Below are 57,671 nucleotides of genomic sequence, written 5' to 3' on the forward strand. Positions count from 1 at the left end.
CAACGCCCTCCGCAACGCCGGGGCCGGTGACGGCCCCTCGGGCGTCATTCTTGGCGGCGGCGGAACGGCAGCCGCGGCAGTGGCAGCCCTGCAGGAGCTTGGCGCCGTGAAGGTGGACCTGTACGTGCGCAACACTGCCCGGGCCGAGGAAGCCAGGGCTGCGGCCAGCGGGCTCGGCATGGACATCACCGTCCATTCCCTCGACGGTGCCGTCGAAGCGATGGCCGGTGCCGGCGTCGTAATCTCCACACTGCCGCCGCGGGCGGCCGACGGGATGGCGGCGGAACTCGAAGCGCTGGGCCGGCGCACGGACGGCGTCCTGCTGGACGTCGCCTACGACCCCTGGCCCAGCCAAATCGCCGCGGCCTGGCACGCAGGAGGCGGAACAGTGGTCCCCGGCCTTGAAATGCTGCTCTACCAGGCGGTGGAGCAGGTCCGCCATTTCACCGGCCTCGCAGAGGCCGGAAGTGCCGAAGTCATAGATGTGATGTGCGACGCAGTCGGGGCACCCCGGCGGGTGTCCTGACCGCCAGACATGGCAGGATGGTTTTTATGTTGCGTTGGTTGACCGCCGGTGAATCCCATGGCCCGGCACTGGTCGGAATAATTGAAGGCGTCCCCGCAGGTGTTGAACTCACCAGCGGGCAGATCGCCGATGCCCTTGCCCGCCGGCGGCTCGGCTACGGCCGCGGGGCGCGGATGAAGTTTGAGCAGGACGTCGTAACCATCCTCGGCGGTGTCCGCCACGGCATCACCCAGGGCGGCCCCGTCGCCATCCAGGTGGGCAACACCGAATGGCCCAAGTGGGAACAGATCATGTCAGCCGATCCGGTGGACCCCGAGGAACTCGCAGGCCAGGCCCGGAACGCCCCGCTGACCCGGCCGCGCCCCGGACACGCCGACTTCACCGGCATGCAGAAGTACGGCTTCGACGAGGCCCGCCCCGTGCTTGAGCGCGCCAGCGCCCGCGAGACCGCCACGCGCGTTGCCATGGGCACGGTCGCCGCCCAGTTCCTGAAGCACCTGGGCATTGAGCTGGTCAGCCACACAGTCTCCATCGCCAGCGTCACCGTGCCGGAGGGCCGGCCGCTGCCGCTGCCGGACAACGTGATCGCGCTCGACGCCGATCCCCTGCGCTGCTTTGACCGCGAAACGTCCGACGCCATGGTTGCGGAGGTGGACGCCGCCCACAAGGAAGGCGAAACGCTCGGCGGCGTGGTGGAGGTGCTCGCCTACGGCCTGCCCCCGGGACTCGGCAGCTACGTCCACTGGGACCGCCGCCTTGATTCCCGCCTGGCCGCCGCCCTCATGGGCATCCAGGCCATCAAGGGCGTTGAGGTGGGCGACGGTTTCCTCACCGCCGCGCGCCGCGGGTCCGCCGCCCACGACGAAATCGTCAAGGACGCTGACGGCAGGATCATCCGCACCAGCAACCGCGCCGGCGGCATTGAAGGCGGCATGAGCATCGGCGACGTCCTGCGCGTCAGGGCTGCCATGAAGCCCATCGCCACCGTGCCGCGCGCCCTGAAGACCATCGACATCAGCACCGGCGAGGCGGCCAAGGCCCACCACCAGCGCTCGGACGTCTGTGCGGTTCCGGCCGCCGGCGTGGTGGCCGAGGCCATGGTCGCGCTGGTCCTGGCCGAGGCCGTGACCGAAAAGTTCGGCGGCGACTCCGTGGCCGAGACTGCCCGCAACATCAAGGGCTACCTCGAGAGCATTCCGGCGTCGCTGGATACGATCGGACTCTAGTGCCCCGGAGCAATACACCCTGCGCCGCAGGGGACCGGCCCATTGTGCTCATTGGGCCCATGGCGGTCGGCAAATCGGCGATCGGGCAGCAGCTGGCGCAACAGCTGGACGCCCCGTTCGTGGACACCGACGCGGTCATCGTGGAGGGCCACGGTTCCATCGCGGACATCTTTGCCAGCCGCGGCGAACGTGCCTTCCGGGAGATCGAAGCCCGGACGGTGGCCCGCATCATCGAGGCCGCGGCCGGCACCGCCACCGTGGTTTCCCTGGGCGGCGGGTCGGTCCTGGACTCCGGCACGCAGCAGCTGCTGGAGCGGTGCACGGTGGTCTACCTGGAGTGCGACGCCGATACCGTCGCCGCGCGCATCGCCAAGAATTCCGGCCGGCCGCTGCTGGCCGGTGACGGCATCCGGCGCTGGAAGGCGCTGTTCGCCACCCGGAAGCCGGTCTACGAACGCCTCGCGGACATCGTGCTGGACGTCCGGCAGGGAACCGTGCCGCAGTTGGGCCTGAAGCTGGAAGCGGCGCTGTGCGATTTCGCCGCCGGCAAACCGCACGAAACCACCACCCGCGAGATCAACAAAACCGCGACGACGGCAGCCAACGGAAGTGCTGCCGCGAAACAGGAAGTTGAAAAGTGACCGAATCAACTGTCATCAAGGTCACCGGCCAGTCGGCCGGGGACAACTACGACGTCGTAGTTGGCCGCGGCCTGCTCGGCACCCTGCCGGGACTGCTGGGGGAGCGCGTCCGCCGTGTCCTCGTCATCCACCCGCGGGCCCTCCGGCTCACCGGCGACACCGTCCGGGATGAACTGGCCGCTGCCGGCTTCACCGCCGTCACCGCTGAAATCCCCGACGCCGAGGAAGGCAAGCACATCCAGGTTGCCGCCTTCTGCTGGCAGGTGCTGGGCCAGAACGATTTCACCCGCTCCGATGCCGTGGTCTCCGTCGGCGGCGGCGCCGTCACCGACCTTGCCGGCTTCGTGGCCGCCACCTGGCTGCGCGGCGTCAAGGTCATCCACATGCCCACCAGCCTCCTCGGCATGGTCGACGCCGCCGTGGGCGGCAAGACCGGGATCAACACGGCCGAAGGCAAGAACCTGGTTGGGTCCTTCCATCCGCCCGCGGCTGTCCTCACGGACCTGGACACGCTCAAGACCCTGCCCCGCAACGAGATCATCTCCGGCATGGCCGAGGTCATTAAGTGCGGCTTCATTGCCGACCCCGCCATCCTGGACCTCGTGGAGAAGGATCCCGAGGCTGTGACGGATCCAGGCTCCGACGTCCTGCGCGAACTCATCGAACGCGCCATCGCCGTCAAAGCCCGCGTCGTCTCGGAGGACCTCAAGGAATCCGGACTCCGGGAAATCCTGAACTACGGCCACACCCTGGGCCACGCCATCGAACTCGTGGAACGCTACTCCTGGCGGCACGGCGCTGCCGTCTCGGTGGGCATGATGTTCGCGGCCGAGCTGTCCCGCAGCGTGGGCCGGCTCAGCGACGCCGACGCCGACCGGCACCGCAGCATCCTCGAATCCCTCGGGTTGCCCGTCACGTACCGGCGCGACCGCTGGCAGGGCCTTCTGGACGGCATGCGCCGCGACAAAAAGTCCCGCGGCGACCTGCTCCGCTTCGTGGTCCTGGACGGGATCGCCAAGCCGGGGATCCTGGACGTGCCCGATACCTCCCTGCTCTTCGCCGCCTACCAGGAGATTGCTTCCTGATGCGCGACGACCAGACCGGAACGATTGAATGGCCCGACGGCGGATTCCCCGGGATCCGGGTCAACCCCGAATCGCTGCTTCCTGAAATTATCAGCGAAGAGACGTGTGCCGCCGCGCTTGAGGCATCCACCGACCCCGCCGAGCAGGTGCTTGTGCTGCTCGTCGAGGGACGTGCCGCCGACGCCGCCGAAGTGCTGGCAGAGGCCCGCTACCGGGACCCCGAGTCGTTCCGGCTCCGGGCCTATGAAGCGGATGTCCTGCGCGTCTCCCACCGCTACGACCGCGCCGTCGAGCTCTTCCGGCAGCTCCTGACCGAGGCGCACGGCACGGCCAACGAAGCCCTCGCCCACCAGTACCTTGGCCGGGCGTACTTTGCCGCCGGAAACATCGGCGCCGCGGTGGAATCCTTTGCCAGGGCGCTCGATCTCCGGGTGGCGCAGTCCGCCGACGCTGCGCTTATCTACTCCTCAACGGTGGCGCTGCAGCGGGCACGGGACGTCTTCGAACTTGCTTCCTGACGGGTCTTCCGGCTGCGCCGGAGCGGTCCTCCGGCCGTACCGCCGGGGCGCCCGAAAAGCGTGCCGGCCTTTTCCGCTAGAATAGTTTCTGGATTTTTGATAAACACACGCTGGCGCGCCGTTCGGCATGCCTGCTTGGCATAAACCAGCTGGCAGCCAGAACCAGTCAGACACAACCAGAGGAAACCAGTGGCAACCACAAACGACATCAAGAACGGGACCGTCCTGAAGCTCGAGGGCCAGCTCTGGAACGTCATCGAGTTCCAGCACGTCAAGCCGGGCAAGGGCGGCGCCTTCGTGCGCACCAAGATGCGCAACGTCATGTCCGGAAAGGTAGTGGACAAGACCTTCAACGCAGGCCTCAAGATCGAGACCGCCACCGTGGACCGCCGCGACTACCAGTACCTGTACCAGGACGGCGCGGACTTCGTCTTCATGGACACCTCGGACTACGACCAGATCACCGTTTCCGGTGCCACCGTGGGCGACGCCACCAACTTCATGCTGGAAAACCAGATGGTCAACATCGCCATCCACGAAGGCACCCCGCTGTACATCGAGCTGCCGCCGAGCGTTGTCCTCGAAATCACCTACACCGAGCCGGGCCTGCAGGGCGACCGCTCCTCCGCCGGCACCAAGCCCGCCACCCTGGAGACGGGCTACGAGATCCAGGTGCCGCTGTTCGTTGAGAACAACACCAAGGTCAAGGTCGACACCCGCGACGGCAGCTACCTGGGCCGGGTCAACGACTAGTGAGCGCCCGCGGTAAAGCCCGCAACAGGGCTCTTGAGGTCCTCTTCGAAGCCGAGCAGCGCTCTGTCTCGGCTTTCGACGTGCTGCGTGCGCGCCGCGAGAGGACCGACCAGATCGTCAATCCGTACACCCTCGAGATCGTCGAAGGCGTGGTGTCGATGCAGGCCACCATCGACGAATTCCTGGAGACCTACTCACAGGGCTGGACCCTGGAGCGCATGCCGTCCGTGGACCGCATCATCCTGCGGATCGGCACCTGGGAGCTGCTCTACAACGACGACGTTCCCGACGGCGTCGCCGTCAGCGAAGCCGTCGCTTTGGCCAAGACGCTCTCCACCGACGAGTCGCCGTCGTTCATCAACGGCCTCCTGGGGCGCCTTCAGCAGCTGAAGCCTTCCCTGCTCGCCTGAGTTGAGCCGTACGCAGAAAGCCCCTGCCGGGTTACCCCGGCAGGGGCTTTCTGCGCAAACGGCCTCCAACCTACTGCTGAACGGCGGCCCGCAGCGCGGTCAGGTGGCGCAGCTGCTGCACCTCGTCCTGCTGGTGCAGCGGCACATCCCTGCCGCTGAGGATCCGCTGCCGGGTGAAGGCCAGGCGCGTCGCCGCCTTGACGAACTCCTTCATCTCGTGGCCCCGGTTGTACGCCCCCGCCCAGCGCACGGCCTGCCGGCGGCCTCCGGGGGTGGACAGCAGCTCCACCTCGGCGGGCGCGAACCACCCGGCTGCGGCGTACTCCTGGAGACGCTGCCGGGTGAGGCGCGTTTCCGCGACCCGCAGCACCACGATGCACACCACGGCGAGCAGGAAGATGGGAACTTGCACCAGCACGTACTGGGCCAGGAAGTCCTGTCCCATGCTGTTCCACCTGTTGTGCAGGACCATGGCCGGAACCAGGCCCACGAAGAACGCGAGCACCGAGACGCCCGAGTGCCAGCGCCGCGCCGCCAGGCCCATGACCAGGCCCGTGGTTCCGGTGAAGATGGCGTGCGCGAACGGCGACATCACCCCGCGCAGGAAGAAGATCTGCACAAGGTCGCTGCCGGGCGTGCCGGACTCGGCGATGGCCCGGCCGAAGTAGAGAATGTTCTCCGTGAACGCGAAGCCGCCGGCAATGGTGAAGGCAAACACCACGCCATCGACGGGGCCGTCAAAGTTGCGCCGGGCGAACAGGAGAAGCAGCAGCAGGCCCAGGGACTTCGCGAACTCCTCCACCACCGGTGCCTGCACGGTGGTCATGAAATCGCGGAAGGCCGCCTCATCAGTGGCCGGGGCCGCGAGGGCGAAGACCGGCTGGATGAGCAGCGTCACGGCAATGGATACGGCGGCGCCCCAGGTGAAGGCAAACAGCAGCAGGCGCTTCGGCTCGGGTTCCCACCGGTCAATGACGGCCACGGTGGACAGCACCGCCGCCAGCGGGATCAGTGAGGCAACAAACCCGATGACGAAACCGGTGACGCCGGTACTCGCCAGGAGGAACGGCACCACAAGGAACAGGCTGACGAACGCGAGTATCCCGCCGCCCACGACGAGGCCCAGGGTCCCTGCCCCCGGGCGGGCGGCCACGGTGGACGCTGCCTCCGGGATGACCTGGTGCACGGCGCCGCCGCTGTGCCCGGGCGCCGGCCGGTAGTTCTGCGGCTGGACGTGGCCCATCCAGCTGGGATTCGCTGGCTGGTCCGGGACCTGGCGCCCGGGACCGCCGGAGCGGTTCCAGGCTGAGCTGTTCCGGCCCGGGCCGGAGGACGGCTGCTGCGGGTTGATCGACATAGATACGAGCCTATGTGCCGCGGGGGAGGCAACAAAGCACAGGGCCTGGCGGCGCCGGGGGAGCGCAACAAACCGCTGGGCCCCATGGTGTGACGGACGACGCCTTCTGGCGGGGCCGGGGGCAGGCGGCCGTGTGGTAATTTTGGAAGGCAAATGTTCCTTTTTTAATTCCGTCCCGTGAGGCGGGGAAAGGGGAGACGAGCGATGACTCCTGTCACGCAGGCACCGGTTCCGGCCAGGGTTGTTCTCAACCAGGCGGACATTGACCGTGCCCTCACTCGTATCGCCCATGAAATCCTCGAGGCCAACAAGGGCTCCCAGGACCTGGTGCTGCTGGGCATTCCCCGCCGCGGCTACCCGCTTGCCGTCCGGCTCGCCCAAAAAATCGCCGCCGCCGATCCCGCCGTGGACGCCAGCGCCATCGTCGGCCAGCTGGACGTCACCATGTTCCGGGACGATCTCTCCTCCCAGCCCACCAGGCCACCGCACCACACGCAGCTGCCGCTGACGGGCATCGACAACAAGGTCGTTGTGCTGATCGACGACGTCCTCTACTCCGGCCGGACCATCCGCGCCGCCCTGGACGCGCTGGTGGACCTCGGCCGGCCGCGCATTGTCCGCCTGGCTGTCCTGATTGACCGTGGCCACCGCGAACTTCCCATCCGCGCCGACCACGTGGGCAAGAACCTTCCCACCTCCTCCGCCGAAAAGGTCCGGGTCCGGCTCGAGGAGACCGATGCCGTCGACGGCCAGGCAGTAAACGAAGTGGTAATCGAGGGCGGCGCATGAAGCACCTGCTCTCCACCGAAGACCTCAGCCTGGCCAACGCCGTCCGCATCCTCGACACCGCCGAAGAGATGTCGACCGTGGGGGAGCGCGAGGTTAAAAAGCTTCCCGCCCTGCGCGGTCGGACCGTGGTGAACCTCTTCTTCGAGGACTCCACCAGGACCCGCATTTCCTTCGAAGCCGCAGCCAAGCGGCTCTCGGCGGACGTCATCAACTTCGCCGCCAAGGGATCGTCGGTCTCCAAGGGCGAGTCCCTCAAGGACACCGCCCAGACGCTGTCCGCCATGGGGGCCGACGCCGTCGTCATCCGCCACTGGGCCTCCGGTGCCCCGCACCGGCTGGCGGCCACCGACTGGATCGACGCCGCCGTCATCAACGCCGGCGACGGCACCCACGAACACCCCACCCAGGCACTGCTGGACGCTTTCACCATGCGGCGGCACTGGACCAGGCTCTCCGGCCTGCCCTCCACGGGGGCGGACCTGCGCGGCATGCGCGTCGCCATCGCCGGCGATGTCCTGCACTCCCGCGTGGCGCGGTCCAACGTCTGGCTGCTGCGCACGCTCGGCGCCGATGTCACCCTGGTGGCGCCGCCCACACTGCTGCCCATCGGCGTCGAACAGTGGCCCTGCAGCATCAGCTACGACATGGACGAGACGCTGGAAAAGGGCGTCGACGCGGTCATGATGCTCCGCGTCCAGGGCGAGCGGATGAACGCCTCGTTCTTCCCGTCCACCCGGGAGTACTCCCGCCGTTGGGGCTTCGACGACAACAGGCTCCGCGCGCTGGACAGGCTGGGCCTGAAGGACACCATCATCATGCACCCCGGACCCATGAACCGGGGCCTGGAAATTTCCGCGGCCGCCGCCGATTCGCCCCGTTCCACCGTGCTCGCACAGGTCAAGAACGGCGTGTCGATCCGCATGGCCGCCCTGTACCTGCTGCTCTCCGGGGATACCCGTGAACCAGCCACCACCCTGAAGGAGAGCAACTGATGGCTGACGAAACCACTTACCTTATCCGGGGCGCCGCGATCGTTGGCGGCGACCGCGAGGACCTGCTCATCCGCGACGGCGTGATCACGGCCCGGGGCTCCGATCTGTCGACGACAGACGCAGCGGACGGCGCCACGGTGATCGACGCCGACGGCCTCGTCGCCCTGCCGGGCATGGTGGACGTCCACACCCACCTCCGTGAACCGGGCCGCGAAGACGCCGAAACTGTGGAAACCGGCACGCGCGCCGCAGCGCTCGGCGGCTTCACCGCCGTGCACGCCATGGCCAACAGCACCCCGGTGGCTGACACCGCCGGTGTGGTGGAACAGGTCTACAGCCTGGGCCGGTCCGCCGGCTGGGTGGACGTCCGCCCGGTGGGCGCCGTCACCGTGGGGCTGGCCGGCGAACAGCTTGCCGAGCTCGGCGCGATGGCCGATTCCCGCGCCCAGGTCCGCATGTTCTCCGACGACGGCATCTGCGTCCACGATCCGGTCCTGATGCGCCGCGCCCTCGAGTACGTCAAGGCGTTCGACGGCGTCGTGGCCCAGCACGCGCAGGAACCGCGCCTCACCGCCGGTGCCCAGATGAACGAAGGCGAAGTGTCCGCTGTCCTCGGCCTGACCGGCTGGCCGGCAGTGGCCGAGGAAAGCATCATCGCCCGCGACGTCCTGCTGGCCCAGCACGTGGGCTCCCGGCTCCACGTCTGCCACGTCTCCACCGCGGGGTCGGTGGAGATCATCCGCTGGGCCAAGGGCCGCGGCATCAACGTCACCGCCGAAGTGACGCCGCACCACCTGCTGCTCACCGATGACCTGGTCCGCAGCTACGACCCCGTCTACAAGGTCAACCCGCCGCTGCGCACCAACGACGACGTCCAGGCCCTGCGCGCCGCCCTCGCGGACGGCACCATCGACGTCGTCGGCACCGACCACGCCCCGCACCCGAGCGAGCACAAGGAATGCGAGTGGGCGCAGGCGGCCATGGGCATGACGGGGCTGGAAACCGCCCTGTCCGTGGTCCAGCACGCCATGATCGAGACCGGCCTCATGACCTGGGCCGACTTTGCCAGGGTCACCTCCACCGCACCGGCCGGCATCGGACGGCTTACGGACCAGGGCCGGCCGCTCGAAAAGGGTGAACCCGCCAACATCGTCCTCGTGGATCCGGCCGCGCGCTGGACCGTGGATCCCTCCGCGATGGCAACCATGGGACGCAACTCGCCGTTCCGCGGCATGGAACTCCCCGGCAAGGTGGTGGCCACGTTCTTCAGGGGCCACCCCACGGTCCTGGACGGCAAGCTCAACACGCCCTACCGCTACCCCACCGAAGCGCCGCTTGCCGGCGCCGCAGGTGCGAACTGATGGAAAAGGAACTCCTCGCCGGGCTGATCACGGCGGTGCTTGTCGCCGTCGCCCTTGGCCTGATGTGGCTGGGCTGGCGCAACCGGCTCCGGCGGCAAACCGGGATCGAGGCGCTGCCCGCGGTTCCTGCCGGGCTGGGCGAACCGCTGCTCTCGGCGGAGGGCCAGTATGTGGCTTCCACCACCGCGGGTGACTGGCTGGACAGGATCGCCGTGCACGGACTCGGCATCCGCACCAACGCGCAGCTTTCCATCCATCCGGAGGGCGTGCTTCTGGACCGCTCCGGCGCCGGTCCGCTGTTCATCCCTGCGGCCACTTTGGCCGGCGTCCGGCAGGACAGCGGCATGGCCGGTAAATTCGTGGAAAAGGACGGGCTGCTGATCGTCAGCTGGATGCTCGGAACCCACGCCCTGGACACCGGCTTCCGCACCCGCCGCGCCGCGGACAAGCCGGCCATCCTTCAACAACTTCAGGAAATGATCTCCCCAGGCCCTCAGGCAGGTGCCCATAGTGGAAAGTAATAAAGTGACGGACAACAACACAACAAGCTCCGCCCCCGCCGTCCTGGTGCTCGAAGACGGCCGCATCTTCCGCGGCCGCAGCTACGGCGCGCAGGGCACCGCCCTGGGTGAAGCGGTCTTCGCCACCGGCATGACCGGGTACCAGGAGACCATTACGGACCCGTCCTACGCACGCCAGCTGGTGGTGCAGACGGCACCGCACATCGGCAACACCGGGGTGAACAGCGAGGACGCCGAATCCCGCCGCATCTGGGTGGCCGGCTACATCGTCCGTGACGCTGCCCGCCGTCCGTCCAACTGGCGCTCGGAGCGCAGCCTCGACTCCGAACTCGTCGAGCAGGGCATCGTCGGCATCCAGGGCGTGGACACCCGGGCCATCACCCGCCACCTGCGCGAGCACAAGACCATGCGCGCCGGCATCTTCTCGGGCGAGGCAGCCAAGGCCACCGACAAGGAACTCGTCGAGGCCGTGCTCGCCAGTGAGCCGATGGAGGGCGCCCGGCTTGCCGAGGAAGTCAGCATCGATGAAGCCTACGTAGTGGAGCCCAAGGACCACGGCTGGGACGGCGACGCGCGCTTGAGCATCGCGGCGATCGACCTCGGCATCAAGGCCATGACGCCGGTGCGCTTCGCCGAGCGCGGCGTCCGCGTGCACGTGCTGCCCGCCACGGCCACCATCGACGACGTCAAGGCCGTCAGCCCGGACGGCTTCTTCATGTCCAACGGCCCCGGAGACCCCGCCACCGCCGACAACCAGGTCAAGCTGCTCCGTACCGTCCTGGACGAGAAGCTCCCGTACTTCGGCATCTGCTTCGGCAACCAGATCCTGGGCCGCGCCCTCGGCTTCGGCACCTACAAGCTGCGCTACGGCCACCGTGGCATCAACCAGCCCGTCATGGACCGCCGCACGGGCAAGGTGGAGATCACCTCGCAGAACCACGGCTTCGCCGTCGACGCCCCGCTGGACGGCCCCACCAACGCGCCGGAAGAGCGCTACGGGCGGGTCGAGGTCAGCCACGTCAGTCTGAACGACGAGGTCGTGGAGGGCCTGGCCTGCCTGGACATCCCGGCCTTCTCTGTCCAGTACCACCCCGAAGCCGCTGCCGGCCCGCACGACGCCGCTTACCTCTTCGACCGTTTCATCGAGCTGATGGAAGACACTAAGTCAAACACCGACGGCCGCAGCGCCAACCTGTCCAAGGAACCCGTGGACGCCCAGCACCCCGCAGAGGCGCAGCAAAACGGTGCCCATCAAAACCAGGCCGCCGAGCCGAACACGACTGACAACAAGACTGAGGACAAGAAGTAATGCCCAAGAGAACTGACCTTAAGAGCGTCCTGGTCATCGGTTCCGGCCCGATCGTCATCGGCCAGGCCGCCGAATTCGACTACTCCGGCACGCAGGCCCTTCGCGTCCTCAAGGAGGAAGGCCTGCGCGTCATCCTCGTCAACTCCAACCCGGCCACCATCATGACCGACCCGGAGTTCGCCGACGCCACCTACATCGAGCCCATCACCCCCGAGGTGGTGGAGAAGATCATCGCCAAGGAGCGCCCGGACGCCGTGCTGCCCACTCTGGGCGGCCAGACGGCCCTGAACACCGCCATCGCGCTGGACAAGAACGGTGTGCTGGAGAAGTACAACGTGGAACTGATCGGCGCGAACATCGCCGCGATCGAGCTCGGCGAGGACCGCGAGAAGTTCAAGGGCGTCGTGGAGCGCTGCGGCGCCGAATCCGCCCGCAGCCACATCATCCACACCATGGACGAGGCCCTGAAGGCAGCCGTCGACCTCGGCTACCCCATGGTGGTCCGCCCCTCCTTCACCATGGGCGGCCTCGGTTCCGGCCTTGCCTACAACGAAGAGGACCTGCGCCGGATCGTCGGCCAGGGCCTGCAGTACAGCCCCACCAGCGAGGTGCTGCTCGAAGAGAGCATCCTGGGCTGGAAGGAATACGAGCTCGAGATGATGCGGGACAAGAACGACAACGTCGTTGTCGTCTGTTCCATCGAGAACTTCGATCCCGTGGGCGTGCACACCGGCGACTCCATCACCGTTGCCCCGGCGCTGACCCTCACCGACCGCGAATACCAGCGGCTGCGCGACATCTCCATCGCGGTCATCCGTGAAGTCGGCGTCGACACCGGCGGCTGCAACATCCAGTTCGCCATCGATCCCGCGACCGGCCGCGTCGTGGTCATCGAAATGAACCCGCGTGTGTCCCGCTCCTCGGCGCTGGCGTCCAAGGCCACGGGCTTCGCGATCGCCAAGATCGCCACCAAGCTCTCGCTCGGCTACACCCTGGACGAGATCCCGAACGACATCACGCAGAAGACCCCCGCCTCCTTCGAGCCCACGCTCGACTACGTGGTGGTCAAGGTTCCGCGGTTCGCGTTCGAGAAGTTCCCGGCCGCCGACCCCACCCTCACCACCACCATGAAGTCGGTGGGCGAAGCCATGGCCATGGGCCGCAACTTCACCGAAGCCCTCCAGAAGGCCCTGCGCTCCCTCGAACAGAAGGGCTCGCAGCTGGACTTCAGCTCGGTCCCCGAATGGGAAGTGCCGGAGCTCATCGAAAAGGCCAAGCGCCCGACGACGGAACGCCTGCACCAGGTGCAGCGCGCCCTGCTCGGCGGCGCCAGCGTGGAGGAACTCCACGAGGCCACGAAGATCGACCCCTGGTTCCTGGACCAGCTCCAGCTGCTCAACGAGATCTCCCACGAGATCCGCCGCTCCGGCGCCCTGACGGAGGACATGCTCCGCCGCGCCAAGCGCCACGGCTTCTCCGACGAGCAGATCGGCTCGCTGACCCACAACTCCGAGGCCGTGGTCCGCGGCGTCCGCCAGGCCCTGGGCATCCGCCCCGTCTACAAGACCGTGGACACCTGCGCCGCGGAGTTCGCCGCCTACACGCCGTACCACTACTCGGCCTACGACGAGGAGGACGAGGTTGCGCTGCACTCCAAGCCGTCCATCCTCATCCTCGGCTCCGGTCCCAACCGCATCGGCCAGGGCATCGAGTTCGACTACTCCTGCGTGCACGCCTCCATGGCCCTGCGCAAGGCCGGCTACGAGACGGTCATGGTCAACTGCAACCCGGAAACCGTCTCCACCGACTACGACATCTCCACCCGGCTGTACTTCGAGCCGCTGACCCTTGAGGACGTCCTCGAGGTCATCGCCGCCGAGGAACGCACCGGCGGCGTGATGGGCGTCTTCGTGCAGCTCGGCGGCCAGACCCCGCTGAAGCTGGCCCAGCAGCTGGCCGACGCCGGGGTGCCCATCCTGGGCACCTCACCCGAGGCGATCGACCTCGCCGAGCACCGCGGCGCCTTCGCCCGCGTGCTGGACGAGGCCGGCCTGGTGTCCCCGAAGAACGGCACCGCCGTTTCCTTCGAGGACGCCAAGACGATCGCCGACGAAATCGGCTACCCCGTCCTGGTCCGCCCGTCCTACGTCCTGGGCGGCCGCGGCATGGAAATCGTCTACGACGAGCCGAACCTGTCGCGCTACATCGCCAACGCCACCGAGATCACCGCCGAGCACCCGGTGCTGATCGACCGGTTCCTCGAGGACGCGGTGGAGATCGACGTCGACGCCCTCTTCGACGGCACCGACATGTACCTGGGCGGCATCATGGAGCACATCGAGGAGGCCGGCGTTCACTCCGGCGACTCCGCGTGCGTCCTGCCGCCCATCACCCTGGGCAACAACGTCCTGGAACGCGTCCGCACCGCCACCCGGGCCATCGCCGAGGGTGTGGGCGTCCGCGGCCTCATCAACATCCAGTTCGCGCTGGCCTCCGACGTCCTGTACGTCCTCGAAGCCAACCCGCGCGCCTCCCGGACCGTGCCGTTCGTCTCCAAGGCCACCGGCGTGCAGATGGCCAAGGCCGCCGCACTGATCGGCACCGGCGTGACCATCGGCCAGCTTCGCAGTGCCTACAAGATGCTGCCGGAAACCGGCGACGGCTCCACGCTGCCCCTGGACGCGCCCGTTTCCGTCAAGGAGGCGGTCCTGCCGTTCAGCCGCTTCCGCACCCCGGAAGGCAAGGTCGTGGACTCGCTGCTCGGACCGGAGATGCGCTCCACCGGCGAGGTCATGGGCATCGACAAGCACTTCGACACCGCCTTCGCCAAGAGCCAGGCGGCCGCCAATAACGCGCTGCCCACCGAAGGCAAGATCTTCGTCTCCGTGGCCAACCGGGACAAGCGCTCGGTGATCATGGGTGTCAAGCGCCTCTCCGACCTCGGCTTCGAGATCGTCTCCACCGGCGGCACGGCCGACGTCCTGCGCCGCAACGGCATCCAGGCCACCCCGGTGCGCAAGGTGGCCGAGGGCAGCAGCGCCGAGGGTGAAGGCACCATCGCCGACCTCGTGATTGCCGGCGAAATCGACATGGTGTTCAACACCCCGTCCGGCGGCGAGGCCCGCAGCGACGGGTACGAACTCCGTGCCGCCGCCACGTCCATCGGCATCCCCTGCATCACCACCGTGGCCGAGTTCAACGCCGCCGTCCAGGCCATCGAGGCACTGCGCACCTACGCCTGGTCCGTGACCAGCCTGCAGGAGCACGCCGCGGCGCTCGTCGCCTCGCAGGAGGCAGTGCTGCAGAAGGCAGCCGCGCAGAGCCCGGCAGCGCAGAATGCCTGAGTCGGGGAACACGTCCGCGGGCGAGAACATTGCCGCAGGCGCCGGCCGGGAGTCGTTCGGCTCCCGGCTGGGCCGGGCCATGGCGGACCGCGGTCCGCTGTGTGTCGGCATTGACCCGCACCCCGCCCTGCTCAAGAGCTGGGGACTGGACGACGACCCCGCCGGCCTCAGGCGCTTCTCGCTCACCGCCCTGGAGGCAGTGGCTTCGCTCGCTGCCGCGGTCAAGCCGCAGGTGGCGCTCTACGAACGCCACGGTTCGGCCGGCATGGCCGTGCTGGAAGAAGTTCTTGCCGTTGCACGGGACGAAGGGGTGCTGACCATCGCCGACGCCAAGCGCGGCGACATCGGGTCCACCATGGCCGCGTACGCCGACGCCTGGCTCCGTGACGGCTCTGCCCTCGCCGCGGATTCCGTGACCCTGAGCCCGTACCTGGGCTTCGAGTCCCTCCGGCCGGCCCTGGATCTGGCCGCCGAGCACGGCCGGGGCGTGTTCGTCCTGGCCCTGACCTCCAACCCTGAGGGCGCCTCTGTGCAGCACGTGGGCGGCAGCGATTCCGTGGCGCGCCGGATTGTTGAGGCCGCAGCCGCGGAGAACGAACGCTACTCCGGGCCCCTGGGCTCGGTGGGCCTTGTGGTGGGAGCCACCGTGGGCACGGCCCTGGCCGACCTGCAGCTGGATCTGGGCGCCGTCCGCGGCCCGATCCTCGCGCCGGGCCTGGGTGCCCAGGGAGCCACACCGGCTGACCTGCGGAGGACGTTCGGCGCCGCCTACCCCCAGGTCCTGGGAACCTCCAGCCGCGACATCCTCAAGGCCGGCCCCGGCGTCCCGGAGCTGACCGAGGCGGCGCAGCGCACCCTCGCCGGACTCCGCTCCGAATAGTCCATTGATTTCTCCGGCCGGCAGGGAGTAGGTTCAGGACAAATCCGTGGCTGCTCCAACGCCGCCGGCCGCGGATCCGTTGGCTGACCCCAGGGGAAATGACCGTGAGCTTGCGACCCTTGTCACCGCAGGAACGTTCCGACGCACTCAGGAAGGCCGCGGCGGCAAGGGCTGCCAGGGCCTCGGCCAAGGAACGGCTCAAATCCGGAGAACTGACCGTGGCCCAGATCCTGGACTCCGGCGGCACCGAGGAAGCCATAGCGCGCATGCGCGTTTCGGAACTGCTCGAGGCACTGCCGGGGATCGGGAAGGTCCGGGCCGCGGCCATCATGGACAGCCTCGGCATCGCCGCGTCCCGCAGGGTCCGTGGGCTGGGCATTCACCAGCGCCGGGCGCTGGTAGATTTTATGAACGAGAAATAGCTTTATCCGAACAGATTTATCTGCAGACCGCCCAAAGGAATACGTGAGCAACAAACCCGGACTGACAGTCCTCGCTGGTCCTACGGCTGTTGGCAAAGGCACCGTGTCCACCTATATCCGCGACAACTACCCCGAAGTCTGGCTGTCCGTTTCGGCCACCACCCGGGCCCCGCGGCCCGGTGAGATCGATGGCGTGCACTACTACTTCAAGTCCAAGGAAGAGTTCGAGTCCCTCGTGGCCGCCGGCGAATTCCTGGAGTGGGCCGTGGTGCACGGGCAGAACACGTACGGAACCCTGAAGAGCACCGTCAACCAGGCGATCGCCGAGGGCCGTTCCGTGCTGCTGGAGATCGACCTGCAGGGGGCACGCCAGGTGAAGCAGGCGGTTCCGGATGCCCAGTTCGTGTTCCTGGCACCGCCCAGCTGGGAAGAACTGGTCCGCCGGCTGGTGGGCCGCGGCACGGAATCCGCCGAGGAACAGCAGCGCCGGCTGGAAACCGGTAAAGTAGAGCTTGCTGCTGAACCGGAGTTCGACCACACCGTCATCAATGACGACGTCCGCCGGGCAGCGGACGAGCTTGTTTCACTCATGGGGCTGACCCCGCACCCGCGCCAGCCGCAGACGCCATCAGCCCGCTAGAAATTTGGAGAATTCGTGTCCACGAACCTTGAAGGCATCATCAACCCGCCGATCGACTCGCTGCTCGAGGCAGCCGATTCCAAGTACGGCCTGGTGATCTTCGGTGCCAAGCGTGCACGCCAGATCAACGCCTACTACGCACAGCTGCACGAGGGGCTCTTCGAGTACGTCGGCCCGCTGGTTGACACCAAGCTGAACGAGAAGTCGCTGTCCATCGCCCTGCGCGAGATCAACGAAGGCAAGCTGGTTTCCACGCCGATCGAAGCTGCAGAGTAACAACCGCAGAGTAAACAGACTGCCTGCTGACGGAGTTCACGTGCGCATAGTCCTCGGAGTCGGGGGAGGGATCGCCGCCTACAAGGTGGCATCGCTCCTCCGGCTTTTTACTGAAGCCGGCCATGACGTCACCGTCATTCCCACGGAAGCAGCCACCCGCTTTGTCGGCGTGGCCACCTGGGAGGCGCTGTCCGGTAACCCGGTGACCAACAGCGTGTTCGACGACGTTGACCAGGTGAAGCACGTCCGGCTCGGCCACGAGGCAGACCTGATCGTGGTGGCCCCCGCCACCGCCGATCTCCTGGCCCGTGCCGCCACCGGCCAGGCCAATGACCTGCTCACCAACACGCTTCTCATGGCGAGCGGCCCGGTGCTGTTCGCCCCGGCCATGCATACCGAGATGTGGCAGCATGCGGCCACCCAGGCCAACGTCGAAACTCTGCGCAGCCGGGGCGTGACGGTCCTGGAACCAGCCAGCGGACGGCTGACCGGCAGTGACTCCGGCCCCGGCCGGCTGCCCGAGCCCGAAGCCATCTTCGACGCCGCCATCGCCCTGATGCAGGACACAGGCGTTCCGGCGCATCTCCCGCTGGCCGGCCGCACCGTGACCATCAGCGCCGGCGGCACCCGGGAGCCCCTGGACCCCGTCCGGTTCCTGGGCAACCGTTCCTCCGGCAAACAGGGCGTGGCACTGGCCGCCGCCGCCCGCGACGCCGGAGCCGCCGTGCGGCTCGTGGCCGCCCACATGGAAGTGCCAGCCCCGGCGGGCGTCGAACTCATCGCCGTCGAAACGGCCCTGCAGCTCCGCGAAGTCATGCTGGCAGCGGCAGCCGATTCCGACGTCGTCATCATGGCTGCGGCGGTGGCCGACTTCCGGCCGGCGGAGGTCTCCGGAAGCAAGATCAAGAAGCGGGACGACACCGCCGACCCCGTGATCACGCTGGTCCGCAACCCCGACATCCTGCACGAGCTCGTCGCGGTCCGTGACTCCGCGGGCAGCAGCCAGCTCGTGGTGGGCTTTGCCGCCGAAACGGGTGATGAACTCGGTGATGTGCTGTCCTACGCAGAGGCCAAGCTGAAGCGCAAGGGCTGCGACCTGCTCGTGGTGAACCACGTCGGCGCTGACAAGGTGTTCGGCCAGGACCACAACTCCGTGGTGATCCTCTCGCGGGCCGGTTCCGAGCCGCAATCGGCGTCCGGCTCCAAGCAGGACGTCGCCGCCATCGTCATCGACCGCATCGGCTCCGAACTGAGCCGGGTCTTTCCGCGAACCTGACGGGCGTAAGCAACGTCTCCTTAGCATGGGGACACACGCTGCCGCCCCTCCGTTTGCCAACCAGTAAGGTAGTTGAGTGACTTTACCGCTGCACATTCCAGAATCCCACGGGTCCACGCCCGCCGCGCTTCGGCTCTTCACCTCGGAGTCGGTCACTGAAGGGCACCCGGACAAGATCTGTGACCAGATCAGTGATGCGATCCTGGACGCCCTGCTGGACAAAGACCCCGAGTCCCGCGTCGCCGTCGAGACCATGGCCACCACCGGCCTGGTCCACGTCGCCGGCGAAGTGACCACCGACGCGTATGTCGAAATCCCGCAGATCGTCCGCGAGACCATCCTGGGCATCGGCTACGACTCCTCCGCCAACGGCTTCGACGGCGCGCGCTGCGGCGTTTCCGTGTCCATCGGCCAGCAGTCCAACGACATCGCCGGCGGCGTCTTCAATTCCCTGGAAGCCCGCGAAGGCCGCCAGGAGGACGACTACGACCTGCAGGGCGCCGGCGACCAGGGCCTGATGTTCGGCTACGCCAGCGACGAGACCCCCTCCTACATGCCCACGCCGATCTGGATCGCGCACCGCCTCTCGGAGCGCCTCACCGAGGTCCGCAAGAACGGCGAACTCTCCTACCTCCGCCCGGACGGCAAGACCCAGGCCACCATCGGGTACGACGGCGACCGGCCGGTTTCGGTGGAAACCATCGTGATCTCCAGCCAGCACGCCGACGGCTTCAGCCTCGACCAGTTGCGCGCCGACCTCGGGACGCACGTCATCGACCCCGTCCTTGCCCTCGCGGACCTGGACATTTCCCGCACGGTCAACATCCTCAACCCGGCCGGCGCCTTCGTGATCGGCGGCCCGGTGGGCGACGCGGGCCTCACCGGCCGCAAGATCATCGTGGACACCTACGGTGGAATGGCCCGCCACGGCGGCGGTGCCTTCTCCGGCAAGGACCCGTCCAAGGTGGACCGCTCCGCAGCGTACGCCATGCGCTGGGTTGCCAAGAACGTGGTGGCGGCGGGACTCGCCAAGCGCGCCGAAATCCAGATCGCCTACGCGATCGGCCAGGCCCGCCCGGTGGGAACCTACGTCGAGACATTCGGGACCGAGACCGTGGACCCGGCCAAGATCAGCGCCGCCATTGCGGAGATTTTCGATCTGCGACCCCGGGCCATCATCGACGCCCTGGATCTCAAGCGTCCCATCTACGCCAAGACGGCCGCCCACGGCCACTTCGGCCGGGATGATCCGGACTTCACCTGGGAGCGCCTGGACCGCGTCGACGACCTGAAGGCCTACTTCAACGCCTGAGCCGTCCGTCCGCGGCCATCAGCACCGGGAATGTCAGACCCGTGTGATTGGCTGATGACTAAGCCAGGACGGAGGTAAGGCGCCATGTCGTCGAACAGCATGTCTTCGAAGAGCATGTCTGCGCACCCCGCGTCTGCGCAGACAGCGCCGGAGCCGCAGCAGCTGTCATTGCTGCAGGGGTTTCCGGCCACGGCCAGGCCGGCCGGCGGACCGCCGCTGGCCGCCGACCGTCCGGTGGCGCGCGTGCTCATCGAGTCGCCGCTGCCGCACCTGGACCGGCCGTTCGACTACAGCGTGCCCGCTGAACTGGATGAGGACGCCCAGCCGGGCGTCCGCGTCCGCGTGAAGTTCAGCGGCCAGGAACTCGGCGGCTACATCCTGGACCGGGTTGAGGAGTCCGACGCCGGCCAGCCCCTCGTCCCGCTGCAGAAGGTCGTCTCGCCGGTCGCCGTCCTGACCATGCCCCTGCAGGAACTCGCCGGGCGCGTGGCCGCACGCTACGCGGGCACCGTCAGCGACGTCCTCCGCGTGGCGATCCCGCCGCGGGTGGTCAAGGTGGAGAAGGAGCTTGCCGGCGCCGAGCCGGCCGGGCCTCCCGCGGCGGATCATGACCTGTCCGGCTCCGGTTGGACCGCCTACCGCAACGGCGCCGCCTTCCTTCGCCATCTTGCGTCCGGAGGCTCACCCCGGGCCGCCCTCAGTGCGCTGCAGGGGTTTGGCCCGGACGCCTGGCCACGGCTCATCGCGGACGCAGTGGCGGCGGTGCGGGCGTCCGGACGCGGCGCCGTCGTCGTCGTTCCCGACTACCGAGACCTGGACCGCGTCCAGGCTGCCCTCGAGGACATCCTGCCCGCCGATGACGTTGCCCGGCTGACGGCCGACGACGGCCAGTCACCCAGGTACCGCAACTACCTCAGAATCCTCAAGGGATCCGCGGGCGTCGCCGTGGGCACGCGTTCGGCGGCCTACGCCCCGGTACAGAACCTTGGACTCGTGGTGTGCTGGGACGACGGTGACGACCTCCACGTCGAACAACGTTCCCCGTACGCCCACAGCCGCGAGGTGCTGCTGCTCCGTGCCGAGCAGGAGGGGGCTGCGTGCCTGCTGGCAGGGCACGCGCGCAGCACGGAGGTGCAGCGGCTGGTGGACGCCGGCTGGGCGATGCCCGTGGAAGCCGAACGCACGGTGCTGCGCCGCACGGTTCCCCGGGTCCTCAACACCGCCGACAGCTTTGAGCAGGAGCGCGACCCGCTCGCCCGGTTGGCAAGGCTGCCCGGCGCAGCGTGGCGCACCGCCAAGGAGGCGCTGGAACGCGGCCCGGTCCTGGTGCAGGTTGCCCGTGCCGGATATGCGCCGTCGCTGGCATGCGAAACCTGCCGGGAACCGGCGCGCTGCCCGTCCTGCCAGGGGCCGCTCGCCATCGCGGGCAGCGCCGCTGTTCCCCAATGCCGGTGGTGTTCGACGCCGGCACCGGAGTGGTGCTGCGGGCACTGTAACGGCACCCGGCTGCGGCGTGGTGCGGCCGGCGTGCTCCGTACGGCCGAGGAGCTGGGCCGCGCGTTTCCAGGCAAGCCCGTGGTCACGTCCTCCGGCCAGAACGTCAAGGCCACGGTGCCGGATGCCTGTGCGCTGGTGGTGGCCACGGTGGGCGCCGAGCCCGTGGCTCCGGGCGGATATGCTGCGGCGCTGCTGCTCGACGGTGACTCGCTGCTGCGCCGGGAGAACCTGCGCGCGGGCGAGGACGCCGTACGCCGCTGGTTCAACGCCGCTGCCCTCGTCCGGCCTTTCGCTGACGGCGGGATCGTCGTCATCACCGCCGACGACACCGCCGCGGTCGGCGCGCTGCTTCGGTGGGACCCGGCCGGTTATGCCCAGCGTGAGCTGGGGCTGCGCGCCGAGCTGCAGCTTCCCCCGGCGGTGCGGGTTGCCGCCGTCACCGGCGGCAGCACCGCCGTCGGGCATTTCACCGCCTCGGCCACAAAGCTTCTCGCCGCCGAGGGCGTGGAGCTGCGCGTTGCGGGCCCGGCGCCGCTGCTGCAGACAGCAAGGACGGATAGCGAGGATGTGCGCACGCTGCTGTTCATTCCGTACGCGCAAGCCGCCACCGTGACGAGGGTGCTGCGGGCCGCGAAGGCGGCAGGCGCGGCGAAGCGCACGGAGGACCCGGTGCAGCTGCGGCTCGACGGGGTGGACGTGCTCTGACGCCAACGCGTTGGTGCCAGCCGGCTACCTGCGGCGGAGCGCCATTACCTCTGCGGCGACGTCCACCAGCTGGCGGGCGGATTCGTCCCAGCTGAACTGCCGCGCCCGCGCCACCGACCGCCGGGAGACGTCCTGCCAGTGCTGCCCGTCGGCGAGGTTGCGCACGGCGGCGGCGAACTCCGGCGCCGACTCCGGATCAACATAGGTGGCGGCATCCGCACCCACCTCGCGGAAGATCGGGATGTCGCTGGCGATGACCGGGGTGCCCAGTGCCATGGCCTCCACCAAGGGAAGGCCGTAGCCCTCGGCCCTGGACAGGGTGACCAGCGCGGTGGTGCGGTTCAGCAGTGCCGTATATTCATCGTCGGTGACGCCGTTATGGAACACAACGTTCGCGCCGGAGGGGATCTTCGCTTCAAGCTCGGCGCGGCGGTGCGGGGTGATCCGGCTGAGCAGGTGCAGCGTGTAGCCAGGCAGTTCGGCCATCCCGGCGAGCATGGTTTCGACGTTCTTGTAGGGCATGAACGAGCCCATGTAGAGCAGTGTCTTCTCCGGCGCCGCGGCCTGGTCGCGGGGCTGCTGGGCCGGCTGGGGAGCGTTGCTGACGATGCGCACCGGGCGGCTGGTCAGGCGGTACTTGGACATCAGGGCCTCGGTGGTCCTGCTGATGGTGGCGACGACGTCGGCACGGTTGAGCAGGAGCCGCTGGGGCCAGAACGCCTTGTGGTAGAGGCGCCACAGAATCCGCACCGGGGCCGGCAGGAATCCCGGCGGTGCCGGGTGTTCGTAGTAGATGAGGTCGTGCAGGGTCAGCACCAGGCCGTACTTGCGCCCCCACGTCCCCATGGTCTGCATGGGGCACACCACCACATCCGCCCCGAGCTGGTTGACTTTCCGCGCCACGAAGAGCTCGGCGGGGGAGAGCGGGCTGCTGATGAGCGTGTACGGAACGTCGGGAAGCAAGGCCAGTTGCCGGAGGTCGCTGATGAGCATGGACACATCGGCGATCTTTGAGACGGCGGCGATGAGGCTGGAGCCGTAGCGGCTGATCCCGTCGTGGTGGTCCGTCCGGGTGAAACGGGCGTCGATGACTATCTTCACGCGGGGTGGTCCTTAAGGAAGCGGCGGATGAATCCTGCGGCAGGTTCGGGCGTTTCGTAGTGGATCAGGTGGCCGACGCCGGGGATGACATCGAGCGTCGCGTCGGGAAGCAGCCCGGCAAGCCGGTGCTGATCCCGCAGCAGGGCGATTTCGTCCTTTTCGCCGGCGACCAGCAGCACAGGCAGGGTGAGCCGCGGCGCGACCTCGGCCACGTTGCTGCTGACGGACGCGGTGAAGGATTCCAGCAGGCTTTCCCGGTTCGCGAACGCACTGAAGTACGCGTGGTGCTGCCCGTGGATGAACCGCAGCAGGTCCTTGTCCTTCGTCTTCGCCATGGCCATGCTCATCACCCGCACGATGAGCGGGCTGCGGAGCAGGGCCAGGCCAAGGGGGCGGGGGAGCCGCGCGGAGAGGCGGTAGTACAGCACAGCCAGCCGGGTCATGAGGCCCTTGGGGCCTTCGAGTGCGGGCGCTGCGATGGGGTTGACCAGGATGAGCGGGCGGACGGCGTCCGGATGGTCGGCGACAAAGTGCGCGGCCACGATGGAACCGAACGAGTGCCCCAGCAGGACGGTGTCCGGCCCGAGTCCGAGGGCATTCATGAAGTCGCTGATGAACCGTCCGTAGCGTTCCACGGTATGGGCGGCGTCGGTGAACGGGCCGGAGCTGCCAAAACCTGGAAGGTCCGGCATGATCAGGCGCATCTCCGGCAGCTGGTCGGCCACCCGCAGCAGCCCGTGGTGGTCCCCGCGGAAGCCGTGGATGACCAGGACGGTCCGGGTTTCAGCCGTGGTCCTTTCCGGTTCGTAGACCCAATAGGCAACGCTGCTGCCGGCCAGCTGCGTTGTGGATGCACGGGTGCGGGCGGCGAGTCCGCTGCTGACGAAGGACGGTGCTGTAGCGGGCTCGGAGTCGGCTGTTCTCATCTGCTGGGGGAGTCCTAGTTGACGTTGTCGGGGTGGGAGCCTGTGCGGTGGCCGCGGTCCAGTGCTTCGATGTCAGCCATGTCCAGGGCGGAGAGCTCGAAGCCGAAGACGTCGAGGTTCTCGCGGATCCTGGCGGCTGAGCTTGCCTTCGGGATGGTGACGTGGCCCAGCTGCAGCTGCCAGCGCAGGATGACCTGCGCGGCGCTCACCTTGTGCTCCGCCGCGAGGGCGCCGATGACGGGATCCTCCAGCACCTGGCCGCGGCCCAGGGGGCTCCACGCTTCGGTGAGGATTCCCAGCTCGCGGTGCTTTTCCCGGAGCTCGGCCTGCTGCAGCCACGGATGCAGTTCGATCTGGTTGACGGCTGGCACCACTTCGGCTGTTTCCAGCAGCTGGTCCAGGTGCAGCGGCTGGAAGTTGGACACGCCGATGGCCCGCACCTTGCCCTCGCGGTACAGCGTCTCCAGGGCGCGGTATGTCTCCTGGAACAGGCCCCGCTTCGCGCACGGCCAGTGGATCAGGTACATGTCCACATATTCCAGGCCGAGGTTGATCATGGACGTGTCGAAGGCCCGCAGCGTCGCGTCGTAGCCGTGGTCGTCGTTCCAGACCTTGGTGGTGATGAACAGATCCTCGCGGGAAGTACTGTGGGCGGCCTCGCCTGAACCGCCGGCGGCGGCTTCCGTGGCGAACAGGTCTACCAGGCCGCGCGCCACCCCGGATTCGTTCCCGTACATGGCCGCCGTATCAAAATGCCGGTATCCGGCGTCTAGGGCGGTCAATACCAGGTTGGCGGTGTCTTTCGGCGGAACCTTGTAAAGCCCGAAACCCAACTGGTCGATCAGCACGCCGTTGTTCAGGCTGAGCCGGGGTGAGGTAGTCATGGATACGACTCTACCGATACCGCGCCGCCGCGCGCGTGACCGGCAGGCGCAGTGTCAGCCGCTGGTGTGGCCGGGACTCAGCCCCAGCAGAGACAGAAGGGGTGGCCGGCCGGGTCCGCGTAGACCTGGAAGCCCTCGTCGGAGGTGATGTCGTCCGCCGGCTTCAGCAGGCGTGCTCCGAGCGACAGGGCCTCCTCGTGGGCGGACGCGATGTCCTCAACATAGAGGTCAAGGTGGATCTGCTGCGGGTTCCCGTCAGGCCATTCCGGCGGCACGTGGTTGGGCGCAAGCTGAAAGCCGAGGCGCGGGTTCCCGTCGACGCTGACCGTGTGCCAGTCGTCCTCCGCGTCCACGGTGCCGCCGAGCAGCCCGGCCCAGAAGGCGCTCTCGGCGGGGAGGTCGGCGGCGTCGAACACGACAATCTGTCTGCTGATTTTCATGCGGTCATCCTTGCATGACGGCAGCGATTTGCCGAGATCCCCGACGACGAGGGGCTCTCCCCGCGGCCTCCGCCCGTGATCAAATAGGAGGGTTAGACCGGCTGCCCGAGTCCGACCACGGCCTCGGCCATATGGAAGGAACAACATGAGCGATCGCCAGGACCAGCCCCCGGTCCCTACTCAGGAAAGCTCCCAGGATCCGGACGTCAAGGCCGCGGGAGGGGGCCCGGCCGACCCTGGCAGCGTGACCGCGCACGGCAGCGAGAGCGAGAACCCGGCCATCGATGCGCCTCAGCCCAAGGCGCACCGGCCACGGACCGTCGCGGACTGGTGGCCGAATCAGCTCGACCTCTCCGTACTGCACGCTCATCACCCCGCGGGCAATCCGCTTGGCCCCACGTTCAACTACCGCGAGGAGTTCCAGAAGCTCGACGTCGAGGCGCTCAAGCAGGACATCATCGGCGTCCTGACCACCTCCCAGGACTGGTGGCCCGCGGACTTCGGCCACTACGGCGGCCTGATGATCCGGATGAGCTGGCACGCTGCGGGCACCTACCGGGTCCACGACGGCCGCGGCGGTGCGGGGGACGGCAGCCAACGGTTCGCGCCGCTCAACAGCTGGCCGGACAACGCCAACCTCGACAAGGCCAGGCGGCTGCTGTGGCCGGTGAAGCAGAAGTACGGTCAAAAGCTCTCCTGGGCCGACCTTCTCGTCCTTGCAGGCAACGTCGCCCTTGAGTCGATGGGCTTCAAGACGTTCGGTTTCGCCTTCGGCCGTGAGGATGTATGGGAGCCCGAGGAGATCTTCTGGGGTCCCGAGGACACCTGGCTCGGCGACGAACGCTACGTCGGCGAAGGCGAGATGGCGGCGGGCGTGGGTGCTACCGAGATGGGCCTGATCTACGTCAACCCGGAAGGCCCGATGGGCAATCCGGATCCTGCCAAGGCTGCGGCGTTCATCCGTGAGACCTTCAAGCGCATGGCCATGAATGACGAGGAAACCGTCGCGCTGATCGCCGGTGGACACACCTTCGGCAAGACCCACGGCGCCGGCGACGCCGACGCGCATGTCGGTCCGGAGCCGGAGGCAGGCGACCTCGAGTCGCAGGGCCTGGGCTGGCTGAGCACCTACGGGACCGGCAAGGGGGCCGACACGATCACATCCGGCCTTGAGGTCACCTGGACGGACCGTCCGACCCAGTGGAGCAACCGCTTCTTCGAGATCCTCTTCGGGCACGAATGGGAGCTCGTCAAAAGCCCCGCCGGTGCCCACCAGTGGGTGGCCAAGGACGGCCCGGAGATCATCCCGGACGCCCATGACCCGGCGAAGAAGCACCGGCCCACCATGCTCACCACTGACCTCTCGCTGCGCATCGACCCCACCTACGAGAAGATCTCGCGGCGCTTCCTGGAAAACCCGGACGACTTCGCCCTCGCGTTCGCCAAGGCCTGGTACAAGCTCCTGCACCGCGACATGGGTCCCGTCGGCCCCCACCTGCTCGGACCATGGGTCCCCGCGCCGCAGCTTTGGCAGGACCCCATCCCGGACGTTGACCACGAACTGATTGACGAGCAGGCGATCTCCTCGCTCAAGGCCCAGCTCCTGGACTCGGGCCTCTCCGTCTCCCAGCTTGCCGGCACGGCGTGGGCCGCGGCGTCCACCTTCCGCAAGACCGACAAGCGCGGCGGCGCCAACGGGGCACGGATCAGGCTGGAGCCGCAGCGCGGCTGGGAAGTCAACGAACCCGGACAGCTGGCCACGGCGCTGCAGGCCATCGAGCGGGTGCAGCAGCAGTTCAACTCCGCCCAGAACGGGGGCACGAAGGTCTCGCTGGCAGACCTGATCGTCCTCGGCGGCTGCGCGGCGGTGGAGAAGGCGGCGAGGGACGCCGGCTTCGACGTCACGGTGCCGTTCCGGCCCGGCCGCGCCGACGCCTCCCAGGACCAGACCGACGTCGAGTCGTTCCAGTACCTGCAGCCGCGGGCGGACGGGTTCCGCAACTACGTGCGTCCCGGCGAAAAGCTCCAGCCCGAGACCCTCCTGCTTGATAAGGCGTACTTGCTGGACCTCTCCGCGCCGGAGCTGACAGCCCTCATCGGCGGCATGCGTGTCCTGGGCACCAACGTCGGCGGTTCCGCGCACGGCGTCCTCACCGACAGGCCCCAGGTCCTGACCAACGACTTCTTCGTCAATCTGCTTTCCCCGGGCACCCGCTGGAAGGCATCAGAGGGAGGGGAGAACGTCTACGAGATCAGCGACGTCGCCAGCGGCGAGCTGAAGTGGACCGCCACGCCGGTCGATCTGGTCTTCGGCTCCAACTCGCAGCTCCGGGCACTGGCCGAGGTCTACGCGAGCGATGACGCCAGGGAGAAGTTCGTCAACGACTTCGTGGCAGCCTGGGCGAAAGTCATGGAGCTTGACCGCTTCGACCTGTCCTGACCCGGACGTCCGCGCCGGCCACAGATGCGGCCGGCGCGGGGCAGCCGGCGTCCGGACGACGCCGGCTGCGTCACCTATCCCGCCCGCAGTTCAGGCGGCCTCCTCGAAGCTAACCAGCCGCCGGGCCGAGGCCTCATCGAGGATCAGATCAGTGGCCAGCCCGGCCACCAGCGCCCCGCGGAGCCCGTTGATCTTGGACGCGCCGGACACCACACAGATCCGGCGGCGCACCTGGCGGAGCTGGTCCAGCGACGGTCCGGTGGAGCGTTCATTCAGGGTGATGCCGTCCGAGGAGCCATCGCCGCGGAAGAAGACCGTGGCCACATCCCCAACGACGTCGGACTTCGCCAGGGTGGCCAGGTCGTCTTCATCGAGGTAGCCGCCGGCGTACACGTGGCTGGGGTAGTCGGCATCCACTGAACCCACGCCGAAGATCGCGATGCTCATTCGGGACTGCAGATCGAGGATGCGCTGCACGCTCCGCTCATTCCACATCGCGGTCTTCGTGGCGGCGTGGTCGAAGAAGGCCGGCACGGGAAACTGTTCAACCCGCGCCCCGTAGGCGCTGCCGAAGCGCCGCATGATGTCGCTGGCGTAGGTGATGCCGGTGGTCTGCATGTTGCCCGCACCGTTCAGCTGCACCACCACGCTGTCGTGGGTGATCTTGCGCGTCAGGTGCCGGCTTACCGCGCTCAGGGTGGAGCCCCAGGCCACGCCGATGATGGCGTTGGAGTCCACAACCGGGCCGATGGTACGTGCGGCCTGCATTGCCACACGGTCCAGCGTTTCTGCCTCATTCAGGGTGTCCAGGACGGGCACCACGTGCACATCCACCTTGTACTGGGCCCGGATCAGCCGCTCCAGTTCCGGGCCTGTGTCCAGCGGGCTGCGGATCTGGATCTGGACCAGACCCGTTTCCCGGGCCGTTGAAAGCAGCCGGGAAACCGTGGACCGGGAGGTCCGCAATTCCCGGGCGATGGCGTCCATGGTGAGGTCCTGCATGTAGTAGAGCTGGGCCGCGCGCAGCGCTTCGGAATGTCGGGGACGGGGCATGCATCTATCCGTTCTGCACGTTTGTGCATAGTGCTTGACGTTATTTTCCAATAATTCAAACAATAGTGGTGAACGGCCCCGCACCTTTCGGTGCGCCGTCCGAAACAACCCCTCCGTACCAAACCCAAAGGAGCAGATTTGGGACTCAAGGATTCATCCGGCCATACCAACAGCGCTACCGCCCGCGGCGCGGAGCGCGAGTCCGTCTCCCGGCTGCGCCGGCGGCCCAAGGCCAGGGTCCTGATCATCGGTGGCGGCATCAACGGCGTCGGAACATTCCGTGACCTCGCCCTGCAGGGCGTCGACGTGGCGTTGGTGGAGCGCGGCGACTACTGCCAGGGCGCCAGCGGCGCCTCCTCGCACATGATTCACGGCGGCATCCGCTATCTGGAAAACGGCGAATTCCGTCTCGTCCGGGAATCCGTGGTTGAGCGCAACAGGCTCCTTCGGATCGCGCCCCATTACGTGAAGCCGCTGCAGACCACCATTCCGATTTTCAGCACATTCTCCGGTGTCCTGGCTGCGCCCCTGCGGTTCCTGACCCACAAGCAGCAGGGCAAGCCCAAGGAGCGCGGCGCGTTCCTCATCAAGCTGGGACTCAGTCTCTACGACTCCTTCTCCCGCGACGGCGGCAGCGTCCCGCGCCACCAGTTCCGCACGCGGCAGAAGGCTCTGGCCGAACTTCCGATGTTGCACCCTGGCGTCAAATACACGGCCACCTACTTCGATGCGTCCGTGCACAACCCCGAACGACTCACCCTGGACGTCCTGCAGGACGGCGAGAAGGCGGGCGGCCGGGCCAGCAACTACCTGTCCCTGGCGTCCGTCAGACCCAACGCAGACGGTTCCAGCACCGCGACGCTCCGCGACGAACTGACCGCCAAGGAATTTACCTTCACCGCGGACGTCATCGTCAACACCACCGGCGCCTGGGTGGACCTCACCAACCAGGCCATGGGGGCGCCCACCACGTTCATGGGTGGGACGAAGGGCTCACATATCGTCCTTGACCACCCGGGCCTGCTCGCTGCCTGCAAGGGACGCGAGATCTTCTTCGAACACACGGACGGCAGGATCGTTCTGATCTACCCCATGGGCGACCGTGTGCTCGTGGGAACCACCGACGTCGACGCCGACATGTCCGAAGACGCCGTCTGCACGGACGGCGAGATCGACTATTTCATCGACCTGATCGGCCACGTCTTCCCGGACATCGCCGTGAACCGCGGACAAATCGTGTACACGTTCTCGGGCGTGCGTCCGCTGCCCCGGCACGACGCCACCCAGCCGGGCTTCGTATCGCGGGACTACCGCATCGAACGCCGGGCACAGGGAGGCGGCGCCGCCGTGCTCAGCCTGGTGGGCGGCAAGTGGACCACCTTCCGTGCCCTCGCCGAACACCTTGCCGACGACGTCCTCGCCGAACTGGGGGCGGAACGGAAAATTTCGACGGCGAAACTCCCCATCGGCGGCGGCGCCCGGTTCCCGGACAGCGAGGCCGGAATCCAGCAGTGGATTAAGACACACATGACCGCAGCCCGCGACGCCGACCGGACCGCCGGACTCCTCACCAGGTACGGCACCCGTGCCGAGGAAGTCATCGGGTATCTCGACGCCGGTCCCGACCGACTGCTCCGCTCCACCCGGGAGCTGAGCGTCAGGGAACTGCAGTTCATGGCGGCCCACGAACAGATCGGCCACCTCGTGGACGTGCTGATCCGGCGCACCTCGCTGGCCTTCCGCGGACTGGTCACCGGGGAGCTGCTGAACGAAGTTGCTGAAGCCTTGGCCGAGCCGCTCGGCTGGGATGCGGCAGGGGTTGCCGCTGAGATCAACCACGCGCAGGAGGTGCTGAAGCGACACCACGGCGTCGAAGTCCACAGCCTCGTCGCCTAGCGGGAAACCGTCCTTCAAACACGCGAAGGACTGACAACAGAAAATAGAGGAGTCAAAGATGTCTCTTGGATTGGTTTTTCTTTCCGAAGTCTTCGGAACCGCGATGCTGACCCTGCTGGGTTGCGGTGTGGTGGCCAACGTTGCGCTCAAAGGCACGAAGGGCAACAACGGAGGCTTCCTGATGGTCACCTGGGGATGGGGCATCGCCGTCTTCGCCGGTGTCTACGTCGCCGCCAGGTCGGGCTCGCACCTGAACCCTGCCGTCACGCTGGGCCTTCTATTGAACGGCAAACCGGAGTACGCGGCGGGTGTTCCGGTGGACTTTGCCTCCACGCTCACGTATTTCGGCGGTGAACTGACCGGCGCCTTCCTGGGTGCCGTACTGACGTGGCTGGCGCACAAGCAGCACTTCGACGCCGAACCCGAGCCCGCGAACAAACTCGGCGTCTTCTCCACGGGCCCGGCCATCCGGTCCACGCCCTGGAACCTGATCACGGAAATCATCGGCACCTTCGTGCTCGTCTTCGTCATCCTCACCTTTGGCGGGACACCGTCGGGGCTTGGTCCGTTGGCGGTGGCGCTGCTCGTCGTCGGTATCGGTGTCTCGCTGGGCGGACCCACCGGCTACGCCATCAACCCCGCCCGTGACCTCGGGCCGCGCATCGCACACGCGATCCTGCCCATCAAGGGCAAGGGATCCAGCGACTGGAGCTACTCCTGGATCCCGGTGGTCGGGCCGCTCGTTGGCGGCGCGCTGGCTGGCCTCGTGGGGTATCTGCCCATCGTGTTCACGGCCGCCACCTGACGCGCGGCACCCGTTCCGAAACCATATCCATAGCCACATCTCTTCAAACGCAAGCACAACGACAAGGACGTCATCATGAGCCAATACGTAATCGCCGTCGACCAGGGCACCACCAGCACCCGCGCCATCGTCTTCGACCAGAGCGGCAGCATCGTGTCCTCCGGCCAGATGGAACACGAACAGATCTTCCCGCAGGCCGGCTGGGTGGAGCACGATCCCGCGGAAATCTGGGACAACACCCGCGAGGTCATCGGCTCCGCCCTCTCAAAGGCGAACCTGACCCGGCACGACATTGCCGCCGTCGGCATCACCAACCAGCGTGAAACGGCGGTGGTCTGGGACAAGACCACCGGCAAAGCGATCTACAACGCGATCGTGTGGCAGGACACCCGGACCCAGCCCATCGTGGACGAACTGGCGAAGGACGGGGGAGCGGACCGGTTCAAGCAGAAGGTGGGGCTGCCGCTGGCCACCTACTTCTCCGGAACCAAGATCAAGTGGATCCTGGACAACGTCGACGGTGCGCGGGAGAAGGCCGAGGCCGGGGACCTGGTCTTCGGCAACACCGACTGCTGGGTGCTGTGGAACCTCACCGGTGGCGTTGATGGCGGCGTGCACGTCACCGACGTGACCAACGCGTCCAGGACCATGTTCATGGACCTCGACACGCTGCAGTGGGATGAGGAAATCCTGGGTATCTTCGGAGTTCCGGCGTCCATGATGCCCGCCATCAAGTCCTCCTCAGAGGTCTACGGCACGGTCCACACCTCGCAGCTGCTGCGGGAGGTCCCGGTGGCCGGCATCCTCGGTGACCAGCAGGCCGCCACGTTCGGCCAGGCTGCGTTTGAGACCGGCGAAGCGAAAAACACCTACGGCACCGGATGCTTCCTGATCTTCAACACCGGCGAGGAGATCGTGCACTCCAAGAACGGGCTGCTGACCACCGTCGGCTACAAGCTAGGCGACGCGGCACCGCACTACGCGCTGGAAGGCTCGATCGCCGTCACCGGTTCGCTCATCCAGTGGCTGCGGGACAACCTGAACATGATCAGCAGCGCCCCCGAAGTGGAGTCCCTCGCCGCCTCGGTCAAGGACAACGGCGGCGTGTACATCGTCCCCGCGTTCTCCGGACTCTTCGCGCCCTACTGGCGTTCGGACGCCCGGGGCGCCATCGTCGGCCTGACCAGGTTCGTTAACAAGAGCCACATCGCCAGGGCCGCGCTTGAGGCCACGGCTTTCCAGACCCGCGAGGTGTTGGACGCCGTCAACGCTGACTCGGGCGTTCCGCTCACGGAACTGAAGGTCGACGGCGGGATGGTCGCCAACGATGCCCTCATGCAGTTCCAGGCAGACATCCTCGGCGTGCCGGTCATCCGCCCGAAGGTGGTGGAAACCACTGCCCTGGGTGCGGCGTACGCGGCCGGCCTCGCCGTCGGCTTCTGGAAGGACCTCGGCGAGCTGTCCGCCAACTGGTCGGAGGACAAGCGCTGGGAGCCGAACATGGACACCGAGGAGCGGGAACGGCAGCTGCGGCTCTGGAAGAAGGCCGTCACCAAGTCCATGGACTGGGTCGACGAGGATGTGAGGTAGCCTTCTGCCCCGACAAGGGGCCGGTGACTCCCGCCGGAGTCACCGGCCCCTTTTCTACGTGTCCAGTTCCCCGTCGTCGTTTGCCTGTTGCCTCATTGCAATACCTCCGGGAAGGGTAATACGTTGCCTCATTTGAAAACCTCCGGATGAGGGCTTCGTTGCCTCGTTGAAAAACCTCCGGATTGTTTAGCCGTTCCAGGCGCGGTTGACGGGTGATGGGGGCGGGTTTCTTGGCGAGGGCGAGTGTTTCAAGCTCGGCTGTCAGGGCCAGAATCTGGCGTGAGAGGGCGCCGGGTTTGACGCGTTTGAAGGCTGCATTCATCTGGATGACCGGGCGCTTACGCATGCGCCCGTGCCTGACGGCACGTTGGTGGGGTGTGGCCGGTGCGTCGTGTTTCTTGGTGACCTTCGCTCCGTGCCGGTGCTTTTCGATGAGTTTTTGCTGCGGCAGCAGGTAGTTGGTGAAGACGCGGTCCAGCTCCCAGATTTCGTTGAGCTTGTCCAACTCGGCGGGCGTGTCGTAGCGCAGGTAGCCGACCAGTTCCCGGACCCGGGCCCAGTTCTTCTGCTCCACGTGTGCGCCGTCATTCTTGTTCCCGGGCCGGGAACGGGTGAAGGTGATCTCGTGCGCGTGGCAGTAGGCCAGCAGGTGTTCGTTGATGAATTCTGAGCCGTTGTCTGAGTCGATGCCGGCGATGGGGAACGGGAACACCGCGGTGACGTGCTCAAGGGCCTCAAAGACCCATTTGGCGGCCTTGTTCCGCACCGATCGGTTCACCGTCCATCCGGTGCAGATGTCGGTCACCGTCAGCGTGAAGCAGAACTCGCCGAAGCTGTTGCCGCCCTCGTGACCGACCAGATCGATCTCGACAAAGCCCGGGACCGCGTCGTCCCATTCGGCCCAGGTACGGACCGGGATCTGGGACTTCAGCAGCGTGCCCGGCTTGGTATGCGAGCGTCCACGCGGGATCAATCTGGCCCGTTCCCCGGCCAGTTTCCGGTCGATGGTGGCCGCGCTCATCCGCATCAGCAACGCGGCCTGCTCATCGGTGATCACAAGCTCCCCGTCGCGGCGCAGCAACGGCACCAGCACCGGCAGCATCGGAGCCAGCAGCCTGCCGGCCGGAGCGCGCAGCACCGCCCAGCACCTGATCAGCGCTGGCAGCAGGTCCGGCCCGTAGACCGGCCTCCTGCCCGGCCTTGGCCTAATGATCTTCAGGACCAGGGCATCCCGCAGCGCCGCACGGGCATAGTCGCGATGCCATCCGGTCAGCTCGACCAGCTCGTCCAGGATCCGGGACTTCCCTGCACGATCAGCGCTCTGATAGGCGAGGGCCTTCTTCTTCGTCACAGCTTGCCGCTGGGCCATCGTTAGCTCCATGAAAACGGGCATAGCCCGCAACCGCCGCCAACACCCTCAACCACGCCGCTACGCGGAGGTATTCAAATGAGGCAACGAATCCGGCTACGCGGAGGTTTTCAATGAGTCAACGCGGTTTGTTTCCATGTATTGGTGGACAGGCGGTAAGGTTGCTGTATGCGTGCGATCCTTCTGCTTAGCTAGCCGCTTGGTATCCCGAACAAATACGGATTATCGAGCGGCCGCCCCTCCATGTCGAGGGGCTTTTGTGTGTCCGGGGAGACCTTCCCGGCAGGCGGCGGGGATCAGACCGTTGTGACAGGACAGAGGGTCATGACAGAACAGAAGAGGGCAGCAGTGAGCGTTCAGCCGGAGACCGAAACCGGAACAGCAGCAGGCGGAGCGGAGACGCCCGAAGAGGGCGCGTACAGCTTCGCGGCGATGGAGGCCCGGTGGCCGCAGGTATGGGAAGACCTGAAGGTTTTCACCCCCGCCGACGACGGATCCCGGGAGCGCCGCTACGTCCTGGACATGTTCCCCTACCCGTCCGGCGACCTTCACATGGGCCACGCCGAAGCGTTTGCGATGGGCGACGTGGTGGCGCGGTACCTGCGCCAGCAGGGATACGACGTGCTGCACCCGATCGGCTGGGACTCTTTCGGGCTCCCCGCGGAAAACGCGGCCATCAAGCGCAACGCCCACCCGAGTGAGTGGACCTACGCGAACATTGACACCCAGGCGGCCTCGTTCAAGCGCTACGCCATCTCTGCCGACTGGTCCCGCCGGCTGCACACGTCAGATCCCGAGTACTACCGCTGGACCCAGTGGCTGTTCAAGCGCTTCTACGAGCGCGGCCTGGCTTACCGCAAGGACTCGCCGGTCAACTGGTGTCCCAAGGACCTGACGGTGCTGGCCAACGAGCAGGTAGTCAACGGCGCCTGTGAGCGTTGCGGCACTGCGGTGACCAAGAAATCGCTGAACCAGTGGTATTTCAAGATCACCGACTATGCGGACCGGTTGCTGGACGACATGTCCGAGCTGCAGGGGCACTGGCCCGAGCGAGTACTGGCGATGCAGCGAAACTGGATTGGCCGCTCGGAAGGCGCGCATGTCCGGTTCGTGATCGAGGCGTCGGACGGACGTGCCGAGCGCGAAGTCACGGTCTTCACCACGCGTCCGGACACCCTGTACGGGGCCACCTTCTTTGTGGTGGCCGCGGACGCGCACCTGGCACTGGACCTGGTCACCCCCGAGCACCACGACGCACTCATGGCCTACCGTGAAAAGGTTAAGGCCCTTTCGGACATCGAACGCCAGTCCACCGAACGCGAAAAGACAGGTGTTTTCACCGGCCGCTACGCCATCAATCCCCTGAACGGTGAGAAGCTGCCCGTGTGGGCAGCGGACTACGTCCTGGCCGACTACGGCACGGGTGCCATTATGGCTGTCCCCGCGCACGACCAGCGCGACCTCGACTTCGCCAAGGAGTTCGGCCTGCCGGTACGCGCGGTGCTGGACACCGGCGAGGAGGATCCCGCCGTCTCCGGCAAGGCAACGGCGGGGGAGGGCACGCTCATCAACTCGGGCACGCTGGACGGCCTGCCCAAGAGCGACGCGATTCCTGAAGCCATCCGGATTCTCGAAGGTCAGGGCACAGGCGAGAAGTTTGTGAACTTCCGGCTGCGCGACTGGCTCCTGAGCCGCCAGCGGTTCTGGGGCACCCCGATCCCCATCATCCACTGCGCCGAGTGCGGCGAAGTGCCGGTGCCCGACGAGCAACTGCCGGTTACGCTTCCCGAGGACCTGCGTGGCGAGGCACTGTCCCCGCGGGGAACCTCTCCGTTGGCCGCTGCCGCCGAATGGGTCAATGTCGAATGCCCCAACTGCGGACGTGCAGCCCAGCGGGACACGGACACCATGGACACGTTCGTGGACTCGTCCTGGTACTTCCTTCGCTTTGTCTCCCCGCACTACACCGACGGTCCGTTCGATCCGGCGAAGATCAACGACTGGATGCCGGTCGGGCAGTATATCGGCGGCGTCGAGCACGCCATCCTGCACCTGCTCTACGCCCGTTTCTTTACCAAGGTCGTTCATGACTTGGGCCTCCTGGCAGCGGACGAGCCCTTCAGCGCCCTGCTCAACCAGGGCCAGGTGCTCAATGGCGGCAAGGCGATGAGCAAGTCGCTGGGCAACGGTGTTGATCTGGGCGAGCAGCTGGACAAGTACGGCGTCGACGCCGTCCGGCTCACCATGATCTTTGCTTCCCCGCCCGAGGACGACGTCGACTGGGCGGACGTTTCGCCGTCGGGCTCGGCGAAGTTCCTGGCCCGTGCTTGGCGCCTTGGGCAGGACGTGTCCAGCGCCCCCGGTGTTGACTTCAGCACCGGTGACCGCGCGCTGCGCTCGGTCACGCACAGGACCATCGCGGACGCTGCGGAGCTGCTGGACAACAACAAGTTCAACGTCGTGGTAGCCAAGCTGATGGAACTGGTCAATGCCACCCGCAAGACCATCGACTCGGGCGCCGGCGGTGCCGACCCGGCGGTGCGCGAGGCTACCGAGGTTGTCGCCGTCATCCTGAGCCTCTTCGCGCCCTACACGGCGGAAGACCTGTGGAACGTCCTGGGGCACCCGGCGTCGGTGGCCAATGCAGGCTGGCCTTCGCACGACGAGGCGCTGCTGGTGCAGGAGACCATCACCGCGGTGGTCCAGGTCCAGGGCAAGGTCAGGGACCGGCTTGAGGTCTCACCGGCCATCTCCGAGGACGACTTGCGCGAGCTTGCGCTGGCCTCCGAGAACGTCCAGCGTGCCCTCGACGGCCGCGGTATCCGGACCGTGATCGTGCGTGCACCTAAACTGGTGAACATCGTCCCGGCCTAACGGGACGGACTGACTGGCCGGGTTCCGGCCGCCGGCACTGCCGGCGGCCGGAAACAACTGCAGGGGGTGTGCCGTGATTGACCGCGAACCGGCAGCCTGGCTGTGGTTAAAGGAGCACCTGGTCCGTCTCCGCCAGGCCACCAGGCCGGGCCAGGTCCCGCCTACGGGTGAGCCCGCCGTCGTCGTCCGCACCGCTGTGGTGACGGATTCGGCCGCCGCACTGCCCGCCGACTGGGTTCGGGCCTTCTCCATCAACGGCCGACTGGCCGTCATTCCCATGCCCGTCATGGTGGGTGAGGAGATTTACGGCGAGGGCGAGGACGACATCGCCGGTACCATCGCGGTGGCCCTGGCCGCCGCGACGCCCGTCAAGACCTCCCGGCCGTCGCCGGGCCAGTTTGAGCAGGCCTACCTGGCCGCCGAACGGCAGGGCTTTGAGTCGGTTGTGTCCATTCATATTTCCGGCGGCCTGTCCGGCACCGCTGATGCCGCCCGCCTCGCTGCCGGGCGGGTCAAGATCCCCGTGGAGGTGCTGGACACCCGCACCGTGGGAATGGCGCAGGGACTCGCCGTCCAGAGCGCCGTGGTGGCTGCGGCGGACGGCCGCGATGCCAGCGAAGTGCGCCGGCTCGCCGAGGAACGCGCCGCACGGTCCAAAGTGTATTTTTACGTGCCCAGCCTGGAGCAGTTGCGGCGCGGCGGACGCATCGGCGCCGCAGCCTCGCTGGTCGGAGCCATGCTCGCCATCAAGCCGATTCTCGCGGTCGACGACGGCAAGATCGTTCCGCTGGAAAAGGTCCGCTCCGCAGCGAAAGCCATTGCCCGGCTTGAGGAGATCGTGGTGGCAGAGGCCGCCGGACGGCCTCTGGGCGAGGCCCGGCTCGCGATCCACCACTTCGGCAACCGGCCCGAGGCAGATATGCTTGCCGCCCGGCTCGCGGCGAAGCTCCCGGCCGTTCCGCCGGCCCAGATCAGCTCGCTGCCCGCGGTACTGGCGGCCCACGCCGGGCTTGGAGTCCTGGCGGTGATCGTGGGGGAGAGCAGCTCGTCCGTGGCGGGTTGCCTCGCCGCCCCCTCCAAGGCTGCTGACGCCGGCGGTAATGAGGCCGGCACCTAGTACTTTGGTCACCTGGGGCTTTGAACAACTAGGACCTTGAACAACTCGGACCTTGAACAACTAGGACCTGGGATCGGTGGTCCGCGCCGACGGAACCGGCCTCAAGGGCGTACAACTAGGTCGCAGCCCAGGGCGTTGTGGGCGCTGGGAACGCCCTGTGCTGGTACCGGGTTTTCGTTCTGGAGCGGTCTTAAAAAACATCTTCGGTCCGGTCCGTTTGTGGGGCCTGATCCACCCTTTATTGTCACAGCCCCCTGTCATGCTGTGGGTATGGATAGTGCAGTGGTTGCGGGGACGTTGGAGGCCGTCGGTGCCTCTGCTCTTTGGCTGGCTGCTGGGCTGCGTCGGGTGGCTGATCCGGGTCCGGCTGCGTTGCCCGGTGGGTCGGATCCGGGTGAGGCGGATCCTTTGGGGGATCTGGCGGGTGCGTGCCTGGAGGGTCTGGCCGGTGTGGCTGCGATGGAGGCCCGGCTGGCGGCGGTGAAGGTGCACCTCGCCGCCGGCTTCGCCGCGGCGGAGGAGGCCATGACTCCGCCTGAGGCGTCCGCGCAGGATCGCACCGTGCGGCGGATGTCGGTGACCGCCGAGGTCGCGTGCGCGCTGACGGTGAGTGAAGGGTCGGCGGAGCGGTTGCTGGTGGAATCCGCGAAACTCACCAGTGATCTGCCGTTGGCGCTGGGCGCGCTGGGCTCAGGAACTATCTCCTGGCAGCACGGGCGGATCATGTGTGACGAGACCGAGGGTCTGTCGCCGGAAGCGGCGGCGGCGTTTGAGGCGCATTTCCTGGACCCGGACGCACCTAACCCGGCCCGGGGTTGTCCGGCGGGGGAGCTGACGACGGCAAGGTTCCGGGCGAAGGCCAGGTACTGGCGGGAACGGCATCATCAGGTCAGCATTGAAAAACGCCACCACAAGTGTGTGAAGGACCGGCGGCTGGAGTATGCCCCGGACCGGGACGGGATGGCGTGGCTGTCGGCGTATCTGCCCGCGGATCAGGCGGCCGGGATCTGGAACCGGACCACCGCCGCTGCCCGGGCTCTGCAGGGCCCGAGCGAAACCCGCACTCTGACCCAGCTCCGCGTCGACGCGTTCGCCGGTTGGTTGCTCGGCCCGGCACCGGGAGTGGGCGGCGCGACTGATGACCCGCCCACAGACTCTGCGCGGGCTGGTGACGTGCCAGCCCGTGGAACGCCGGCCGCGGGACTGCTCGTTGGTGATGTTCCCTCGCCGGCGGCGCAGGTTCTGGTCACGGTTCCGGTGTTTTCGCTGCTTGGCCTGTCCGAGGAGCCGGCCACTCTCGACGGGCACGGTCCGATCCCGCCGTCGATGGCCCGCCGGCTGGTCGCCGACGGCGCAACATCATTCCACCGGGTGCTGGTTGATCCGCGGGACGGGGCACCGTTGGAGATCGGCAGCGCCAGCTACCGGCTGACGAAGCCGATGCGCCAATGGCTGCGGCTCCGCGATGCCAAGTGCACCTTTCCCAACTGCAACAACCACTCCCTGGACAACGACGCCGACCACATCCTCGCCTGGGCCGACGGCGGCGGCACCGGCGTCGCCAACCTCGGCCAACCCTGCCCCAAGCACCACAGACTGAAACACAGCACGCAATGGAGACCCGTCGGCGCCACTCGCGACAATCCACCAGGCTGGATCTCGCCCATGGGGCGGTCTTACCCCGCCGAGTACCAGGACTGGGAACCACCCACCTGGCCAGAACCACCGCCCGGCCAAGATTCGCGGGAACTGCCGCCTGGCTGGCAAGACTGGCTGGAGCCGCCAAACTTACAGGAACCGCCGCACGTCCAAGATTGGCGGGAACCGTCGCTCGTTCAGGACTGGCCCGAGCCTCCAGGGTGGTCAGACGGACCCGATGGGTTCGACGGGTTCAATGACCGGTCTGGACTGTCCTGGTATCAAGGCCGCGAATCCGTGGAAACCCCCGAGGACCTTGACGGGGTTGGGACCCCAATGGCTTTCGGCGTTCCTGAACCACCCCTGCCGGTTGATCCATGGCCCTACTGGTCATCCATAGCGGCCTAGGAATACGCCTGCCCCTATCGCGCCGCCGCAACCCCCTGCCACTTGCCGTCTCCGTGCTGGGCCTGCCCCTGCCGGTCGGGCGCCAAAACCGCTGCCCACTTCTCGTGCCCTAGCAGTGCCCGCCCGCCGGTAGTACAGTCTCCCCACCGAGCAAGGAGGCTCCCATGTCCATGCAAGTCCACCACGTCGCCCAGTTGGACCGGGATGTGGCCGACGAAGTCACAAAATGGCTGAAGTACCTGAAGGGCCAGGTCACCACCGTCCAGTTCCTCACCACCACCATCCCGGATCCCAAAGAGCCGGAGAAGTGGCGAGTGCAGTACGAGGCCTACATCACCTATCAGCGATAGCGGCGCTTTCCACATAGGGCATGACGGGACTGTCGGGAAGGCTAACCGTTTCCTAGCGTGGTGGATATGTCACGCCGGACCGCTGGAGCATCAGCCAGCGCTCAGCCGCGCGCTGGGGAAGGGCGGCCAGGCCTGGGGTATTCCGGTGGTGGACGTCGCTCCATGCAGGGGAGGACAACAGATGGGCGGACAGCCAGTCGACTGGCCGCCTCACTCGGACTGCCCACCACCCCCGGCCTTACGGGCAGTACCGGTCCTGTCGGAGATGAAGAGCCCAACCAGCAGCCCGGCGGTGGTGCCACTGGACTGCTCGACGCGGGATCGGGAGGTGGCTTTACCTATGGCCGCCAGGCCGGTTCCGCCGGGTCTGCGGTGTCCGAGGAAGTGCCCGAACCGCGGTTCCGATGGCGTCTGGGCATTGGCGCCGCAGCATTGGTGGGCGTGCTGTCGCTGATCGCCGGGGTCCTGCTCTGGTGGCAGGTGGCTGCCAACGGACCCGTAGTCCTTCCGCTCGGCTCAGTGACCCACAATGCGGCCGGGTCACCGGCCACCAGCGCAGCGGACAAGGAGGGCAACCCGGACGGCGGAGGCACGGATGGCAGCGGGCCGGGCAGTGACGGCAACGACACTGACGCAATAGGCGCCGGCGGGACAGACGCCGGCGGGGCGAACAGTGCCGGGGCGAACGGTGACGGGGTAGCCGGGAACGTCGTGGTGCACGTCGCCGGGGCGGTGAAGAAAACGGGAGTGGTCCGGCTCGCGCGGGGAAGCCGGGTACACGAGGCCATCGCCGCCGCCGGGGGCGCCCGCCCGGAGGCCGACCTCGACCGGCTCAACCTGGCTTCCCCGCTGGAGGACGGCCAGAAGATCTACGTACCGCGCCGCGGTGAGGCGGCACCGGCCGACACTACCGGTGCCGCGCCAGCTGACAAGTCTGGGGCGGTCGGCGCATCAGGAGCGGACGATGCCACAGCCGATGGAACCGGCGGGCATGCAGGGACTGGTGCCGGCGGGAAAATCAACCTCAACACCGCCACCGTGGAGGAACTCGGCGAGTTGCCGAGGGTTGGCCCTGTGCTGGCCCAGCGAATCGTCGACTGGCGCACGCAACAAGGCCCCTTCAAGTCGCCCGAGGAACTGGACGCCGTCGACGGAGTCGGGCCCAAAATGCTGGAAGCCTTGCTTCCGCTGGTGACGGTCTGACATGAAGGGCAGGACCGGACGCGCGCCCAGCCCGTGGCACCGCTATGTCCAGGCGGCAGTGGACTTCCCTAGGGCCGACTCCACGTCACATGAGTCCGGCGCCGGCGATTCTGCCCCAACGGAATCAGTGCCGTCTCAGTCTCCGTCCCGTGCCGGTCCCGCGACTACTCTCGGCCAGAAAATCCGTGCGGACATCCGCCGTCGTCTGCTGCCGGACGAGCAGGACGCGGCCCCATCTGAATCCAACCGGCGTCGAACCGATCTTCGCCTTGCCCCGGCTGCACTGCTCGTGTGGGCCGCCACGGTCGCCGGACCATGGCTGACACCAATCGGCCTACTGTTTATCTGGGGCAGTCTCGCTGCGTGTGCCGGAGTGCTGCTGGCGATGGTCCTGCGCAGGAAGAGCGCCGGAAGGCACTGGCGGCGCAGTTTCCTGACCACCCTGACGGCAGCACTCATGCTGGCCGCAGCGTCGACAGCTCATTCTGCCGTGTCCTCGGCCCAGCGCCATGACGACCAGGTGGCAGGACTGATCGCCGGGCGGGCGTCAGTTGTGGTGGAAGCCGAGATCACCGGGTCTCCGCGAGCCCTCAAGACACCTGGCCCCTCGGGCCGTGACGAACGCTGGGCAGTCGGGGCGGTGGCCCGGTCGTTGACGTCCGGAGGCCACGTCACGCACGCCCAACTGCCGGTGGTCATCATTGGCGGGCAGGAATGGCAGCATGCCGGCACCGGCCAGTTGCTCCGGGTCACCGGAAAGCTCCGGCCTCCGGACCCGGGCCGCGTGGAGGCAGCGATGTTGACTGCGTCCTCACCGCCCGCCCGGCTCGCACCAGCGCAGGACTGGCAGCAGGCGCCGGCCGCGCTGGGCAAGAGGTTCGCCTCGGCCTCGGCATGGCTGGCCCCCGACCCAAAGGGCCTCCTCCCGGGCATGGTCACGGGCGATACCGGTGGCCTCGACGAAGGGCTCGAGACAGCCATGAAAACCGTTGGCCTGACGCACCTGACTGCGGTGTCCGGTGCCAACTGCAGCCTGATACTGGGCGCTCTGCTGTTGGCGGCACGCTCGCTGCGCCTTGCCAGGTTTCCCGCCGCTGCTGTCGCCCTCGCTGGCCTCGGGTTGTTCGTTCTCATGGTGGGGCCCGATGCCAGCGTGCTCAGGGCATCGCTGATGGGTGCGATTGCATTGGCGTCCCTGGCGGGCGGCAGGGCAGGCCGGGGACTCAGTTTCCTTTGCCTGGCCGTGATTGCCCTGCTGCTCGTGGAGCCGGAACTGGGCGTCAGCTTCGGGTTCCTGCTCTCCGTCCTCGCCACCCTGGGGATCATTGTGCTGGGCCGCTGCGTCATGGGCTGGTTTCCAGCAAACGCGCCGCGCTGGGCTGCAGCAGCTGTTGCCGTACCCCTGTCAGCCCAAGTCCTGTGCGGCCCTGTCATCGTGGTGCTGCAGCCGCAGTTTTCCACCTACTCGCTGCTGGCCAACGTGCTTGTTGCCCCGCTCGTAGCGCCCGTGACCATCCTGGGTACGGCTGCAGTGACGCTCCTGCCACTCGCTCCGTGGCTGGCCACCTTCCTTATCGGCGCGGCGGGCTTCTTTGCCGGCGGAGTGGCAGCCGTCGCCCGGTTCACCGCCGGTCTTCCCGGTGCCGCGCCGCCCTGGCCGGAGGGCGTGTTCGGGTTGCTGACCATGCTGCTGTTCTCCGTTGTGACATTGTTGTCCGTGTGGATGGCCGCCCATCCCGCCCGGACCATCAAGCTGGTGTTCGCCGCGCACGCTGGCACTGTCCGCCTCCTTGACCGGCTGCCGGAGGTCAGGCTCCGCCGCGCCAGCCCCGCCGATCATGGGAGACTTAGACTCTGCAACCTGAACTCCGGGAGGAATCACCAGTGGCCGCTGCCCAGCAACGACCGAAGACGCCCGCAGCCAATGCGGCGTCGTGGCGAGACGTGGCCCCTGCGGCGGTCGTCCTGATTACGGGTCCCGAGGAGTACCTCGGCATCCGCGCGATGGACCGTGTCCGGAGCCAGGTGCGTGCGGCCGCGCCGGACGTCGAAATCACCAGGCTCACTGCCGGCTCGTACGAGGCCGGGGCGCTGGCCATGAACGTCAGCCCGTCGCTGTTCGGTGAGAGCAAGCTGATTGAGGTGGACGGCCTCGAAGCAATGAACGACGCCTTTCTGGCGGACGCACTGACCTATCTCAAGCATGTGGAGCAGGATGCTGTCCTCGTGCTCCGGCACGGCGGCGGAACCCGCGGCAAGAAGCTTCTCGACGCCGTGAAGGCCGGGGGATGGCCGACCGTCGACTGCCAGCCGTTGAAAAAAGATGCGGAAAAGACCGCCTTTGTCACCGCGGAGTTCAAGGCCGCCGGCAGGCGGATCACTCCGGAAGCAGTGCAGTCCCTGGTCAACGCGGTGGGCGCCAATCTGTCCGAGCTGGCGGCGGCGTGCAGCCAGCTCATTGCCGACGCCTCCACTGCCGTCGACGCTGACATGGTCGACCGCTACTACGGCGGCAGGGTCGAAGCAACGGCCTTCAAGGTGGCAGACGCCGCGATGGCAGGCAACGGTCCGGTGGCGCTGTCCACGCTCCGTCACGCTCTGGCCACCGGTGCCGATCCGGTGCCGCTGGTCGCTGCCCTGGCGGCGAAGCTGCGGACAGTTGCCAAGGTCGCCGGCGCCAAGGGCTCGGCGGCTCAGATCGCCAAGCAGTTGGGCATGCAGCCGTGGCTGGTGGAGCAGGCGCAGCGGGACGTCCGCAGGTGGACGCCGGAGGGCCTGGCGCGGTCCATCCAAGTCACGGCCGAAGCCGATGCCCAGGTCAAAGGGCTATCCCGTGATCCGGTCTACGCTGTGGAACACGCCGTGACGGTGATAGCGGCGGCTGCCCGCGGTCGATAGCCCGGCGCCGCGGGAATTGGCGGACGCGAAGGAGGCGGAACTGGCCGCCTCCCGGCCCTGCACCCGGTGGACGCGGTCTGAAGTGGCCGGACTCGGAACGGGGGCCGGAAGTCCGGGGACCGCCGTCGGGAAGCACCGCCGTCGGAAGTTAAAAGAGAAGTGGCCGGCACCAACGGTGCCGGCCACAAGCATCAGTTCAAATGAACTGGAAAACCTTAGAGTGCGTTGACCTTCTTGGAGATCGCCGACTTGCGGTTTGCAGCGTTGTTCTTGTGCAGAACACCCTTGCTGACAGCCTTGTCCAGCTTGCGGCTGGCAGAAACGAGCGCAGTAGTAGCAGCTTCCTTGTCGGAGGACTCAACGGCGGTGTTGACGGCGCGGATGGCCGTCTTCAGCTCAGACTTGACTGCGTTGTTGCGCAGGCGAGCCTTCTCGTTGGTCAGGATGCGCTTCTTCTGGGACTTGATATTTGCCACGTGTGAACTCTCTTTGTAATGCGGAAATGGTCTAGAGGGCTTTCAAGCTGGCCTTGACTGAGCGGCGTGGGGATACCTATGGCGGCCAGCCATCAGTGACCGTCGACCTGCACGGACACACAGCTATAAATCTTAGCAGGTCGCGGCCATTTGTGGCCATTCAGCCCGCGGACGGCGCGCCGGCGTCACTTCCAGCCGTGCAGCAGCCGTAACTCGTCCGCCACCAGCCTAAACTTCTTCCGCTCCAGAACCGAGCCCTCGCGCCGAATGTCGGCCGGATGGATCTGCAGGACGCGGTCCAGCTTGGCCTCGCTGGGGCGGCCCTGCCTGTCCCACGGGCCGGTGCCGATATCCACATAATCGCGGCGGGCACGCGGGTGGCCGTCATGGTCCTTGCTGGTCAGCATCAGACCCAGCAGGTACCGCCCATGGCTGCCAACAAGGAGGACCGGCCGGTCCTTGCCCCGTGAATGGTCCTCTTCGAAGGGAACCCAGGTCCACACGATCTCGCCGGGGTCCGGGCGGCCGTCCGGGGAAGGGGCGTACCGCAGCGTCGCCGTGCCGGTGAAGTCGCCCGGGTAGGTCCCCGTTACGCCGGCCCGGAGCCGGGCCGCGTTTCCGGACCTGCCCGGGGCGGGCGCCCGAGTGGCGGGCGCCGGAGTCCGGCCCGCCGGCTTCCTTAGCACCCCGAGGAAGCGCAGCGATGCTCGGACGGCGCCGCCGATGGAGGAGAAGTTCAATGCCATGCGGGCCACCCTACCGGCGCGGCCTCCGCACCTGCCGGACCTCCGGGCGTGCGGCCGCACGAAATGTACTGCCAGCGCCCGGGACGTGGGAGACTAGAGGTTCAGATATTGCGGCAGGCAGCAGGATGGCCAGAGTTCAGCCTGAACAACGCCGCTGAAATGCCAACAGTAAGGACCCTGCGTGTCTCCCATGGCCCGCACCGCCCCGGTGCCCGCCGCGACAGATCCGGCCATTATTCGGAATTTCTGCATCATCGCGCACATTGACCACGGTAAGTCCACCCTGGCCGACCGCATGCTGCAGTTCACCGGCGTCGTGCAGTCCCGCGACATGAAGGCCCAGTATCTGGACCGCATGGATATCGAGCGCGAGCGCGGCATCACCATCAAGTCCCAGGCCGTCCGCATGCCCTGGGAACTCGACGGCAAGAGCTACGCCCTGAACATGATCGACACGCCGGGCCACGTGGACTTCACCTACGAGGTGTCCCGCTCGCTCGCCGCCTGCGAGGGGGCCGTTCTGCTGGTGGACGCAGCGCAGGGCATCGAGGCCCAGACGCTGGCCAACCTGTACCTGGCCATGGAAAACGACCTCACCATCATCCCGGTCCTGAACAAGATCGACCTGCCGGCCGCCCAGCCGGAGAAGTACGCCGCCGAACTGGCCAGCCTGATCGGCGGCGATCCCGAAGACGTGCTGCTGGTCTCCGGCAAGACCGGCGTGGGTGTCGAGGCACTGCTGGACAAGATCGTGCGCGACCTGCCCGCACCGGTCGGCGACCCCGATGCACCTGCCCGGGCCATGATCTTCGACTCCGTCTACGACACGTACCGCGGCGTGGTCACCTATGTCCGCGTGGTGGACGGGATGCTGCACCCGCGCGAGCGGATCCAGATGATGTCCACCAAGGCCAGCCACGAACTCCTGGAAATCGGCGTCAGCTCCCCGGAGCCCATCCCGTCCAAGGGCCTGGGCGTCGGCGAGGTGGGGTACCTCATCACCGGTGTTAAGGATGTCCGCCAGTCGAAGGTGGGTGACACCGTCACCAACCTCGCCAAGCCCGCCGCGGAATCGCTGAGCGGCTATGCGGATCCCAAACCGATGGTGTTCTCGGGCCTCTACCCGCTGGACGGCACCGACTACCCGGTGCTCCGCGACGCACTGGACAAGCTCAAGCTGAACGACGCCGCCCTGATCTACGAACCGGAAACCTCCGCAGCACTCGGCTTCGGCTTCCGCGTGGGCTTCCTCGGCCTGCTGCACCTGGAGATCGTCCGTGAGCGCCTCGAACGCGAATTCAACCTGGACCTGATTTCCACGGCCCCGAACGTGGTCTACGAGGTCACGCTCGAGGACAAGAACGTGGTCACTGTGACCAACCCCAGCGAATTCCCCTCCGGGAAGATCAACGAGGTCCGCGAACCCATGGTGGCCGCGACAATCCTCGCGCCCAACGAGTTCGTCGGTGCCATCATGGAGCTCTGCCAGGGCCGCCGCGGCGTCATGCGCGGCATGGACTACCTGTCCGAGGACCGGGTCGAGCTGCGGTACTGGATGCCCTTGGCCGAAATTGTTTTCGACTTCTTCGACCTGCTCAAGTCCAAGACGCGCGGCTACGCCTCGCTGGACTGGAAGGCCGACGGCGAACAGGTCGCCGACCTTGTCAAGGTGGACATCCTGCTCCAGGGCGAACAGGTGGACGCCTTCAGCGCCATCACCCACAAGGACAAGGCCTATGCCTACGGCGTGATGATGACCGGCAAGCTGCGCGAACTTATCCCGCGCCAGCAGTTCGAGGTGCCCATCCAGGCGGCCATCGGGTCCAGGATCATCGCCCGCGAGTCCATCCGTGCCATCCGCAAGGACGTTCTGGCCAAGTGCTACGGCGGTGACATCTCCCGTAAGCGCAAACTGCTCGAAAAGCAGAAGGAAGGCAAGAAGCGCATGAAGATGGTGGGGCGCGTGGAAGTGCCGCAGGAAGCCTTCATCGCCGCCCTGACCACCGACGAGTCCAAGGACAAGGCCAAGAAGTAGTGGTGAAAACCGTGGCTGCAACCTCCGGAGGCCGCACGCATGCCTAGCGTTCTTCCCCTGGGTGACCCCGCGCCGTCGGACGGCCGCCTGCCGGAGCAGGCGGCCAGCGGTGCAGCCAGCCGGGCCTTCGGGCTCTACGTGCACATCCCGTTTTGCGCGGTGCGCTGCGGTTACTGCGACTTCAACACCTACACCGCAACCGAGCTTGGCGGCGGCGCGTCCCAGGACGCCTACGCCTCCACCGCCATCTCGGAAGTGGACTTTGCCGCGCGGGTCCTTGAAGAGTCGGGCCTGCCTGCCCGCAAGCTGAGCACCGTCTTCTTCGGCGGCGGCACGCCCACGCTCCTGCCGGCCGAGGATCTGGCTCGAATCCTCCGTGCCGCCATAGACACGTGGGGGATCGAACCCGGCGCCGAGGTGACCACGGAAGCCAACCCGGATTCCGTCACGCCGGAGTCTCTGCAGCTGCTCGCGGACGCGGGCTTCACACGGGTCTCCTTCGGCATGCAGTCCGCCGTGCCGCACGTGCTGAAGGTCCTCGACCGCACCCACACTCCGAGCCGAGTCCCGCTCGTGGTGCAGTGGGCGCGCGACGCCGGACTCGCCGTCAGCCTGGACCTCATCTACGGCACGCCCGGCGAGTCACTGGACGACTGGCGTTACTCCCTGGAGACCGCTCTGTCGTACCGGCCGGACCACATCAGCGCCTACGCATTGATTGTGGAGGACGGCACCAAGCTCGCCGCCCAGATCCGCCGTGGCGAAGTTCCGGGGATCGACGACGACGACCATGCCGACAAATATGAACTCGCCGACCGGATGATTTCCGACGCCGGCCTGCACTGGTACGAGGTCAGCAACTGGTCCGCGACGCCGGAGCAGGCGTGCCGTCACAACCTCGCCTACTGGCGCGGGGATGACTGGTGGGGCATCGGACCCGGCGCGCACTCGCATGTGGGCGGGGTGCGCTGGTGGAACGTCAAGCACCCCACCGCGTATGCCGGCCGGCTTGCCTCAGGCGCCTCGCCGGCGGCAGGTCGGGAGACCCTCGACGCGGAAACCCGGAGCGTCGAAAAGGTCATGCTGGAAGCCCGCCTATCCTCCGGGCTGCAAACGGCTGCGCTCTCACCCTCAGGCCGGAAGGCCGTGGCCGGGCTGATCGCCGACGGTCTTGTGGCGCCAGCGGACGCCTTCCGCGGCCGGCTGGTCCTGACCCTCAAAGGCCGGCTGCTGGCCGACGCCGTGGTCCGCAGGATCCTGCCGGACTGAAGCTCCCGGAGGCGCCACCGGCGCAAGGCTTAACAACAGCGGCCCCAGAACCGAACAGGTCTGGGGCCGCTGTCGTGTGCGCTTACTTAATCCAGCGGAGGTTGTACTGGTACCGGTGCGGCTGGCCCTTGTTGACGTGGACGCCCGCGGACACCGCGAAGCAGGTCAGCGCAATCCAGATGAGCGTGGCCACGACGGCGAACAGATTGCCGACGACGGGAAGTAGCACCAGGAGGTTGGCCACGAAGGCTGCAATCGTCGGCGGCAGGGTGAAGTTGAGGGCTTCCTTGGACTCCTGCGCGGTGAACGGGCCGCGGTCGCGGAAGATGAGGTAAATCAGCAGTGCCGGAACACAGCCGAGGATGCCCCCGAAGTGCGCCAGGGTGGCCCACTGCCGGTCCTCGCTGGCGGTCAGCGGAAGCGCATTGGCCGGAACCCCATGGTACTGGGGCAGGTCCTGGCCGGACTGTGTGTCCCTGCGGTCGCGAGCGTCTTCTGCCACGGTGTCTTCCTTTAGCTTGCGTTGGTGCGATAGTGCGTTGATGGCGCCGGGGCCGCGGTGCGGTGGCGCCGTACCAAGGATACCGGCCCGTACGGGCAATCGCGGGCCCAACGCCGATTCGCGGGACCGGATCTATGGAACAGTGAGGAAATCGATGACTTCTTCCACCCGGCCCAGCAGGGCAGGCTCAAGGTCGGCGTAGGTGCGCACGGCGCCAAGGAGTTTCTGCCAACCGAGGCCAATGTCTTCCTTCGTCCCGTGCGGCCAGCCGAAAGCCGTGAGGATACCGGTTTTCCAGTCCGTGCCGCGCGGCACCACCGGCCACTGCGGAATGCCCAGAACCGATGGCCGGATCGCCTGCCAGACGTCGACGTACGGGTGGCCCACGATCAGCACGTTCCCGGCGGCGCCGGGGGACGCCATCACGGCGTCGGCGATCCTGGACTCCTTGGAATCCGGGACCAGGTGGTCCACCAGAACGCCAAGCCGGCGGCCGGGACCGGGACGGAAGGAGGCAACTGCCGCCGCCAGGTCGTCGATGCCATGGAGCGGCTCGACGACGATGCCCTCCACCCGGAGGTCGTCGCCCCAGACTTTTTCCACGAGTTCAGCATCATGCTTGCCTTCAACCCAGATCCGGCTAGCTTTGGCGACCTGCGCGCGCTGCCCTTCCACCCGGACCGAACCCGACGCCGTCCGCGCGGCGCCCTGCCCTGCGGGCTTGGCCTTGGGGGCCGGGGGCATCAGGCGGATCGGCTGCCCCTCCAGGAGGAATCCGAAGCCCAGCTTGAAGGACCGTGACTTTCCGCGGCGGTCTTCGAGCGCCACCAGGTGCATTCCGCCGGACTTCTCCACACGGGTTACTGCGCCCACCCAGCCGGACTGGACGTCCTCGAGCACCATGCCGCGCTCCACCGGGACCTCCGGCAGGCTGTTCTTGGCGGGCGCTGCGATCTCCTGCGCGCCCCAGGTCTGGTACTGCATTCGTTCACCGCTCTGCACTCGGAAGGAGCCGCTCCGGCCGCGGACATGCCGCCGGGGGACAGGCGCCCGGAATTTCGCCCGGAGCGGTACCAATGCTAACAACGCGGCGACTCATATTAGACTTGTTAGCACTTAGGCATGTCGAGTGCTAACCACAGCGTTGCGGGCAGGATTACCGCCCGGCGCGGGTATGGCCAAAAGGAGGTGGACTGTGAGCGAACCACGGAAGCTAGAGGTGCTGCGCGCCATCGTGGAGGACTATGTCCATTCCCGCGAACCTGTCGGCTCCAAAGCCCTGGTGGAACGGCACCACCTGGGCGTTTCCAGCGCCACCATCCGGAACGACATGGCGGCGCTGGAGGACGAGGGCCTGATTACGGCCCCGCACACCAGCGCCGGCAGGATTCCCACGGACAAGGGTTACCGCCTGTTCGTCGACCAGATCTCGGCGGTCAAGCCGCTCTCCCCGGCGGAGAAACGCGCCATCCAGACCCTCTTGGAGGGATCGGAGGACCTCGATGACGTCCTGGACCGGACGGCCCGGCTCCTGTCCCAACTGACCAACCAGGTCGCCGTCGTGCAGTACCCGCACCTGAGCCGCGCCGTGGTCCGGCACATTGAATTCGTGCTGCTGGCGCCGCGGAAGGTGCTGATCGTTCTGATCGCCGACTCCGGCAAGGTGGACCAGCGCGTCGTCGACGCCGGACAGGACCTGTCCGACGACACGCTCGCCTCCCTGCGCACCCGGTTCCTGACCGGCGTGGCCGGCACGCCGGTGGCCATCCTGCCCCAGCACCTGGCCGCCGTCGTGGCCGGCTGCACGCCGGCCGAGCGCCCCGTTGCGATGGCCCTCGGCAAGGGACTGGAGGGCCTCGCCCACAACAGCCGGGAGGACCGGATGGTCCTGGCCGGAACGGCCAACCTGGCGCGGTCCAACGTGGACTTCCCGCTCAGCATCGGACCCGTGCTGGAAGCCCTCGAGGAGCAGGTTGTGATGCTGCGGCTCCTAAGCGACATGGCGCAGGACCCCCGGGGCGTGGCCGTCAGCATCGGCCGCGAAAACCCCTACGACGGGCTGGCCGAGGCGTCGGTGGTGGCCACCGGCTATGGCCCCGACGCCAGCGCCAAGGTGGGCATCCTTGGCCCCACCCGGATGGACTATCCCACCACCATGGCCGCCGTGCGCGCCGTGGCCCGCTACCTTTCGAGGATTCTGGGCCCGTGACCGCACGCCCCGGACATCCTTTGACCACAGGCAGTACAACCAGGAAGAGATACGAACTTTGAGCAGCCACTACGACGTTCTTGGAGTCTCCCCGGAAGCCACCGGCGAGGAGATCAAAAAGGCCTACCGCAAGCTGGCCCGCTCGCTTCACCCGGACGTCAACTCCGGGGAAGACGCAGCCGAACGGTTCAAGGCCGTCACCCACGCCTATGAAGTGTTGTCCGATCCGCAGAAGCGCAGGGTCTACGACACGACCGGTAACGAGAACGGCACCGACAACGGCTTCGGCGGCGGCGGTTACGCCGGCCAGGGCTTCGCGTTCCAGGACATCTTCGACACCTTCTTCGGCGCGGGCGGGACCTCCGGGCCCGCGTCCCGCGTCCGCCGCGGCCAGGACGCGCTCATCAGCGTCCGGATCGACCTGCGCGATGCCGTTTTCGGCGTCAACAAGAAGCTGGAAGTGGATACGGCCGTCACCTGCCCCACCTGTGAAGGCTCCTGCTGCCAGCCGGGCACGCATCCCGAGCGCTGCGACATCTGCGGCGGCAGCGGACAGGTTCAGCGGGCGGTCCGTTCCATCCTCGGCCAGGTCATGACCGCCGCTCCCTGCGGCTCATGCGAGGGCTTCGGCACGGTCATCAAGGACCCCTGCAACGAATGCAGCGGCCAGGGCCGCATCCGCAGCCGCCGTTCCCTGACCATCAAGGTTCCGGCCGGTGTGGCCACCGGAACGCGGATCCAGCTCTCCGGGCAGGGTGAGGCCGGCCCCGCGGGCGGCCCGTCCGGCGACCTTTACGTGGAAATCCGGGTCAACAACGATGCTACTTACGTCCGCGAGGGCGACGACCTCCACGCGACGCTGAACATTCCGATGACCGCCGCTGCCCTTGGCACGGAACTGAGCCTTGAAACCTTCGATGGCAAGCAGGAGATCGACGTCAAGGCGGGCACGCAGTCCGGCGAGATCATCACCCTCCGAGGCCTCGGCGTCACCCACCTGCGGGGCTACGGCCGCGGCGACCTCAAGGTCCACCTGCAGGTGGAAACCCCGTCCAAGCTCGACCCCGCCCAGGAGGACCTGCTCCGGCAGCTGGCCAAGCTCCGCGGCGAGCAGTTCTCCGAGGGCAAGCTTGCAGCCAGCGGCGGCGTCTTCGCCAAACTGCGGGACCGCCTCGGTAACCTGTAGCGGTGAGCAACCCCCTATTCTTCACCCCGGCCGGCGCGCTGGACGGCACGGTTCCCGGTTCTCTGTTCGTCCTCGACGGCGCCGAGGCCCGGCACGCGGTGACCGTCAAGCGCCTGGCGGTGGGTGAGCAGGTGGACCTGGCCGACGGCGCCGGCAAACGCATCACGGGAACGGTGACCGGTGCCGCCCCCGCCGAGCTGACGGTCGAATGCACCTCCGTCAGCGTGGAACCGCGGCCGGACGTGCGCCTGGTCCTGGTCCAGGCCCTCGCCAAGGGTGACCGGGATGAGCTTGCGATCGAAACAGCCACCGAGTTGGGGATCGACGCCGTGATTCCCTGGCAGTCCGAACGGTCCATCGTCAGGTGGAAGGGTGACCGGGCGGCCAAGGCGCACGGGAAATGGCAGTCCACCGTGGCTGCGGCTGCTAAGCAGGCGCGCCGCGCCTGGATCCCTGAGGTGCGTCCCGCCGTCGACACCCAGGCCCTGGCAAAGACCGTGGCGGAAGCCGGCCTTGCCGTGATCCTGCACGAAGATGCAGTGACGCCGCTGCGGCGGGTCCTCGGCAAGTGGTCGGAGGAGCGCCAGGAGGCGGCCGGCTCCGGAGAGATCCTCCTCATCGTTGGTCCCGAAGGGGGCATCAGTCCCCGGGAGGTCACCCGGCTGTGCAGTGCCGGGGCGGTCACGGCGCTGTTGGGTCCGCACGTCCTGCGGTCATCGACGGCGGGACCGGCCGGCGTCGTGGTAGCAAGCGACGTCCTGGGCCGCTGGTAGCCTCAACCAGCGAACGGCGCTAGCGACCGGTGAACGGTAAGCCCAGCGCACTCGGGGACTTAGCGCACTGGGGACTTAGCGAACGGTGAACCCGCGCGTGTCCACGTTGAGTTCGTCTTCAGGCTTGCCCGGGTCGATCTGGGAGACCCGCACCTCGTAGTTGCCGGGCGCGAGATTGACCGTGATGCCGAAGACTCCGGAGGCGGCGGGATCCGAGGCCGCCGTGGCCTCCCCGGTCAGGTAGCTTTCCTTGTCGCCGTTGTCCTGGACCTTGAGGATGCGCCAGTGGAGTTTGCCGTTGGGGACGGTGCTTCGTCCGGAGATCTTGACCCGGCCGTCGCTGACTTCGGTGCCCTGCTGCGGATCGATGATCCACACCGGCGCCACCATTCCGGCACTGCGCGACGTGGGGGCACCGAGCTTGACGTGCTTGAAGGCCAGGTAATCGGTGTGCCCGTCCACCAGGATCACTACCTCGATCTGCTGGCCGGCGTCAATCAGGCCAGAACTGGCCCCCGCGGCGGTTGCGGTGTATACCAGTTGCTGGATGGCCCGCTGGGCCATGTCCGCGTCGAGGTTGCTGTTGAAGGCATCGGCGGAAACGTCCACGGTAATGACGTTGGTGCCCGAGATCGACGTCGCGAGGTTCTTGGGGTTCTGCCACGGCGTGAAGAAGTCCGGATCCAGCGGTGTCTCCGACATCATGGCGCGAAGGGCCCGCGTGATCGGGTTCTCATCGTCCGGCACGTCGCGGAACTCGCGGTACAGGAACACGTTGCTGTTGCTGCGCCCGATCCAGTAGACCGGCGCCTTGTTCGAGGACTGCGTCGTTTCCAGTGGCGCGCTGGTAGTGGGGACGCCGTCCGTGCCCGCCGCCCGGCGCGACGAGGACGTCGGAGAGTTGGCGGAGGTCACCGCAGGGTCAGGATCGGCGATGCACCCGGACATCAGCAGGGCAGCCGGAAGCAGCGCGGAGAGCAGCACGGAGCGCATCCGCGGTACTTTCCGTCCCGGAGTTCCTTGCTGACTGATGCTGGCGATCCCTTCGAATAGGCAGTTGCTGGCGGGCAGGCCGGACCGTTTCCGGCGAGCTCCTTTTCCAGCATTACACGAGTCTTTGGGGCACAGCGTGCCTTTCGCGGCAGGCGGCCGAACTGCAACGGGAACGATATGAGGCCGATACAAAGTTGATACCTAATTGCGGGAACGCGTTACGGAATTGCGGTCCGCTGTGACCTTCCGGGACGGCTGGCCGAGGCGTGCGCTGGCGTAAGATGTAAAGACACAAACGAGTTATATTCCGAACTGGAGGGAACTGAAGGCCTGCGGGCCGTCACCATGACTGAATCAGCTAACGGAAAGCGCCGCCTCAACACGGGGGACCGAACCACGGGCGAATTCCCCCATACTCTTCCCGGTGTCCGGACGGAGGTGGTCATCTTCGATAACTCTGATCAGATGGTGCAGTCGCTGGGAAGCCACGACGAGGCCCTCCGCTTCATCGAGGACCAGTTTCCGGCCGTCAGTTTCCACGTCCGCGGCAACGAACTCTCCATCAACGGACCCGCGGCCGATGTTCCGCGGATCATGCGCCTGCTCCACGAGGTCCGGGGGCTCGTGGCCCGCGGCACCATTATTACGCCGGCAGTTCTCCAGCAGCTGGTTTCGCTGCTCCGCAGCCAGTCGCTGCAGAACCCGGTAGAGGTGCTGACGCACGACATCCTGTCCAGCCGCGGCAAAACCATCAGGCCCAAGACGCTGAACCAGAAGAACTACGTGGACGCCATCGACGCGAACACGGTGATCTTCGGGATCGGCCCCGCCGGTACCGGCAAGACCTACCTCGCGGTGGCCAAGGCGGTGCAGGCCCTGCAGCAGAAGGAAGTCAGCCGGATCATCCTCACCCGCCCCGCCGTCGAAGCGGGCGAGCGGCTCGGCTTCCTGCCCGGCACGCTCAGCGACAAGATCGACCCGTACCTGCGCCCGCTGTACGACGCGCTGCACGACATGATGGACCCCGAGTCCATCCCCCGGCTGATGGCGGCCGGAACCATCGAAGTGGCGCCGCTGGCCTACATGCGGGGCCGGACACTGAATGACGCCTTCATCATTCTTGACGAGGCACAGAACACCACGCCGGAACAGATGAAAATGTTCCTGACCCGCCTCGGCTTCGGCTCCAAGATGGTGGTCACCGGCGACGTCACGCAGGTGGACCTTCCGTTCGGAACCCGCTCCGGCCTGCGCATCGTCGAGGAGATCCTCACCGGAATCGACGACGTCAGCTTCTCCGTTCTGGACGCCGCCGACGTCGTCCGCCACCGCCTGGTGGGGGACATCGTCAACGCCTACAGCATCTGGGACGAAGCACAACGCAACCGGGTCAAGCATTCCGTTCCCCGGGAACGACGGGAGAGCACGCATGAGCATCGAAGTTAACAACGAGTCCGGCATCCAGGTGGACGAAGCCCAGCTGGTGGCGCTGGCACGCTTCATCTTCGAGCAGCTGTACATCCATCCGCAGGCGGAGCTGTCCATCCTGCTGGTAGACGAGCCGGCCATGGAAAAACTGCACATCGAACTCATGGATGAGCCCGGAGCCACCGACGTGCTCTCCGTACCCATGGACGAGCTCACCCCGGGAACCCCGGACAAGCCGACCCCGCAGGGCATGCTTGGCGACATCGCGATCTGCCCGCAGGTGGCCGAGGTCCAGGCCCGCAACGCCGGACACTCCACGCAGGACGAGATGCTGCTCCTGACCACGCACGGAATCCTCCACCTGCTCGGCTATGACCACGCCGAACCCGAGGAGAAGGCAGAAATGTTCGGCCTGCAGCGCGACCTGCTGACGGCATTCACCGGCAAAGAAGCACCGGCCGAGACCACCCAGTGACCTCCCTGCTCCTTGTCTGCATGGCGCTGGCGTTTCTCGGTGCCGCAGCGCTGCTGACTGCTGCCGAGGCGGCGTTCAGCTTTCTCCCGCGCCACGACGCCGAGCAGGCGGTGCAGGGGAGCCAGGGCCCGGCCCTGCGGAGGATCCTGGATCAGCCGATGACGCACATGCGTGCCCTGCGTTTCTGGCGGATCTGGTTCGAATCGGCCTCCGCCGTGGCCGTGGCTGTCCTGCTTTACAGCCTGCTGGACAGCGTCTGGCTGGCCGGCCTGGCCGCCACAGGCATCATGGCGATTCTCGGGTTTGTGCTGGTGGGGGTCTCGCCGCGCCAGCTGGGCCGTTCGCACCCGGCGGCCGTGGCGCAGTATTCGGCGTCACTGGTCCGGTTCCTGGCCTGGATCCTCGGACCCATCCCCGCCTGGCTGGTCCGGCTGGGCAGCTCGGTGGCCCCGGGTTCGCCCAACGGGGACGACTCCTACTTCAGCGAGGAGGAGTTCCGCGAACTGGTTGACCGGGCCACCGAGTCGGACATGATCGAGGACAACGAGGCCGAACTCATCCAGTCCGTCTTCGAATTCGGTGACACCCTGGTCCGCGCGGTCATGGTGCCGCGGACGGACATCCTAACCATCGACGCCGGTTCGAGCCTGCACAGCGCGATGGCCCTTTTCCTGCGGTCCGGCTATTCCAGGATCCCCGTCATCGGCGAAAACACGGACCAGATCCTGGGCATCATCTACCTCAAGG

The 57,671-nt window shown here is 67.1% G+C and carries 51 protein-coding genes (2 of these 51 only partly in view); 39 read left to right on the forward strand and 12 right to left on the reverse strand.

The genetic code is table 11. The features are described from left to right. The 7 genes from ARGLB_RS07500 to nusB form a co-directional block, all read left to right on the forward strand. Positions 1–526, forward strand: the 3' portion of a protein-coding gene (locus ARGLB_RS07500; protein WP_003800740.1) for a shikimate dehydrogenase. Its footprint begins 335 nt before the window's first position; 526 of the gene's 861 nt are visible here — the last part of the coding sequence; its start codon lies off the left edge, out of view; its stop codon occupies positions 524–526. A 26-nt stretch (positions 527–552) separates the two neighbouring features. Next, on the forward strand, positions 553–1,752 hold the full coding sequence (aroC, locus tag ARGLB_RS07505) for a chorismate synthase (protein WP_003800742.1): 1,200 nt from the start codon (positions 553–555) through the stop codon (positions 1,750–1,752). Then, on the forward strand, positions 1,752–2,393 hold the full coding sequence (locus tag ARGLB_RS07510) for a shikimate kinase (protein ID WP_003800743.1): 642 nt from the start codon (positions 1,752–1,754) through the stop codon (positions 2,391–2,393). The genes aroC and ARGLB_RS07510 overlap by 1 nt, the downstream gene beginning before the upstream one ends. Then, the gene (gene aroB / locus ARGLB_RS07515; RefSeq protein WP_003800745.1) at positions 2,390–3,478 is read left to right on the forward strand and encodes a 3-dehydroquinate synthase; all 1,089 of its coding nucleotides are present in this window, start codon (positions 2,390–2,392) and stop codon (positions 3,476–3,478) included. The genes ARGLB_RS07510 and aroB overlap by 4 nt, the downstream gene beginning before the upstream one ends. Beyond that, positions 3,478–3,996 (forward strand): hypothetical protein, encoded by a 519-nt coding sequence (locus ARGLB_RS07520; protein ID WP_003800747.1) that lies wholly within the window; start codon positions 3,478–3,480, stop codon positions 3,994–3,996. The genes aroB and ARGLB_RS07520 overlap by 1 nt, the downstream gene beginning before the upstream one ends. A gap of 189 nt (positions 3,997–4,185) precedes the next feature. Then, entirely contained in the window at positions 4,186–4,749 is a 564-nt protein-coding gene (gene efp / locus ARGLB_RS07525) for an elongation factor P (protein WP_003800749.1), read from the forward strand. Next, the gene (gene nusB, locus ARGLB_RS07530) at positions 4,749–5,159 is read left to right on the forward strand and encodes a transcription antitermination factor NusB (RefSeq protein WP_003800750.1); all 411 of its coding nucleotides are present in this window, start codon (positions 4,749–4,751) and stop codon (positions 5,157–5,159) included. The genes efp and nusB overlap by 1 nt, the downstream gene beginning before the upstream one ends. Positions 5,160–5,229: 70 nt before the next feature. On the opposite strand, the gene ARGLB_RS07535 is transcribed toward nusB, so the two are convergent. Further along, positions 5,230–6,516, reverse strand: a complete 1,287-nt coding sequence (locus tag ARGLB_RS07535; RefSeq protein WP_003800754.1) for a PrsW family intramembrane metalloprotease — start codon at positions 6,514–6,516, stop codon at positions 5,230–5,232. 204 nt (positions 6,517–6,720) lie between these two features. Here ARGLB_RS07535 and pyrR point away from each other — a divergent pair, with 204 nt between their 5' ends. The 13 genes from pyrR to ARGLB_RS07600 all read left to right on the forward strand — a co-directional run bounded on the left by pyrR (position 6,721) and on the right by ARGLB_RS07600 (position 21,840). Then, positions 6,721–7,305: a bifunctional pyr operon transcriptional regulator/uracil phosphoribosyltransferase PyrR gene (gene pyrR, locus ARGLB_RS07540; protein WP_003800756.1), complete on the forward strand. Its 585-nt coding sequence runs from the start codon at positions 6,721–6,723 to the stop codon at positions 7,303–7,305. Further along, positions 7,302–8,297, forward strand: a complete 996-nt coding sequence (locus ARGLB_RS07545; RefSeq protein ID WP_003800758.1) for an aspartate carbamoyltransferase catalytic subunit — start codon at positions 7,302–7,304, stop codon at positions 8,295–8,297. Before pyrR ends, ARGLB_RS07545 begins: the two co-directional genes overlap by 4 nt. Beyond that, the gene (locus ARGLB_RS07550) at positions 8,297–9,658 is read left to right on the forward strand and encodes a dihydroorotase (protein ID WP_003800760.1); all 1,362 of its coding nucleotides are present in this window, start codon (positions 8,297–8,299) and stop codon (positions 9,656–9,658) included. Before ARGLB_RS07545 ends, ARGLB_RS07550 begins: the two co-directional genes overlap by 1 nt. Beyond that, complete coding sequence (locus ARGLB_RS07555; RefSeq protein ID WP_003800761.1) at positions 9,658–10,179, forward strand: PH-like domain-containing protein; 522 nt, start codon at positions 9,658–9,660, stop codon at positions 10,177–10,179. Before ARGLB_RS07550 ends, ARGLB_RS07555 begins: the two co-directional genes overlap by 1 nt. After that, the gene (carA, locus tag ARGLB_RS07560) at positions 10,160–11,488 is read left to right on the forward strand and encodes a glutamine-hydrolyzing carbamoyl-phosphate synthase small subunit (RefSeq protein WP_050934307.1); all 1,329 of its coding nucleotides are present in this window, start codon (positions 10,160–10,162) and stop codon (positions 11,486–11,488) included. The genes ARGLB_RS07555 and carA overlap by 20 nt, the downstream gene beginning before the upstream one ends. Further along, positions 11,488–14,832 carry a carbamoyl-phosphate synthase large subunit gene (gene carB / locus ARGLB_RS07565; protein ID WP_003800765.1) on the forward strand — a complete coding sequence of 1,115 codons (3,345 nt, stop codon included), beginning with the start codon at positions 11,488–11,490 and terminating at the stop codon, positions 14,830–14,832. The genes carA and carB overlap by 1 nt, the downstream gene beginning before the upstream one ends. Then, a complete protein-coding gene (pyrF, locus tag ARGLB_RS07570; protein WP_003800767.1) occupies positions 14,825–15,712 on the forward strand; it encodes an orotidine-5'-phosphate decarboxylase in 888 nt (295 codons plus the stop codon). The genes carB and pyrF overlap by 8 nt, the downstream gene beginning before the upstream one ends. 98 nt (positions 15,713–15,810) lie before the next feature. Next, positions 15,811–16,134 carry an integration host factor, actinobacterial type gene (gene mihF / locus ARGLB_RS07575; protein ID WP_043418338.1) on the forward strand — a complete coding sequence of 108 codons (324 nt, stop codon included), beginning with the start codon at positions 15,811–15,813 and terminating at the stop codon, positions 16,132–16,134. 43 nt (positions 16,135–16,177) lie between these two features. Next, positions 16,178–16,774 (forward strand): guanylate kinase, encoded by a 597-nt coding sequence (gene gmk / locus ARGLB_RS07580; RefSeq protein ID WP_003800770.1) that lies wholly within the window; start codon positions 16,178–16,180, stop codon positions 16,772–16,774. A gap of 15 nt (positions 16,775–16,789) precedes the next feature. Further along, a complete protein-coding gene (rpoZ, locus tag ARGLB_RS07585; protein ID WP_003800778.1) occupies positions 16,790–17,050 on the forward strand; it encodes a DNA-directed RNA polymerase subunit omega in 261 nt (86 codons plus the stop codon). Positions 17,051–17,090: 40 nt separating this feature from the next. After that, complete coding sequence (gene coaBC / locus ARGLB_RS07590) at positions 17,091–18,326, forward strand: bifunctional phosphopantothenoylcysteine decarboxylase/phosphopantothenate--cysteine ligase CoaBC (RefSeq protein WP_003800780.1); 1,236 nt, start codon at positions 17,091–17,093, stop codon at positions 18,324–18,326. A gap of 76 nt (positions 18,327–18,402) precedes the next feature. After that, positions 18,403–19,638 carry a methionine adenosyltransferase gene (metK, locus tag ARGLB_RS07595; RefSeq protein WP_003800782.1) on the forward strand — a complete coding sequence of 412 codons (1,236 nt, stop codon included), beginning with the start codon at positions 18,403–18,405 and terminating at the stop codon, positions 19,636–19,638. 114 nt (positions 19,639–19,752) lie between these two features. Continuing rightward, positions 19,753–21,840: a primosomal protein N' gene (locus ARGLB_RS07600; RefSeq protein ID WP_043418372.1), complete on the forward strand. Its 2,088-nt coding sequence runs from the start codon at positions 19,753–19,755 to the stop codon at positions 21,838–21,840. 24 nt (positions 21,841–21,864) lie between these two features. Here the strand turns inward: ARGLB_RS07600 and ARGLB_RS07605 are convergent, their stop codons facing one another. From ARGLB_RS07605 to ARGLB_RS07620, 4 genes are all read right to left on the reverse strand, one after another. Continuing rightward, entirely contained in the window at positions 21,865–22,941 is a 1,077-nt protein-coding gene (locus tag ARGLB_RS07605) for a glycosyltransferase family 4 protein (protein WP_003800787.1), read from the reverse strand. Then, positions 22,938–23,867 carry an alpha/beta fold hydrolase gene (locus tag ARGLB_RS07610; protein ID WP_003800788.1) on the reverse strand — a complete coding sequence of 310 codons (930 nt, stop codon included), beginning with the start codon at positions 23,865–23,867 and terminating at the stop codon, positions 22,938–22,940. Before ARGLB_RS07610 ends, ARGLB_RS07605 begins: the two co-directional genes overlap by 4 nt. Positions 23,868–23,881: 14 nt before the next feature. Then, positions 23,882–24,751 carry an aldo/keto reductase gene (locus tag ARGLB_RS07615; protein WP_003800790.1) on the reverse strand — a complete coding sequence of 290 codons (870 nt, stop codon included), beginning with the start codon at positions 24,749–24,751 and terminating at the stop codon, positions 23,882–23,884. 77 nt (positions 24,752–24,828) lie between these two features. Then, a complete protein-coding gene (locus ARGLB_RS07620; protein ID WP_003800792.1) occupies positions 24,829–25,191 on the reverse strand; it encodes a VOC family protein in 363 nt (120 codons plus the stop codon). Positions 25,192–25,336: 145 nt separating this feature from the next. Here ARGLB_RS07620 and katG point away from each other — a divergent pair, with 145 nt between their 5' ends. Beyond that, positions 25,337–27,631 carry a catalase/peroxidase HPI gene (gene katG / locus ARGLB_RS07625; RefSeq protein WP_003800794.1) on the forward strand — a complete coding sequence of 765 codons (2,295 nt, stop codon included), beginning with the start codon at positions 25,337–25,339 and terminating at the stop codon, positions 27,629–27,631. A 90-nt stretch (positions 27,632–27,721) separates the two neighbouring features. On the opposite strand, the gene ARGLB_RS07630 is transcribed toward katG, so the two are convergent. Next, on the reverse strand, positions 27,722–28,684 hold the full coding sequence (locus ARGLB_RS07630; protein WP_003800795.1) for a sugar-binding transcriptional regulator: 963 nt from the start codon (positions 28,682–28,684) through the stop codon (positions 27,722–27,724). 138 nt (positions 28,685–28,822) lie between these two features. Here ARGLB_RS07630 and ARGLB_RS07635 point away from each other — a divergent pair, with 138 nt between their 5' ends. From ARGLB_RS07635 to glpK, 3 genes are all read left to right on the forward strand, one after another. After that, positions 28,823–30,580, forward strand: a complete 1,758-nt coding sequence (locus tag ARGLB_RS07635) for a glycerol-3-phosphate dehydrogenase/oxidase (RefSeq protein WP_003800797.1) — start codon at positions 28,823–28,825, stop codon at positions 30,578–30,580. 58 nt (positions 30,581–30,638) lie between these two features. Then, positions 30,639–31,385 carry an MIP/aquaporin family protein gene (locus tag ARGLB_RS07640; protein ID WP_003800799.1) on the forward strand — a complete coding sequence of 249 codons (747 nt, stop codon included), beginning with the start codon at positions 30,639–30,641 and terminating at the stop codon, positions 31,383–31,385. Between the two features lie 75 nt (positions 31,386–31,460). After that, complete coding sequence (glpK, locus tag ARGLB_RS07645) at positions 31,461–32,975, forward strand: glycerol kinase GlpK (RefSeq protein ID WP_003800801.1); 1,515 nt, start codon at positions 31,461–31,463, stop codon at positions 32,973–32,975. Here glpK and ARGLB_RS07650 read toward each other — a convergent pair. After that, complete coding sequence (locus ARGLB_RS07650; RefSeq protein WP_003800803.1) at positions 32,935–34,344, reverse strand: integrase catalytic domain-containing protein; 1,410 nt, start codon at positions 34,342–34,344, stop codon at positions 32,935–32,937. The two genes, glpK and ARGLB_RS07650, sit on opposite strands and share 41 nt — an antisense overlap. A gap of 348 nt (positions 34,345–34,692) precedes the next feature. On the opposite strand from ARGLB_RS07650, the gene leuS reads away from it, so the two are divergent. The 7 genes from leuS to holA all read left to right on the forward strand — a co-directional run bounded on the left by leuS (position 34,693) and on the right by holA (position 44,832). Further along, on the forward strand, positions 34,693–37,218 hold the full coding sequence (gene leuS / locus ARGLB_RS07655; RefSeq protein WP_003800806.1) for a leucine--tRNA ligase: 2,526 nt from the start codon (positions 34,693–34,695) through the stop codon (positions 37,216–37,218). A gap of 73 nt (positions 37,219–37,291) precedes the next feature. Beyond that, on the forward strand, positions 37,292–38,335 hold the full coding sequence (locus ARGLB_RS07660) for a DegV family protein (protein WP_003800808.1): 1,044 nt from the start codon (positions 37,292–37,294) through the stop codon (positions 38,333–38,335). Positions 38,336–38,605: 270 nt separating this feature from the next. Next, positions 38,606–40,381 carry an HNH endonuclease signature motif containing protein gene (locus ARGLB_RS07665; RefSeq protein WP_043418340.1) on the forward strand — a complete coding sequence of 592 codons (1,776 nt, stop codon included), beginning with the start codon at positions 38,606–38,608 and terminating at the stop codon, positions 40,379–40,381. Positions 40,382–40,545: 164 nt separating this feature from the next. Continuing rightward, positions 40,546–40,731: a hypothetical protein gene (locus tag ARGLB_RS07670; protein ID WP_003800813.1), complete on the forward strand. Its 186-nt coding sequence runs from the start codon at positions 40,546–40,548 to the stop codon at positions 40,729–40,731. Positions 40,732–40,893: 162 nt separating this feature from the next. After that, complete coding sequence (locus ARGLB_RS07675) at positions 40,894–41,934, forward strand: ComEA family DNA-binding protein (protein ID WP_003800815.1); 1,041 nt, start codon at positions 40,894–40,896, stop codon at positions 41,932–41,934. 127 nt (positions 41,935–42,061) lie between these two features. Next, positions 42,062–43,903: a ComEC/Rec2 family competence protein gene (locus tag ARGLB_RS07680; RefSeq protein ID WP_245531495.1), complete on the forward strand. Its 1,842-nt coding sequence runs from the start codon at positions 42,062–42,064 to the stop codon at positions 43,901–43,903. Continuing rightward, complete coding sequence (gene holA / locus ARGLB_RS07685; RefSeq protein WP_043418343.1) at positions 43,819–44,832, forward strand: DNA polymerase III subunit delta; 1,014 nt, start codon at positions 43,819–43,821, stop codon at positions 44,830–44,832. The genes ARGLB_RS07680 and holA overlap by 85 nt, the downstream gene beginning before the upstream one ends. Positions 44,833–45,047: 215 nt before the next feature. Here the strand turns inward: holA and rpsT are convergent, their stop codons facing one another. Both rpsT and ARGLB_RS07695 read right to left on the reverse strand, forming a co-directional pair. After that, positions 45,048–45,308, reverse strand: coding sequence for a 30S ribosomal protein S20 (gene rpsT, locus ARGLB_RS07690; RefSeq protein WP_003800822.1), 261 nt, complete (start codon positions 45,306–45,308; stop codon positions 45,048–45,050). A gap of 185 nt (positions 45,309–45,493) precedes the next feature. Beyond that, positions 45,494–46,054, reverse strand: a complete 561-nt coding sequence (locus ARGLB_RS07695; RefSeq protein ID WP_043418379.1) for a type II toxin-antitoxin system PemK/MazF family toxin — start codon at positions 46,052–46,054, stop codon at positions 45,494–45,496. A gap of 181 nt (positions 46,055–46,235) precedes the next feature. Here ARGLB_RS07695 and lepA point away from each other — a divergent pair, with 181 nt between their 5' ends. Further along, positions 46,236–48,089: a translation elongation factor 4 gene (gene lepA, locus ARGLB_RS07700; RefSeq protein ID WP_003800824.1), complete on the forward strand. Its 1,854-nt coding sequence runs from the start codon at positions 46,236–46,238 to the stop codon at positions 48,087–48,089. A gap of 39 nt (positions 48,090–48,128) precedes the next feature. Then, positions 48,129–49,358 carry a radical SAM family heme chaperone HemW gene (hemW, locus tag ARGLB_RS07705; RefSeq protein ID WP_003800825.1) on the forward strand — a complete coding sequence of 410 codons (1,230 nt, stop codon included), beginning with the start codon at positions 48,129–48,131 and terminating at the stop codon, positions 49,356–49,358. Between the two features lie 82 nt (positions 49,359–49,440). On the opposite strand, the gene ARGLB_RS07710 is transcribed toward hemW, so the two are convergent. Beyond that, positions 49,441–49,860 carry a DUF4870 domain-containing protein gene (locus tag ARGLB_RS07710; RefSeq protein ID WP_003800826.1) on the reverse strand — a complete coding sequence of 140 codons (420 nt, stop codon included), beginning with the start codon at positions 49,858–49,860 and terminating at the stop codon, positions 49,441–49,443. A gap of 132 nt (positions 49,861–49,992) precedes the next feature. Next, positions 49,993–50,844 (reverse strand): DUF3097 domain-containing protein, encoded by an 852-nt coding sequence (locus ARGLB_RS07715; RefSeq protein WP_003800827.1) that lies wholly within the window; start codon positions 50,842–50,844, stop codon positions 49,993–49,995. A gap of 211 nt (positions 50,845–51,055) precedes the next feature. Between ARGLB_RS07715 and hrcA the strand changes: the two genes are divergently transcribed. The 3 genes from hrcA to ARGLB_RS07730 are packed head-to-tail and all read left to right on the forward strand — an operon-like array spanning position 51,056 to position 54,028. Continuing rightward, complete coding sequence (gene hrcA / locus ARGLB_RS07720; protein ID WP_003800828.1) at positions 51,056–52,069, forward strand: heat-inducible transcriptional repressor HrcA; 1,014 nt, start codon at positions 51,056–51,058, stop codon at positions 52,067–52,069. Positions 52,070–52,127: 58 nt separating this feature from the next. After that, on the forward strand, positions 52,128–53,255 hold the full coding sequence (dnaJ, locus tag ARGLB_RS07725) for a molecular chaperone DnaJ (RefSeq protein WP_003800829.1): 1,128 nt from the start codon (positions 52,128–52,130) through the stop codon (positions 53,253–53,255). Between the two features lie 2 nt (positions 53,256–53,257). Next, entirely contained in the window at positions 53,258–54,028 is a 771-nt protein-coding gene (locus ARGLB_RS07730; protein ID WP_003800830.1) for a 16S rRNA (uracil(1498)-N(3))-methyltransferase, read from the forward strand. A 75-nt stretch (positions 54,029–54,103) separates the two neighbouring features. On the opposite strand, the gene ARGLB_RS07735 is transcribed toward ARGLB_RS07730, so the two are convergent. Beyond that, positions 54,104–55,021, reverse strand: a complete 918-nt coding sequence (locus ARGLB_RS07735) for a GerMN domain-containing protein (RefSeq protein WP_003800831.1) — start codon at positions 55,019–55,021, stop codon at positions 54,104–54,106. Between the two features lie 345 nt (positions 55,022–55,366). Here ARGLB_RS07735 and ARGLB_RS07740 point away from each other — a divergent pair, with 345 nt between their 5' ends. The 3 genes in view from ARGLB_RS07740 to ARGLB_RS07750 are tightly spaced (each overlapping or abutting the next) and all read left to right on the forward strand, a layout consistent with a single transcriptional unit that may run on beyond the window. Next, entirely contained in the window at positions 55,367–56,467 is a 1,101-nt protein-coding gene (locus ARGLB_RS07740; RefSeq protein ID WP_003800832.1) for a PhoH family protein, read from the forward strand. Next, complete coding sequence (gene ybeY, locus ARGLB_RS07745) at positions 56,451–56,924, forward strand: rRNA maturation RNase YbeY (protein WP_003800833.1); 474 nt, start codon at positions 56,451–56,453, stop codon at positions 56,922–56,924. The genes ARGLB_RS07740 and ybeY overlap by 17 nt, the downstream gene beginning before the upstream one ends. After that, positions 56,921–57,671, forward strand: partial view of a hemolysin family protein gene (locus ARGLB_RS07750; protein WP_003800835.1) — the 5' portion only. It continues 593 nt past the right edge of the window; the window shows 751 of its 1,344 coding nt (coding positions 1–751); it begins with the start codon at positions 56,921–56,923; its stop codon lies off the right edge, out of view. The genes ybeY and ARGLB_RS07750 overlap by 4 nt, the downstream gene beginning before the upstream one ends.

It is taken from the genome of Arthrobacter globiformis NBRC 12137 (assembly GCF_000238915.1).
Lineage (GTDB): Bacteria > Actinomycetota > Actinomycetes > Actinomycetales > Micrococcaceae > Arthrobacter > Arthrobacter globiformis.

Excerpts from the sequence above, each read along its gene's own strand:
- aroC (WP_003800742.1), top strand. The coding sequence starts at position 553 with ATGTTGCGTTGGTTGACCGCCGGTGAATCCCATGGCCCGGCACTGGTC.
- ARGLB_RS07520 (WP_003800747.1), top strand. The coding sequence starts at position 3,478 with ATGCGCGACGACCAGACCGGAACGATTGAATGGCCCGACGGCGGATTC.
- ARGLB_RS07535 (WP_003800754.1), bottom strand. The coding sequence starts at position 6,516 with ATGTCGATCAACCCGCAGCAGCCGTCCTCCGGCCCGGGCCGGAACAGC.
- pyrR (WP_003800756.1), top strand. The coding sequence starts at position 6,721 with ATGACTCCTGTCACGCAGGCACCGGTTCCGGCCAGGGTTGTTCTCAAC.
- ARGLB_RS07545 (WP_003800758.1), top strand. The coding sequence starts at position 7,302 with ATGAAGCACCTGCTCTCCACCGAAGACCTCAGCCTGGCCAACGCCGTC.
- ARGLB_RS07550 (WP_003800760.1), top strand. The coding sequence starts at position 8,297 with ATGGCTGACGAAACCACTTACCTTATCCGGGGCGCCGCGATCGTTGGC.
- ARGLB_RS07555 (WP_003800761.1), top strand. The coding sequence starts at position 9,658 with ATGGAAAAGGAACTCCTCGCCGGGCTGATCACGGCGGTGCTTGTCGCC.
- carB (WP_003800765.1), top strand. The coding sequence starts at position 11,488 with ATGCCCAAGAGAACTGACCTTAAGAGCGTCCTGGTCATCGGTTCCGGC.
- pyrF (WP_003800767.1), top strand. The coding sequence starts at position 14,825 with ATGCCTGAGTCGGGGAACACGTCCGCGGGCGAGAACATTGCCGCAGGC.
- mihF (WP_043418338.1), top strand. The coding sequence starts at position 15,811 with ATGACCGTGAGCTTGCGACCCTTGTCACCGCAGGAACGTTCCGACGCA.
- ARGLB_RS07600 (WP_043418372.1), top strand. The coding sequence starts at position 19,753 with ATGTCTGCGCACCCCGCGTCTGCGCAGACAGCGCCGGAGCCGCAGCAG.
- ARGLB_RS07610 (WP_003800788.1), bottom strand. The coding sequence starts at position 23,867 with ATGAGAACAGCCGACTCCGAGCCCGCTACAGCACCGTCCTTCGTCAGC.
- ARGLB_RS07615 (WP_003800790.1), bottom strand. The coding sequence starts at position 24,751 with ATGACTACCTCACCCCGGCTCAGCCTGAACAACGGCGTGCTGATCGAC.
- ARGLB_RS07620 (WP_003800792.1), bottom strand. The coding sequence starts at position 25,191 with ATGAAAATCAGCAGACAGATTGTCGTGTTCGACGCCGCCGACCTCCCC.
- katG (WP_003800794.1), top strand. The coding sequence starts at position 25,337 with ATGAGCGATCGCCAGGACCAGCCCCCGGTCCCTACTCAGGAAAGCTCC.
- ARGLB_RS07630 (WP_003800795.1), bottom strand. The coding sequence starts at position 28,684 with ATGCCCCGTCCCCGACATTCCGAAGCGCTGCGCGCGGCCCAGCTCTAC.
- ARGLB_RS07640 (WP_003800799.1), top strand. The coding sequence starts at position 30,639 with ATGTCTCTTGGATTGGTTTTTCTTTCCGAAGTCTTCGGAACCGCGATG.
- glpK (WP_003800801.1), top strand. The coding sequence starts at position 31,461 with ATGAGCCAATACGTAATCGCCGTCGACCAGGGCACCACCAGCACCCGC.
- ARGLB_RS07650 (WP_003800803.1), bottom strand. The coding sequence starts at position 34,344 with ATGGCCCAGCGGCAAGCTGTGACGAAGAAGAAGGCCCTCGCCTATCAG.
- ARGLB_RS07665 (WP_043418340.1), top strand. The coding sequence starts at position 38,606 with ATGGATAGTGCAGTGGTTGCGGGGACGTTGGAGGCCGTCGGTGCCTCT.
- ARGLB_RS07670 (WP_003800813.1), top strand. The coding sequence starts at position 40,546 with ATGTCCATGCAAGTCCACCACGTCGCCCAGTTGGACCGGGATGTGGCC.
- ARGLB_RS07675 (WP_003800815.1), top strand. The coding sequence starts at position 40,894 with ATGCAGGGGAGGACAACAGATGGGCGGACAGCCAGTCGACTGGCCGCC.
- ARGLB_RS07695 (WP_043418379.1), bottom strand. The coding sequence starts at position 46,054 with ATGGCATTGAACTTCTCCTCCATCGGCGGCGCCGTCCGAGCATCGCTG.
- hemW (WP_003800825.1), top strand. The coding sequence starts at position 48,129 with ATGCCTAGCGTTCTTCCCCTGGGTGACCCCGCGCCGTCGGACGGCCGC.
- ARGLB_RS07715 (WP_003800827.1), bottom strand. The coding sequence starts at position 50,844 with ATGCAGTACCAGACCTGGGGCGCGCAGGAGATCGCAGCGCCCGCCAAG.
- ARGLB_RS07735 (WP_003800831.1), bottom strand. The coding sequence starts at position 55,021 with ATGCGCTCCGTGCTGCTCTCCGCGCTGCTTCCGGCTGCCCTGCTGATG.
- ARGLB_RS07740 (WP_003800832.1), top strand. The coding sequence starts at position 55,367 with ATGACTGAATCAGCTAACGGAAAGCGCCGCCTCAACACGGGGGACCGA.
- ybeY (WP_003800833.1), top strand. The coding sequence starts at position 56,451 with ATGAGCATCGAAGTTAACAACGAGTCCGGCATCCAGGTGGACGAAGCC.